The sequence below is a fragment of the Caulobacter sp. LjRoot300 genome, assembly GCF_964253875.1.
In the GTDB taxonomy this organism is placed as follows: Bacteria; Pseudomonadota; Alphaproteobacteria; order Caulobacterales; family Caulobacteraceae; genus Caulobacter.
Window position 1 is genome coordinate 110,650 of sequence record NZ_CAXUSA020000005.1, and the last position, 51,971, is coordinate 162,620.

Genomic DNA, 51,971 nt, shown 5'->3' on the forward strand with positions numbered 1-51,971 from the left:
AGGTCCATCAGCGCGTCGTCGACCTGGTAGGGCTCCAGGGCCGCCAGGCGCTCGTCATGGTCGGTGTCGCCCATCGACACCCAGGTGTCGGCCACCACCACGTCGGCGCCGCGCACGGCCTCGCGCGGGTCGTCGGTCATGGTGATTTGGCCCTGGCGCTCCTGGGCCCGGGCCAGGTCGACCAGGTCGGGGTGGTAGACCGCCGGGCAGGCGATGTTCAGCTTGAAGCCCAGCAGCGGCGCGGCGTGGATGAAGCTGGAGCACATGTTGTTGCCGTCGCCGACCCAGGCGATGGTCTTGCCGCCAACGTCGCCGCGGTGCTCCTCGATGGTCAGCAGGTCGGCCATGACCTGGCACGGGTGACTCTTGTCGGTCAGGCCGTTGATCACCGGCACGGTCGAGACCTGGGCGAAGCGCTCGACGTCGGCGTGGCTGTTGGCGCGGATCATCACCGCGTCGACCATCCGCGACAGCACCTTGGCGGTGTCCTCGATGGTCTCGCCCCGGCCCAGCTGCATGTCGGCCGAGGTCGAGATGATGCCGCTGCCGCCCAGCTGGCGGATCGCGGCATCGAACGAGAAGCGGGTGCGGGTCGAGTTCTTCTGGAAGATCATCGCCAGCACGCGGTCGGCGGCCGGGGCGTCGGCGTCGACGCGGCCCTTGGGCCAGCCGGCGCGGGCGGCCTTGCGGGCCTTGGCGTCTTCCAGCATCAGCCGCAGCGTCGGGCCATCCAGCTTCCACAGGTCGATGAAGTGCCTGGGTTCGGTCATTGCAAATCCCCCTGCCCGCCCGCCCCGGCCTTGCCGGAACGAGCGGTTTGATAGGTCGCGGCCGTGTTTAGGCGGCGGCTTTGGCCCGGGCGGCCTCGCAGGCCTTTTCGAGCTTGGCGATGGCCTCGGACGCTTCCTCGACCGTCAGGTTCAGCGGCGGCAGCAGGCGCACGCAGTTGTCGCCGCCGCCGGCGATCAGCAGCTTCTCGTCGCGGGCCAGGACCATGAACTCGCGATTGTTCGGCACCACCTTGATGCCGATCAGCAGGCCCTTGCCGCGGATGTCGACGATGACGTCCGGGAAGCGGTCCTTCAGGCCTTCCAGCTGCTGGGTGAAGAAGCCGGCCACCTGTTTGACGTTGTCGAGGATCTCCGGCGTGTTGATCGCGTCGAACGCCGCCTTGCCCACGGCCATGGCCAGGGGGTTGCCGCCGTAGGTCGAGCCGTGGACGCCCGGGGTCATGCCGCGCGCCCCCTCGGTGGACGCTAGGCAGGCGCCGACCGGGAAGCCGCCGCCCAGGGCCTTGGCCACCGCCATGATGTCCGGCGCGGCGTCGCTGGCCCATTCGTGGGCGAACAGCTTGCCGGTCCGGCCCATGCCGCTCTGGACCTCGTCGAAGATCAGCAGGACGCCGGCGTCGCGGGTGATCTGGCGCAGTTCGTTCAGCTGGGCGTCGCTCAACGCCCGCGCCCCGCCCTCGCCCTGCACCGGCTCGATGATCACCCCGGCCGTGGTCGGACCGATGGCGGCCTTCAGGGCGTCCCAGTCGCCGAACGGCAGCTGGATGTAGCCCGGCAGGCGCGGCCCGAAGCCGTCCAGGTAGCCGGGATTGCCCGAGGCGTTGACCGCCGCGTACGAGCGGCCGTGGAACGAGCCGTCGAAGCCGATGATGTCGACCCGCTCGGGCTGGCCGTTGACCACGTGATAGCGGCGCGCGGCCTTCAGGGCGCACTCGATCGCCTCGGTGCCGGAGTTGGTGAAGAACACCACGTCGGCGAAGGTGGCCGCGCACAGCTTGTCGGCCAGCACTTCCTGCTCGGGGATCGTGTAGATGTTGGAGACGTGCCAGAGCTTCTCGCCCTGGGTCTTCAGCGCGTCGACCAGCACCGGGTGCGCGTGGCCCAGGCCGCAGGTGGCGATGCCGGCCACGCAGTCCAGATACTCCTCGCCGGTGGTCGAGAACAGGCGCGCGCCTCGGCCTCGCTCGAACGCCAGCGGGGCGCGGTTGTAGACGCCCATGATGTGGTGTTGCGCGGGGTTAGACGACGTCGACGTGCTCAAGACGGCCTCCCAAAAAGGAAAGAAGCCCCCGTGCTCGAAAGCGCGGGGACCGGAAGGCCCAGCGTTGTCGGCGTGTAAGTCTGCCCTGTCAACAAACCGGCCGTGAATTTTGGGTGTCAGATACGCTTGAGCCACACTGTTTGCGGTCCCATGTCGGGCCAGCCGGTTGAACTGAGATCGCCAAGACCGTACGCCTTGGGCGCTCGGGGGAGCCTAGGTCCAGGAGATCGTCCATGAAGCCCCTCGCGCCCGCCCTCCTCGCTCTCACGCTCTTGACCGGCACGCTCTTGACGGGATGCGCCGGCGCCCCGTCCGCGCCGCCGGCCGGCCCGTCCAGCGCGGCGGTCACCGGGTCGGTGGTCTGGCGCGAGCGGATCATGCTGCCGCCCCAGACCAAGGTGATCGTGCGGCTGCAGGACGTCAGCCTGGCCGACGCGCCGGCCAAGGTCATTGCCGAAGCTGTGATCCCGGCCCAGACCCCGCCGGTGGCCTTCTCGCTGGGCTACGACCCGGCCCAGGTTTCGCCGTCGGCCCGCATCGCCGTCTCGGCCCGGGTCGAGGTGGACGGGCAGTTGAAGTTCATCAACGACACCCACATCCCGGTCATCAACGGCGGGCCGACGCAGGACGTCGAGGTGCTGGTCAAGGGGGTTCCTTAAACCCGCTCATCCCGGCGAATGCCGGGATCCAGATCCAATGGCTTTGAGGCTGATTGGACTGGCTCAGAGTTCGGGGAACCCACCACACCGCTATTCCATCTGGGTCCCGGCATTCGCCGGGATGAGCGGCGTTTTGAGACTGTAGAAAACAAAACGGCCGCCTCCTTGGGGAAGCGGCCGTTTCGTCAAACACCCTTGGCGGCGAACTAGCTCTTCAGCCGGTACCCGGTCCGGAACAGCCACCAGCACCACAGGAACAGCCCCACCGACAGGGCCGCGGTCACCACCGCCCCGATCGCCACCGAGCCGTCGGCGTGGCCGATGAAGCCGTAGCGGAAGCCGTCGATCAGGTAGAAGAACGGGTTGAAGTGGCTGGCCGAGCGGAACGGCTCGGGCAGGCGGTCCACCAGGTAGAAGGTGCCCGACAGGAAGGTCATGGGCATGATCACGAAGTTGGTCACCGCCGCCAGCTGGTCGAACTTCTCGGCCCACAGGCCGGCCAGCACGCCGGCCAGGCCCAGGATGATCGAGGCGCCGACCGCGAAATAGACGATCGCCCACAGGTGGCTGACCTGCAGGCCCGCGCCGGGCAGCACGCCGATCACCAGGGCCGTGACCGCTCCCACCACGACGCCGCGCGTCGCCGCGCCCAGGCCGAACGCGGCCACCTGCTCCAGCGGCGACAGCGGCGGGGTCAGGAAGTCCGGGGTCAGGCCCATCATCTTGGCCTGGATCAGCGACGAGGACGAATTGGCGAAGGCGTTGTTGAGGATGGCCATCATGATCAGGCCCGGGGCCACGAAATGGCCGAAGGTCACGCCGCCGACCGCCGGCCGGCTGCCGCCCACCGCCACCACGAACACCAGCATGTAGAGCAGGGTCGTCACCACCGGGGCGGCCACCGTCTGGGTGCCCACCTTCCAGAAACGGCGGATCTCGCGCTGGTAGAGGGTGAAGAACCCGCTCCAGTTCCAGCCGTGATAGTCGCGCGGCTGCGGGGGGATGACGGAGGCCGTCACGTCTTTCATGGGCTTGCGGTCCTGGAGGTCTCGATCGAACGGCCCGAGGGTCTGGCGCCGCCAGGGCCCTCGATCAGCCAAGCCTCTGGCATGTGCGCCCGAGGCGGGCCCGGCGCAAGCGGCGCTCCGACGGAATCAATATGTTGTTTCTGTGGACAGACCGGATGGCGCCTATTGTGTGTTTTAACGTATTCTTTACACTATCTGGTAGGCGAGCGGCCGGCGGGGCCGTCCGTACACCAGATGTAGAGGCCGGGGCGAGTCGGGGAAACCCGTTTCGGACTCTTTTTTAGGCGGAGATGGGTCATGAGCTGGACTGACGAACGGGTCACCACCTTGAAGAAGCTCTGGCTGGACGGCCTGTCCGCCAGTCAGATCGCCAAACAGCTGGGCGGCGTCACGCGCAACGCCGTGATCGGCAAGGTGCACCGCCTGGGCCTGTCGGGCCGCGCCGCGCCGTCGCAACCGGCGCGCCCGGCTTTCAAGGCCCCGCGTCCGGCGCGTCCGGCCGCCACGGCCATGCCCTCGGCGCCGCGCCGGGTGATCGCCGCCGAGCCGGCGGCCCTGCCCGCCGTGGCCCAGCAGCCGTCGGTCCCGGCGTTCCGCGCCGAGGAGCCGGGCTCGGCCACCGTGCTGACCCTGGGCGCCCACATGTGCAAGTGGCCGATCGGCGACCCGTCGACCGACGGCTTCACCTTCTGCGGCCGCCGCTCGTCGGACGGCCCGTACTGCAACGAGCACGCCCGGGTCGCCTACCAGCCGCAGCAGACCAAGAAGAAGTCGGGCCCGACCGAACTGGCCCGCTCGCTGCGCCGCTACATCTAGCCCGTCCCCGACGGCGGACCGAAAATCCCGGACGGCCCGAAAGGCCGCTCCGGGATTTTTCGTATGGGCGCTCGTCCAGGCGCCGCCGCGCGCCTGGACGAAAGCCGGATTCCAGCCCAAGCTGCTCTACCTGGGCGCGCTTCGCCCGCCCTGTCCGCTACCCGTGAGCGTCGCATGCCGTTGCCCCCGAAGACCCCCTTCCAGCTGTGGAAGGACACCATCGACACGGAGAAGACGAACCCGGCCTGGCACGGCTACGACGCGGTCATCAAGAGCACGGTCGACAAGTACAACGCCCACCTGCAGTCGGCCCCGGGTTTCACCGCGCTGGACTGGAAGCTGATCAAGGCGATGGTGTGGACCGAGACCGGAGCCACCGCCAAACTGGCCTGGGCGACACGGCCCATGCAGATCGGCAACAAGGACGACCCAGGCCTGGCCGCCTTGCTGGGCGGCAAGGAGGGCGGCGAACTGATCATGCCCAGCGACATCGCCAGCGGCTTGACGGTCCAGAATGTCGGCACCGACCCGGTGAAAAACATCCAGGCGGGCATCGGCTATCTGCTGATGCGGGCCGCCAACTTCAAGTACGGCGACGTCTGGAGTTCCAACGCCCCGATCACGGAATACAAGGTCGCCGCCGGTGACAGCATCGACCGCATCGCCAAGCGCACCGGCTCGACCGTGGGCCACCTGTACTGGCTCAATCCCGGCCTCCAGAGCGAGATGGATCAGCACAGGCCATTGAAGATCGGCCGAGCCCTCAAGGTTCAAAAAGCCACAAACACGAAGATGATCGCCGGCTTCAAGTCGCTCGACAACGCCACCGTGGCCCGGCTCTACAATGTCGGCGACAGTCGTTACGCAGAAAAGCTCGCCTATTGCCTGGGGAAGATCAAATGAAACCCTCTCCCCGTCTCCTTCTGCTCGCCCTGCTTCTGTGCGCGCCCGCCGCGGCGCGCGACAGAGCGCCTCATCCTCCCGCGCGGACACCAACCGTCGCTTCGCCGCCGAGCAGACCACGCCTTCAGTTGGGCGTCTTCGAGGGCACCGGACGGGCCTGCAGCGGGCTGCTGAAGATCACCCCCAAGCGACTAAGCTGGAGCCCCCCCTTCAATCCCTGCCCCCCGTCAGCCTTCACCCTGGCGGAGCGTCGCCAGGAGGGCGCCACCACCCAATGGATTTATCAACGTGTCGGCGCTCCCAAGAGCTGCCTCTATAAAGTTGTGATCCTGGAAAAGGCGGTCGACCCTAGCGACACGACATCTTGGAGCGCCTACGGCTTCACCTCGATGAAAGCCTACAAGGCTAACTCCAATGTCTGGCTCAACTGCCCTCTGGTGAAGCTCGACTAGCTCGATGACTCGGGGACGCCAAAGCCGCACGTTCGCCCATGGCTTTGACGTGGATCCACAGACTGACCATGAAACCCTCGTCCCGCCTCCTCCTCGCGCTTCTGCTGTGCGCGCCCGCTGCGGCGCGCGCTAGGGCGCCCGCTGCGGCGCGCGCTAGGGCGCCTGACAAGCCCGTGCGGGCCGAGTCCGCTGTCCCGCCGGGCGAGCCCCGCCTTCAGCTCGGCCTCTTCGACGGCACTGGACGCGCCTGCGGTGGACAATTGAAGATCACACCCAAGCGGTTGAGCTGGAGCCCCCCCTTCAGCCCCTGCCCCCCCTCGGCCTTTACCCTGGCGGAGCGTCGCCAGAAGGGCGAAGCCACCCGTTGGGTCTATCGGCTCGTCGGCGCGCCCAAAAGCTGCACCTACAAGGTGGTTGTTCTGGAAAAGGTGGCCCGCCCAGAGGCCAGGATCGCCTGGAACGCCTACAGCTTCACCTCGATGAAAGCCTATAGAGCCGACTCCAACGACCAGCTCAGTTGCTATCTGGTGAAGCTGGATTAGTCGACGGCAGGCGGTTGGAGATGCTAGGACGGATCCCGACGGCCCTTGTTTGGATTGCGAAGGCCCGATCATGAAGCCCTCGCTCCGCCTCCTCCTGCTCGTCCTGCCGCTGTGCGCGCCCCCCACGGCTCTCGCAAGAGCGCCCAACAAGCCCGCGCAGACGCCAGCCACCGTTTCACCGTCGGTCGAGCCGCGCGTCCAGCTAGGCGTCTTCGAGGGCACCGGACGCGCCTGCAGCGGACTGCTGAAGATCACCCCCAAGCGGATGAGTTGGAAGACCCCGTTCAGTCCCTGCCCTGCCTCGGCCTACACCCTGGTGGAGCGTCGCCATAAGGGCGGCGCCACCCTATGGACCTATCGGTTCATCGGCTCCCCCAAGAGCTGCCTCTACAAGGTGGTGGTGCTGGAAAAGACGCCCCCCCCGCAAGTCTGGGCGTGGTACGCCTATGGCTTCACCTCGATGAAGGCCTACAAGGCTGACTCCAACGATCAGCTCAACTGCTACCTGGTGAAAGCGGACTAGCTCGACGGTGGGCGGCCGGAGACGCCGGGCACGCCGACTTCCCACGAACTTCGCGTGGATTACGCAGGCCTGACCATGAAGCCCTCGCCTTGTTTTCTCCTGCTCGCCTTGGCGCTGTGCGCGCCCGCCGCGGCGCGCGACAGAGCGCCTCATCCTCCCGCGTGGACACCAACCGTCGCTTCGCCGCCGAGCAGGCCACACCTTCAGTTGGGCGTCTTCGAGGGCACCGGACGCGCCTGCAGTGGACTTTTGAAGATCACCCCCAAGCGGCTAAGCTGGAGCCCCCCCTTCAATCCCTGCCCCCGTCAGCCTTCACCCTGGCGGAGCGTCGCCAGGAGGGCGCCACCACCCAATGGATTTATCAACGTGTCGGCGCTCCCAAGAGCTGCCTCTACAAAGTTGTGATCCTGGAAAAGGCGGTCGACCCGAGCGACACGACATCTTGGAGCGCCTACGGCTTCACCTCGATGAAAGCCTACAAGGCTAACTCCAATGTCTGGCTCAACTGCCCTCTGGTGAAGCTGGATTAGGTCGAGGGCGGGTGTTGTTGGACAGGCACTCGCCCCATGGCGCGCGTCGCGGCCGGGGACGCGCTCTCACGGCGGTGCGTGGGCCGGTTTGCAGGGCGCCGGCCGTGAGTGCGTGTCCCCAACGGACCCGCTGAGTCCGGTGTTGAAGCCCCATGACGCCGTGGATGGCGTTGGGGACATGCACTCACCCCGAGGCCGTGGATCGATCGGCAAGGCCTTGCCGTGAGAGCACGTCCCCGGCTTGCGCTCGGCGTTGAGCGAACAAACTCCGGCGATTTCAACGCCCTGAAATTTCTCGACCCGTTTTGATCCTCACCCTTCCAGACCGCCCGTATCCTGACCTCACCTCGTCGCAGGGAAAGGGCGCATGGCCAGCGACCGATGCGGCGGCGGGGGGCGATCGAGCGGGAAGCTCCGTCGGCGGTCCCTTGGGACCAAACCTCGCGTCTCTGGTGCCGGCTGGGCTCGGAACACGGATACAGCGTGATGTGAGGGCTGGCGGCGCAACAGGCGGGCGGTGACGCGCTCGCGATCCGGGACCGGGGTTCGTTGACCTGGCCCGCCCGTCGGAGGCTTCAAGGCGGCGAGGTCCGAACAGGGCTCAGCGCCGCGGGCTTCCGGACAACGACCGCGCGGAGCGATCGGGCTTCGTCGAAAACGGTATTCATTTTCAAACTCCCGGACGGTGTCCGGCGCTCCGCGTCCCTTTCCGATAGCTCAGCGGCGAGCCGCGTGAGGCGGCGAAATCGCGCATCCAAGATCCTCCCCCTGTGGGGGAGGTGTCGGCGAAGCCGACGGAGGGGGGAGTAATCGGCAGATGACCGCAACCTGGATCTTCGCCCCCAAAACGCCCCCCACCGATCGCTGCGCGATCGCCTCCCCCACAGGGGGAGGGGCTGGAGCCCATTTCAGCCAAACCCCAATCCGTCCTATCTAGAGGCCCATGACCGACACCGTCGCCCCTGATTCCAACGCCCAGGCCTATTCCGTCTCGGAACTGGCCTTCGCCCTGAAGCGCACGCTGGAAGACCGGTACAGCTTCGTGCGGCTGCGCGGCGAGCTCAGCAAAGTCACCCACCATTCCAACGGCCACGTCTACCTGACCATCAAGGACGACAAGGCCGCCATCGACGGCGTGGTCTGGAAGGGCAATGTCCGCCAGTTGCAGATCCGGCCCGAGCACGGGCTGGAGGTCATCGTCACCGGCAAGATCACCACCTATCCGGCCGGCTCGCGCTACCAGATCGTCATCGAGACCATGGAGGCGGCCGGGGTCGGCGCCCTGCTGGCCCAGTTGGAGCGCCTGAAGGCGAAACTGCAGGCCGAGGGTCTGTTCGCCCCCGACCGCAAGCGCCCCCTGCCCGCCATGCCCGCCGTGATCGGGGTGATCACCAGCCCGACCGGGGCGGTGATCCGCGACATCCTGCACCGCATCCGCGACCGCTGGCCCTGCCGGGTGCTGGTCTGGCCCTGCGTGGTCCAGGGCGACGCCGCCGCCGGCCAGGTCAGCGCCGCGATCCGCGGCTTCAACGCCATCATGCCAGGCGGCCCCGTGCCGCGCCCCGACATCCTGATCGTCGCCCGGGGCGGCGGCTCGGTCGAGGACCTGTGGGCCTTCAACGACGAGGGCCTGGCGCGCGCCGTGGCCGAAGGGACGATCCCGCTGATCTCGGCCGTCGGCCACGAGACCGACACCACCCTGATCGACTTCGTCTCCGACCGTCGCGCCCCGACCCCCACCGCCGCCGCCGAGATGGCCACCCCTGTCCTGGCCGAGCTGCGGGCCCTGGTCAGCGACTACGACCGCCGCCTGAACACTTGCGGCGGCCGGGTGATCGAGGAGCGCCGCACCCGCCTGGTCGGCGCCGCGCGCGGCCTGCCCCGTCCCGCCGACCTGCTGGCCCTGGCCCAGCAGCGCCTGGACCTGGCCGTGCGCGGCCTGCCGCGTCTCGACGACCTGACCGCCCCGGCCGAGCGCCGGTTCAAGGAGGTCGCCGCCCGCCTGGACGCGGCCCTGCAGCGCAACACCGACATCCACGCCCGCGACCTGCTGAAGGTCACCGCCCGGCTGTCGCCCGACACCCTGCATCGCCAGCGCGCCGACTGCGGCCGGCGGGTGCAGGACCTGGGCCGGCGGCTGGACCTGGCCGCCCGGCGGGTTCCGGAAAGGGTGGCCCAGCACGCCCGCCTGCCGGCCTTGCAAGACCGCCTGAACGCCGTCGCCCGTCGCCGGCTGGAACGCGAGACCGACCGCCTGGTCGCCCTGGACAAGCTGCGGATCTCGCTCAATCCGACCAGGCCGTTGGAAATGGGTTTTGCGCTTGTGCACAAGGCAGATGGAAGCATCGCGCGATCCGCTTCCGAGCTCGTGAGCGGCGAACGTGTCCGACTGCAGTTCAAGCAAGGCGACCGCGACGCGGTGATCGACGGCGCGGGCTCGCCCCCGGTCCCGCCGGCGCCCGTCGCCCCGCCGCGTCCGCCTCCCAGGCCCAAGCCGCCGCCGTCCACGGACCAGGGGAGCCTGTTTTGACCCGGCGCGCCTCCGCCCACCTGTTCCCCGGCCCCCAACTGGCGTAAAAGACCTGCATGAACGCGTTCGACCCCCATCTCGGCAAATCCGGCGGCCCGGCCACCCTGCACTATGGCGACGGCGAGTTCGCCGTCATGAGCCCGGGCCAGTACGTGCTGTGCGCGGTCACCGGCGCGAAGGTCGCGCTGGAGGCCCTGCGCTACTGGAGCCCCGAGCTGCAGGAGGCCTATGCCGGCCCCGCCGAAGCCCTCAAGCGCTGGCGGGAGAGCCGCGGCTGAACCGCCGCCGCGCGCTCGTCGGCCTGGCCACGGGCCTGACCGGCGCGCTTTCCCTGAGGTCCGTCGCCCGCGCCGCCGCGCCGGGCCTGTCCCTGTCGGGCCGGTTCGTGCAGGGCGGTTTCGCGGTCGGCCGCACCGCGCCTCGCGCCACCGTGCTGCTGAACGACGCCCCCGTCGCCCAGGCCTCGGCGGCCGGCTGGTTCGTGATCGGCTTCGACCGCGACGCCCCGCCGCAGGCCTTGATCACGGTCGCGACGCCGGAGGGCTCGGCCAGCCAACAGCTGACGATCGCGGCCGGGGACTTTGACATCCAGCGGATCGACGGCCTGGCCGACGACCAGGTGTCGCCCAGCGACCCGGCCCTGCTGGCCCGCATCGCCGCCGAAAGCGCCCGCAAGAGCGTCGGTTTCGCCAGTCGCATCGACGGCGACTTTTTCCGCACCGGCTTCATCCTGCCGGTCCAGGCCGTGCGGCGCTCGTCCCGGTTCGGCGGCCAGCGGATCCTGAACGGCCAGCCCAAGCGCCCGCATTACGGCGTCGACCTGGCCGCGCCGGTCGGCACGCCGGTGATCGCCCCGGCGGCCGGGATGGTCAGCTTCGCCGAGACCGGCCTGCACTTCGAGGGCGGCCTGATCCTGATCGACCACGGCCAGGGCCTGGTCACCGCCTATCTGCACCTGTCGCGCATCGCCGTCGTCGCCGGCCAGTCGGTGATCCAGGGCCAGGTGATCGGCGCCGTCGGCAAGGAAGGCCGCGCCACCGGTCCGCACCTGTGCTGGCGGATGCGCTGGCGCGACCAGAACCTGGACCCGTCCCTGATGGTCGGCTTCGCGCCGCCTCGCGCATAGGGCGAGCCTTGTCTCGTCAATTCCCCCCGCAGGGGATCGACAGCCCGTTAACGGTGAAGTATCCCCCGCCATCCCCTTTTTCGCGATGGAGGCCCGCCCCGCATGTCCGCGACGCTCGAGCAGCTGCGGTTCCTGCTGGTGGACGACAACCATCACATGCGGGCGATCGTCTCGACGATCCTGAAAAGCGTGGGCGTGCGGCACGTGCTGGAGGCCATGGACGGGGCCGAGGCCCTGCAGGTGGTGCGCGACCGCCAGATCGACATCGCCATCGTCGACTTCAAGATGTCGCCCCTGGACGGGGTGCAATTCACCCAGCTGGTCCGCCAGTCGCCCGACAGCCCCGACCCGTTCCTGCCGATCATCATGCTGACGGGCTTCGCCGAGCGGCACCGGGTGTTCGAGGCCCGCGACGCCGGGGTCACCGAGATCGTCGTCAAGCCGGTCACCGCCCGCTCGCTGCTGGACCGGATCAACACCGTGATCTTCAAGCCCCGGCCATTCATCCGCGTCGAGGACTATTTCGGACCCTGCCGCCGTCGCCGCGACGACCCGGCCTATGACGGCCCCCGCCGCCGGGGCGCCGAGCGGGCCGTGGAGCTCTAGCGTCCAGAGGCCGCCAGCGCGGCGTAGACCTCGTTCGGCCAGCGCCGGTGGACCCAGAACCACTCCTCGGGCCGCTCGCGGATGCGCTCTTCCATGAAGGCGTTGACCAGCCTCACCCCGGCCTCGATGTCGGCCGTGCGGTCGCCGGTGTTGGGCAGGTGGATCGGGTCGTGGACCACCGCCCGGAAGCGCGCGCCCTTGATGCGCTGCACCGACATCGGCTGCAGGACCGTTCCGAAGCGGATCGCCAGGCGCGAAGGTCCGGGCGCCGTGCGCACCGGATGGCCGAAGAACAGGCCCTCGACGCCGGTGTTGAACTTCTGGTCGTTCATCAGCGCCACAGACTTGCCCTGCTTCATGCCCTCCAGCAGTTCTCGAGCCCCGTCCCCGCCCTTGGGAGCAAAGAGCCGCACGCCGTAGCGGAAGCGGCTGGCCTTGATCCGTTCATCGACATACGGATTGTTGGCCGCCCGGTAGGTCATCTCGCAGACCACCCCGGAATCGACGATGGCCGCGGGCATCACCTCCCAGTTCGACAGGTGTCCCGAAACGAAGACCACCGGAACCTTGTCGGCGGCGATCTGGAACAGGCGCTCCTGGTTGACCACCTCGACCCGTCCGGTGGACGGCAGGATCCTGTCCATCAGCGGGAACTCGGCGAAGGTCCGGCCCAGGCCGTCCCACTGCGCCTTGAGCATGGCCGCCCGCCAAGCCTCGTCCTTGTCGGGAAAGGCCAGCTTCAGATTGCGCACCGCCACCTTGTGGGCGCCGCTCAGCGGCCCGACCGCGCGGCCCAGCCAGCCGCCGAACGCCGAGGCGGCGTCCACGCCCAGTAGGCGAACGACTCCTATGAAGAGGTCAAAGCCCAGCGCTTCCGCGCGCCAAAGGAGGTCCTGGGCCCAAGGCCGACGCTTATCCGACATGAGCCCTTCGTAGCCTGCTTCGCGGGCGAGTGGGACTCGCCGCGTGCGTCGATCCGCGCGGTTCGCCCGGCACGCGACTTGCGAACTTCGACCCACGCCGTTCCGTTTCGGGACGGGAACATGAAATCGGGGCGTCATCATGGGCAACGACATCGACGTGTATCTGGGCAAGCGCTTGCGCCGCCGCCGCCGCCTGCTGGGCCTGACCCAACAGCAGCTGGCCGGCGTCGTCGGGGTGCGCTTCCAGCAGATCCAGAAGTACGAGTGCGGCGCCAACCGCATCTCGGCCGCGCGGCTGTGGCAGCTTTCCGAGGCGCTGGAGGTGCCGGTCGGCTATTTCTACGACGGCCTGTCGGAGCGGGCGGAGAAGGAAGCCAAGGCCGAGGCCGAGGGCGGCGAAATGTTCGCCCGCAAGGAGACCCTGGACCTGGTCCGCGCCTACTACCTGCTGGGCGAGCGCCCGCGTCGTCGCCTGCTGGACCTGGCCAAGTCGCTGAACGGCGGCGAGATGCTCGAAGCCTAGGTTCGAACGGTGGCGTCGAGTCGAAGGGCGGGCTAAAGCCTCGTCCATGACCCTCGCCGCCGATCATCTCGCCCAGCTCGACGCCTTCGTCATCGACCTGAACCGCGCTTCGGCGGCGGCGATCCTGCCGCTGTTTCGGGCCGAGCACGGGTTGGAAGACAAGGGCGCGGGCAAGAACCTGCCGCGCGACAGCCACGCGGCGTTCGATCCGGTGACGCAAGCCGACCGCGGCGCCGAGGCGGCGATCCGCCAGCTGATCGCCGAGCGCTATCCCGAGCACGGGGTGATCGGCGAGGAGTACGGCGAGGACCGCCCCGACGCCGAGTTCGTCTGGGTGCTGGACCCGATCGACGGCACCCGCGCCTTCATCTCGGGCCTGCCGTTGTGGACCACCCTGATCGGCCTGCGCCACCAGGGCCGTCCGGTGCTGGGCTCGATCGGCCAGCCCTATACCGGCGAGATCTTCATCGGCTCGGCCGCGGGCTCACGCCTGCTGTTGCGGGGTTCGGAGCAGGCGATCCGGGTGCGCGAATGCCCCAGCCTGACCGACGCGATCATCGCCACCACCGACCCGGACGCCTGTTTCGACGGGGCCGAGCGCGGCGCCTGGCTGCAGGTGCGCGCCGCCGCCAAGCTGGCCCGCCTGGGCTGCGACGCCTACGCCTACGCCATGGTGGCCCTGGGCAAGATGGACATGGTCATCGAGGCCGGCCTGAAGTCGTGGGACATCGAAGCCGCCATTCCGCTGATTGAAGGCGCCGGCGGGATCGTCACCGACTGGCGCGGCCAGCCGATCGGCCAGGACGGCGGCCAGATGGCGATCGCCGGCGACCGTCGCTGCCTGGACGAGGCCCTGGTGGCGCTGAGAAGGTCGGCGAAGTAGTTGGCCGCTTAGCGCGCGTCGGGCGAAAGTGTTGAGCGGTTTCGCCCGCCAAACGCGCTCTAAATGTCTAGGCGGTCCGCCAGAGAGGAAACACCGCGACGTCGGTCGAGCTCATGGCTCGGGTCATGGCTTCGAAATCGAAACCCGGCAGAGCCATCAGGCGATCCATCACCGCCTGCTCGCCGGTTGCGCCGCTGGGAAATGCGACGGCGACCCGGTCGTTCGCGCCAAAGAGCAGCCACCACAGATCCGCGCCCCAAGGGCCGGAGTCGTTCGTCTCGATAATGACGCCGCGAAGATCTGAAAGGGAGAGCCGATGCTCCTGATTGTCTGGATCGCGAACCGCGACGACATCGTCGATCAGAGAAAGGATATACGCGGTCTCGGGCTCGGCCCGCCGCGCCGGCGCCGCTCCGCCCAGCGATTTCAGCCACGCCCAAATGCTCATGCGGGCCTGCTGCTGGGCATAACCGGGTCCACAGTCTCGTCGAACGCCGCCCAGAACACCGCCCGGCGGTCGTCGGTCTCGATCAGGATCTCGTGGAAGGCGTCGGGGATCTCGACATAGCGGCCTTGCGGGAGGCGGCCGGCGATCGACTTCTCGTCGGCGATCAGCACGCGGCTGTCCTGCCCCGCCGCGACAATGGTCACCGGGATCGGCACGGCCTCCACCCCCTTGGTCCGGCGCAGGAAGGCGCAGGCCGAGAAGGCGAAGTCGGTCCAGCCCCAGGTGATGCCGCCCAGAGCGATGTCGGGATTGGCATGGATCTGGGCTCGGTGGCGGGCATAGCGGGCCGCGTCGTGGGTCAGGGCGTCGTCGGGAAAACTCTGGACGAACGGGTCGCCGGCGTCGCCCAGCACGTAGTCGCCCCTGTACCGAGAACGGCTCATCAGCCAGGCCAGGGCGCGGGCGCCGCCGGCAGGCCGAGCGCCGGTGTTGAGACCTAGCATCGGCGCCGACAGCACGGCGGCGGCGAAGCGGCGCTCGCCCGTGGCCAAGACCAGCATCGTCAGGCATCCGCCCATCGAGTGGCCCAGGGCGATCCAGGGCTTGGGCAGCCGCGTCTCGAACGCGGCCAGCAGCGCCTGGTAGTCGCCCAGGAAGTCGCTGAAACCGGCCGCGTGGCCCTTCAGCCGGTCCGGCAAGGCGCGGTGGGACAGCCCCTGTCCGCGCCAGTCGTGGACCAGCACCACGAAGCCCCTGTCCAGCAGGTCCTGCACGACCTCGAAATACTTCTCGATCGGCTCGCTGCGGCCGGGACTGACCACGACCGAGCCGCGAGGCGGACCGTCCGGCGAAAACAAGGCGGCGCGGAGGGTCGCCCCATCCGCGCCGCTGAACCATTCGGCCTGTCCATGATCGGGAACGGGCGCCTCGGGAATCGAGACCAGCGGCGCCGCGCTCCCCATGGATCAGCGCATCTTCGCGAAGAGGGCCGCCATCTTCGACTGCAGGGCCATGGCCGTGCCCATGTCCGACAGCTTCAGCTTGCCGGTCATGACCGCCATCGTCGGGTCCAGCGCGCCGGCGCCGATGGCCAGCAGGTCGTCCATCGACAGGGTCATGGTCAGGTCGGCGGGCTTGTCCTCGTTGGTCACCGAGCCGCCGTCGATGTGGACGACGCCGGCGTCCTTCAGGTCGAACTTCAGGCTCTTGCCCAGGCCGCTGTCCTCGCCGACGGCGGCCTTCATGCGATCGGTGATTTCCTGCAACGTAGCCATAAGCGCGTCTCCCTCTGTGGCGCGTGGATTCTGGGCGGCAGACTGGCCGTTGGATCGCCGCGAGTAAACACTGTTCAGACGCGCCGGCGGCTTATTTCTTGCTGTTGTAATAGTCCACCGCCGTCGGGGTTTTGGCCAGGCGGACCCGGGCCGCGCCCTTGAGCTGGCCAGGCGTGAAGATGACCGTCCCGGCGTCCGACGGCAGCGGCCGAGAGCTTCCGTTGGGGAAGATCGCGACACCGGATTCGGCTTTCTGGAAGGCCAGCCCCTCCATCTGCGGGGCCAGCATGGCCATGGCGCCGGCGGCCTTGCGGATCGTGCTGTTGGACTCCTCGACCGTCGCCACCAGCTCGCGGGCGTCGTAGTCGGCCGAGGGCTTGAGCACGGGGTCCAGCAACATCACGGTGCCGAACTTCGCATCCGCCGGGACGTCGAGATGCAGTTGGGCCTTGGCCTGCAATTGGGCCAGGGTCGGCAGACGCTCGAAGCGGCCCCTATCGTCGATCGGCAATGGGGTGCGCGCGCCGCTCGCCTCGACCAGGGCGGCCTTGACGCCCGCGGCCGGCTTGCCGTCACGCCTCAGGGCGTAGCCCACCTTGATCCGAGCCCGTTCCGCCGGCGGCAGCTTCAGCATCGACTCCAGGAACGGAAAGACCTTGGTCGCCGACACGGTCTTTCCGGCGTCGGCCCAGGCGTCGGAGATGGGGGCCAGCGGCGCGAGGGCCAGGATCATCAGACCCGTGAGGGCGGCGCGGCGTTTCAAGGGCGTTCTCACCTGGGTTTGACGAACTTCAGGGTCATGCGGTCGCTCTCGCCGATCGCATCGTACTTGGCGTGGTCGAAGCCGGGCTCGGCCGGCTCGCCGCGGGGAGCGGACAGGCGGGTCGGCGGCAGGGTCCAGACGCCGAACGGGTGGTCCTTGGTGTCCTTGGGATTGGCGTTGATCTCGCTCTCCCCGGCCAGGACGAAGCCGGCCTCGCGGGCCATTTCGATCACATAGGCCTGCTGCACATAGCCGTCGGCGGCCAGAACGTCCTGCACGCGCCCCGGCTCGCCGCGGTGCTCCTCGACGCCCAGGACGCCGCCCGGCTTGAGCGCGGTCAGGGCGTCGCGGAACGCCTTCTCGGCCAGGCCCGCCGCCATCCAGTTGTGCAGGTTGCGCAGGAACAGCACCAGGTCGGCCGATCCCGCCGGCGCGACCGGACCGCTGGTCGGCCCGAAGGCCGTGACCACGACCTCGCCATAGAGCTTCTTCCTGGCGGCCAGCTTGCGCTGGTATTCCTCGACCGCGGCCTTGGCGGCGGGGTCGTCCGGCAGGTCGGTCTGCAGCGAGGCGGCGTAGAGCTTGCCGCCGGTCGCCGCCAGGTACGGGGCCAGGATGTCGGTGTACCAGCCGGCCCCAGGCCAGAACTCGACCACGGTCTGTCCGGGCTTGAGCCCCCAGAATTCCAGGCTCTCGACCGGATGGCGCCAGACGTCGCGGGCCTTGTCGGCGGGCGAGCGCCAGTCGCCCTGCGCGGCGGCCGCCAGGGTCATGGGCTTGGCCTTGGCGGAGGGCTTGGCGGCGTCCGGCTCGGCCGTCTTGCGGCCGCATCCCGCCAGGCTCAACGCGGCCGCGCCCGCCAGCAGCCCTCGCCGCGACCATCGAAGTCCTGAAGCCATGCCTGCCCCACCATTCACTCGGAATTGCCGATCATGAACACCCGACCTTGGCGAAACGGCGCCGGGCGGCCAAGTTTTCAGCCCGGCTTGCGGAAGCGCAGCGTCATGCGGTCGCTTTCACCGATGGCGTCATATTTCGCGCGGTCGAACGCCGGGTCGGCCGGCTGGCCGTCGGGCGCGCTCTGCCGGGTCGGCGGCAGGGTCCAGACGCCGAACGGATGGTCCTTGGTGTCCTTGGGATTGGCGTTGATCTCCGACGTCGCGTCCAGCTTGAAGCCGGCCTTCTCCGCCAGGGCCACCACCGTGGCCGTCGCCAGATAGCCGTCCGCGCCCTTGTCGGTCTCGGACTTGGGATCGGCGCGATGGTCCTCGACCGCCAAGAGGCCGCCGGGCTTCAGCACCGCGAAGAAGTCCGCGAAGATCTTGTCGGCCACGCCCGGCTGGACGGTCCAGTTGTGGACGTTGCGCGCGGTCAGGACCAGGTCGGCCGAACCCGGCGCGCCCAGGGGCCCGGCCACCGGGCCGAAGTTCACGAACCGGACCTTGCCGTACAGGGCCGGATCGGCGAAGCGGGCCTCGAACGCCGCCCGGCCCTTCCTTGCGCCCTCCGAGATCTTCGGATTGGCCAGGTCGGCGACGCCGGCGACATAGGTCCCGCCGGTGGCCTTGGCGTAGGGAGCCAGGATCTCGGTCCAGTAGCCGCCGCCCGGCGACACCTCGATCACCGTCTGCCTGGGCTTCAGGCCCCAGAACACCAGGCTTTCGTAGGGATGGCGCGCCTGGTCGCGAGCGGCGTTGGCGGCGGTGCGATGGGGTGAACTGATGGCGGTCTTCAGGACGGGGTCGTCAGCCAGCGCGGGGGTCGCGGCGAGGCAAAGCGCGGCGGCGACCAGCAACAGGAGGTGGCGGCGGTGGGTCATCGTCGGAACTCTCGAAGGCTTGGCCGGGTTGGGCAGCGCCGACCTTAGCGGTGGCCGAACATCGATCAAGCGATTCACCACCAGGCCGTTCATTCAACCCCTTGAAGTCGAAAAACGGCTCACCACCTTGGTCTCGAAGGCGCTGGAACCCCGGGCCTTCCAGACCATCAGCGACGCCAATCCGGGTCGCCAAAGGTTTGAACAAACTGAACAACCTTGCTTGATGAGAAGGATGTGACCATGCGTACGATCGACCTGTCCCCCCTGTATCGCTCCGTCGTCGGTTTCGACCGGCTGGCCGCCCTGCTGGACGCCGCCGCCTCGAACGAAGCCGCCTCGGGCTATCCCCCCTACAATATCGAGCGCACCGCCGAGAACGCGTACCGCATCGAGATCGCCGTCGCCGGCTTCAAGTCGGAAGAGCTCGGCATCGAGGTGAAGGAAAACCTTCTCACTGTCACCGGCCGCAAGCCGGCCAATGACGAGACCAAGCGCTACCTGCATCGCGGCCTGGCCGAGCGCAACTTCGAGCGGCGCTTCCAGCTGGCCGACTATGTGATCGTGACCGACGCGGCCCTCTCCGACGGCCTGCTGTCGATCTCGCTGAAGCGCGAGCTGCCCGAGGCGCTGAAGCCCCGCACGATCGAGATCAAGTCGGCCGCGCCCCTGATCGAGGGCGAAAAGTTCGAGGGCGACAAGATCGAAGGCGAGAAGGCAGCCTAACACCACCTTCGCGCGTTATCGTATTCCCCCTCTAAACTTTCAGGGCGGCGCATCAGCGCCGCCCTTTTTCTGCCTGGACGCGGACCCGCCTAGGCCGGCGCCAGGTCCAGGCCCTGCACCTGGCTCAGGTCGCACCCGCGCAGGCTGGTCTTGGCCAGGCGGGCGCCGGTGAGGTCCGCGCCGCGCAGGTCGGCGCCGTCGAGCACGGCCTCGCTGAGGTCGGCGCCCTGCATCAACACATAGCGCAGGCGGGCCGCCTTCAGGTCGACCAGCGTCCTGCGTTCCGGTCCCAGCGGCAGGGGCGAGAGGACCGCCTGGCGCAGATCGGCCTTGGTCAGGTTCGCCCCCGCCAGCTTGGCGCCGCGCAGGTCAGCGCCCCGTAGGTTGGCCGTGCGCAGATCGGCGTTGCGCAGGTCCGCGCCCTGCAGCTGGGTTCCCGACAGGTCGATCCCGACCATGCAGGCCCCAGCCGCGCTCATCGCCGTCAGCCGCAGGCCCTTGAGCCGGTCGCCGAGCGGGCGCAGGTCCTCGCCGTCCAGATGAGCGGGCTGGCCCTCCTTGCCGCCGGTCCGGCACCAGGCCTGGTTGGCCAGGCAGCGCTGGTGGATCTCCTCGACGCGGGACAGGGCGCGTTCGGTCGACGCCGTCAGGCAGCCCTGCATGGCCGCGCCGCTGAGGCGGGCGGTGGAGGTGTCGACCCCGGCCATGACCGCGCCGGTCAGGTTGGCTCCTTCGAGATTGGCGCCCCTGACGTCCGCCCCGTCCAGGATGGCGCCGCTGAGATTGGCTTCCTTGAGGTTGGCGCCCGACAGCTTGGCGCCGCGCAGCGAACAGTCGCTGAAGTCGGCCTTGAACCCCGAGACCCCCGCGAACTGCGAGCCGTCCAGGGTCGCGCCCGAGAAGTTGACCTCATCGACCTCGCCGTTGCGGGTTTCGTGGCGAACGGTCTCGAACCCCTTGCGAGGGTGCGGGATGGCCACCTGACCTTCGCGGAAGTCGGCCTGGGTCAGGTCGGCCTGGGACAGGTTGGCGCCGCGCAGGCACGCGCCCCGCAGGTCGGCGCGGACCAGCACGGCCTGGCGAAGGTCGGCCTGGCGAAGGTCGGCGCCGAACAGATTGGCCCGCTCCAGCCGCGTGCGGACCATGCGGCAACCGTCAAGGATGGAGGCGGAGAAGTCGGCGTCGGCCAGGTTGCGGAACGACAGGTCCAGGCCCGACAGGTTCATGAAGCGCAGCGAGGCCCGCTTGCCGCCCTGCTTGCCGGTGACGAACTTTTCGTGCGCCGACACGATCATGTCCAGCTCAGCCTGGCTCAGGCGTCGCCGCCCCGCGATGCTTTGCGCCGCGCTCATGTCCTATGCTTCTCCCCCGAGAAACCCCTTGATCGACCTGGGAAAATACCGGCGCTCGACGAGCGAAGCGTTAAGGCCGCGCGGTTTTGCCGCAACTTTCGCGAACCGGCGCGGAAATTGCCAATGGCGCTGGTTTGCTAGATCACGTCGTCCAGGCCGCGAGCGCCCATGCGGATCGCGCCGGTGACGTCGATGTCCTTGAGCAGGGCGTTGGTGAAGTTGGCGCGCGACAGGTCGGCGCCGCTCAGACAAGCCTGGCGCAGGTCGGCCCGGGCGAAGTCGGCGTTGGTCAGCAGGGCGCCGGTCAGGTCGCTGGGCAGCAGGCGGTCGCGGCCGATCAGCAGCGGACCCAGCTGGGCCTCGCGCAGGTCGGACCCGGCCAACTTGGCGCCCTTGAGCCGGGCTCCGCGCAGATCCGCCCGCCGCAGGTTGCACGAGCGCAGGTCAGCGCCCTCCAGTTGCGCCCCCTGCATCTGGACGCTTTCCATGTCCAGACCGTAAAACACCGCGCCCTTGGCCGACAGGGCCGTCAGGTTAAAGCCGCGCACCGACTTCAGGTTGCGCAGGTCGGCCTTGTCGAACACCGAGGGCGCGCCCTCCGCCCCGCCGGTCTCGCACCAGCGGGCGTGGTCGGCGATCATCTGTTCGTAGGGCATGTCGGACACGTCCTTGCCCGACGCCTTGTCGGTCAGGGCCCCGTCCATGTTGGTGTCGTTGATGTTCCAGGACATGGTCTTGGCGCCGACGAGCACGGCATTGCGCAGGTCGGCCCCGACCAGGTTGGCGCCCGAAAGATCCGCCCCTGCCAGGTTGGCGCCGTTGAAATTGGCCTGCTTGAGATTGGCCCGCACCAGCTTGGCGTCCTTGAGGATCGCATCGCTGAAGTCGGCCTTGGTGGCGATGATGCCCGACAGGCGCGAGCGTTCCAGGTTGGCCCCGGCCAGGATCGCCCCGCTCGCCTGGGCCTCGCGCTGGACCGGTTCGATGATGCGGTAGCCTTCCTTGCGGTCGGCGGCGGCGATCTGGCCTTCGCGGAGGTCGGCCTCGAACAGGTCGGCCCCGGTCAGGTTGGCGCCGCGCAGGCTGGAGCCGCGAAGGTCGGCGCGTCGCATCGAGGCGTCGGTCAGGTCCGAACCCTGCAGGTCGGCGCCGTACAGGGTGGCGTTGTCCAGCTTGGCCTTGCGCAGGTCGCAGCCGACCATCAGGGCGCCGGTGAAATCGGCGTCGCACAGATTACGCCCGGTGACCGACAGCCCCGACAGGTCGCAGAAGGCGAAGACGGCGCGCGCCCCGCCCATCCGGGCCGACCATAGACGGTCGTGCCGGGCGCAGATCATGTCGACGTCGTGTTGCGTCAGGCGCTTGTGCTCTTGGCCTGCCGCGGGAGGGGCGCTCATGGCTGCTCTTGTCGGCTCCCCGAGGGGCTAGGCCTTTACAATGCGCGCCGCCGCATTAACGCTGCGTTTCCAGGCAGTTCGGGACACCGGAGCCGGGTTTGGCCAGGCGTCCCGAACGCCGGATCAGCGGGCCGCCGGCAGCGGCTGGGCCCGGCTTTCGTCGAGGTAGCGCGCGCCGGTCGGCTTCAGGCCGCCGTCCAGGTCGATGACCAGCGGATTGCCGGTCGGGATCTCGACATGGACGATGTCGGCGTCGGGCACGTCGAACAGGTGCTTGACGATGGCGCGCAGCGAGTTGCCGTGCGCCGCCACCAGGATCGTCTCGCCGGCCGCCAGCTTGGGGGCGATGGCTGCCTCCCAGTAGGGCAGCACGCGCACCAGGGTGGTCTTCAGGCTTTCGGTGCTGGGCAGGTCCTGGCCGGCGTAGCGGCGGTCCTTGCTGAAGTCGTACTCGCCGCCGGGCGCCAGTTCCGGCGGCGGGATGTCGTAGGAGCGGCGCCAGATCGTGACCTGCTCCTCGCCGTGCTTCTCGGCGGTCTCGGCCTTGTTCAGCCCGGTCAGGCCGCCGTAGTGGCGCTCGTTCAGCCGCCAGTCCTTGGTCACCGGCACGAAGCTCTGGCTGGCCGCGTCCAGCGCCAGGTTGCAGGTGCGGATGGCCCGGGTCTGGACCGAGGTGAAGGCCTCGTCGATATCGATGCCGGCCGCCTTGATCAGCTCGCCGCCCTTGCGGGCCTGGGCCTCGCCCTCGGCGGTCAGGTCGACGTCCACCCAGCCGGTGAAGCGGTTTTCGAGATTCCATTGGCTCTGGCCGTGGCGCAGCAGGACAAGAACGGGCATCGGACCTCCAGGATGTGACGGTGGCGGGCTAAGCCCCGGCCAGCTCCGCGTCAAGCGCCCGGCCGCTTCCCCGCCCTTCTCTCGCCCTTCTCTCCTCTGGACGACATGCTATAGGCAGGCCATGCCCGATCGCATCTTCATGCCCTTCATGGCGCTCATTGGCCTGGCCCTTGTCGCGCTGTCGCTCGTCTGGCCCCAGGGCTACGGCGACCGCTCGCCGGACCCGTTCGGCTCGGTCCCGATCCAGCAGACGCCGGAAATGAAGGCCAAGATCCAGCGCGAGAAGGACGCGGCGTCCCAGCGCGACCTGCAGGCTCGCCAGCAGATGAGCGACGCCCGCGCCACTGCGGCGGACGTTCCATGAACCCCTTCGACGCGGTCGCCGTCGGCCGGCGGGTCCTGAACGCCGAGGCCGAGGCCCTGGCGCTGCTGTCGGCGTCGCTGGACGAATCGTTCGTTCGCGCCGTCGAGACCCTGTTCGACGCCAAGGGCCGGGTGGTCTGCACCGGGGTCGGCAAGTCCGGCCACGTGGCCCGCAAGATCGCCGCCACCCTGGCCTCGACCGGGTCGCCGGCCATGTTCGTGCACGCCGCCGAGGCCAGCCACGGCGACCTGGGCATGATCGGCCAGGGCGACGTGGTGCTGGCCCTGTCGAAGTCGGGCGAGGCCCGCGAGCTGTCCGACACCCTGGCCTACGCCAAGCGGTTCTCGATCCCGATCATCGCCGTCACCGCCGTGGCCGACAGCCAGTTGGGGCGGGCCGGCGACGTGCTGCTGCGGCTGCCCGATGCGCCGGAGGCGACGTCCGAGGTCAGCGCCCCGACCACCTCGACGACCCTGCAGATGGCCCTGGGCGACGCCCTGGCCGTGGCCCTGCTGGAGCGGCGCGGCTTCACGGCCAGCGACTTCCGCGTCTTCCACCCGGGCGGCAAGCTGGGCGCCATGCTGCGCACGGTCGGCGACCTGATGCATGGCCAGGGCGAACTGCCCCTGACCCGCGAGGACGCCTCGATGTCCGAGGCGCTTCTGGTCATGAGCGAGAAACGCTTCGGCGCGGTCGGGGTGGTCGCTCCGGACGGCGCGCTGAGCGGCCTGATCACCGACGGCGACCTGCGCCGCCACATGGACGGGCTGATGGGCCACCTGGCCGGCGAGGTCATGACCCGCGCGCCCCTGACCATCACGCCCGGCGCCCTGGCGGCCGAGGCGCTGAAGCTGATGAACGAGCGGCGCATCACCGTGCTGTTCGTCGTCGACCAGGGTCGTCCGGTCGGCATCCTGCACGTCCACGACCTGTTGCGCGCCGGGGTGATCTGAGGCCGGGGACATGCCCTTGGGCGTGTCCCCAATCGACGCACGGACAGGCTTGGGGACACGCACAAGTGCATGTCCCCGGCCGGAGGAGCCGGCGGGCTGGGGAGGCGGCGGAGCGTCCGGGGCGCGCCCGGTGTAGGGTTTTGGAGAGTACCGTTTCGACACGTCACGGGCGCTCCGCGCGGCGCGTTTTCCAGAAGCCTTCGGGTCGCGGATTTTTAACCCGCTCCGATGGAGGCCCCCGGCGGGCGGAGGGGCGACGTACCCCGTCCGGACCGCGCGGGCGATTTCAGCCCGCGCCTGGTGCGCTTCGCCGTTCGGCCCCGAAGGGGTGTTCCCGCCGTCCGGTCCGGACCGCCCGAGGCCCTATCCAGGACCCCCACGCTCCGCCGACCGACCCGAAGGGCCCTCCGACGCCGGCCGGCGGACGCTTCCCGCTCGACCGCCCCCGCCGCACGTCGAGGTCGCCGGCCGGACGTCCTCCCCCGCGACGGGGCGAGGACCAGTATGCGGGCGGTTTCGAGCGCGATGCGTCGATTTCACGAATGCTCTTCGGTTCCAGGCGCAAGGCCTTGATTTCGCTGACGTGAAAGCCCGTCCATCCCCGCCGCCCCGCGGGGAAATAGGCCTGCCGCTCGTCCTCGACGCGCGAGGCTATCCCGACCAGCCGACCAAACGTTTCGACGCGGATCTTGCGAAAGCGCCAATATATCGTATTGCGATATTTTCGAGGGGGATCGGCGATTGGGCGGTGAAATTTCCGGCGAGGACGGGCTGACGCGGGCGCAATATGTGGCGCTGGCGGCGTTCCGCTACGAGCTGCGCCGGTTCCTGGCGTTCAGCGAGACCGCCGCCCATGGCGCGGGCCTGCCGGCCCAACAGCACCAGGCGCTGCTGGTGATCGCCGGCTTCGAGGGCGCCGACGCCCCGACCGTGGGGACGCTGGCCGAGCGGCTGCTGGTCGCCCCGCACACCGCCACCGAACTGGTGGCGCGCATGGTCGAGGCCGGCTTGATCGCCAAGACCCCGTCGCGCGAAGATCGCCGCAAGATGCGGCTGGCCCTGACGACCAAGGCCGAGTCGCTGCTGGCGGAACTGAGCGCGGCTCACCTCGAGGAACTGAAATCCCTGGAGCCCGCCCTGACCGCGGCGCTCGCCCGCCTGGGCCGCGACCAGGCCTGACCCGAACCCCGAGATCATGCGAAACATCCTCGTCCAGGCCCTGCGCGGCCGTCAGCCGATCCGTCCCCAGGACCTCCTGCGCTCGGGCCTGGGGGCCCTGATCGGCATTCCCGCCACCGGCCTGCTGGCCCACCTGATCGCCAGCGGCCAACCGTCGGCGGTTCCGCTGCTGGTCCCGCCGATCGGCGCCTCGGCGGTGCTGGCCTTCGCGGTGCCGGCCAGTCCGCTGGCCCAGCCCCGCGCCGTGATCGGCGGCAACATGGTCTCGGCCCTGGCCGGCGTGACCTGCGCCCTGGCCTTCCATCCGCATCCGGTCCTGGCGGCGGCCGCCGCGGTGGCCTGCGCGATCGTCGCCATGGGCCTGCTGGGCTGCCTGCACCCGCCCGGCGGCGCGGTCGCCCTGGGGGCGGCCCTGGTCGCGGGCCCGGTGGGTCCGGCGTCGTACGGCTACGTCTTCGTGCCGGTGGGACTGTGCTCGATCCTGCTGGTGCTGTGCGCCATGGCCTACGCCCGAAGCGTCGGCCGGTCCTATCCCCACCGCGTCCCGCCGCCCGCCAACCTGCACGACACCAAGGACGCCCCGCCCCTGCGCCGGGTCGGCTTCACCCAGGCCGACATCGACAACGCCCTGGCCCACTACGGCGACCTGCTGGACGTCGACCGCGCCGACCTGGACGCCCTGTTCCGCGAGGTCGAACTCCAGGCCCATCGGCGGATCCACGCCCACATCCTGTGCAGCGACATCATGTCCCGCGACGTGCTGAGCGTGGACCTGCACCAGAGCGCCGAGAGCGCCCTGGCCTACATGCGGGCCCACGACCTGCGCAGCGCCCCGGTGATCGACTCCGAGCGCCGGGTGGTCGGCATGGTGCGCCGGGCCGAACTGCAGACCGGCCGGGAAGGCCCGGTCGAGGCGGTGCTGGACCCGTTCGTGCACAAGGTGCGGCCGGGCACGGCGATCGAGGCCCTGCTGCCGATCCTGTCCAGCGGCGTGGCGCACGAGGCCATGGTGGTCGACGAGAACCGCGTACTGCTGGGGATCATCACCCAGACCGATCTGCTGGGCGTGCTCTACCGCGCCCACATCGTCGAGGCCGTGGCGCTGCAACGGGCCGAGGAGTCCGGGGCGATCGATCCGGCGATCTAGGGCGGATCGGCCCTCAAGGTCGACGCTCTAACCTTAGCGGGTGCCGAACGTCCGGTCGCCGGCGTCGCCCAGGCCCGGCACGATGTAGCCGTGGTCGTTCAGCGCGGCGTCCACCGCCGCCGTCCAGATCGGCACGTCGGGATGGGCCGCGCGCAGGGTCTCCACGCCCTGGACCGAGGCCACCAGGCAGACGAAGCGCAGGTCGCTCACGCCCGAGCGCTTGAGCAGGTTCAGGGCCGCCACCGCCGTGTGGCCGGTGGCCAGCATCGGGTCGACCACGATGACCAGGCGGTCGGCGATGTCCTCGGGGGTCTTGTAGTAGTACTCCACCGCCTCCAGCGACGCGGGATCGCGGAACAGGCCGATGTGCGCCACCCGGGCCGAGGGCACTAGGTCCAGCATACCCTCGGCCATGCCCAGGCCCGCCCGCAGGATCGGGGCGAAGACCAGCTTCTTGCCCGAGATCTCCTCGGCCGTGGTCGCGGCCACGGGCGTCTCGATCTCGACCGTGTGGGTCGGCAGGGCCCGGGTGACCTCGTAGCACAGCAGGGTCGCGGTCTCGCGCATCAGGGCGCGGAAGGTCTTGGTCGAGGTCTGCCGATCGCGCATCCGGGTCAGCTTGTGGCGGACCAGGGGGTGGTCGACGATGGTGACGCCTTGCATGGGCCGAGCTTCCGTCTCGCGGGAGGCGGACGGCGCTCCCTTCCCCGAACCCAGTGCCGTCTTAGCGCCGTCTCGCCAAGCGGAAAACGCCTGGAGCATCGCGCGGAAAAGTGGATGCCGGTTTTCCGCAAAAGCGATGCGAAAGCAAAAATCTAGAGCAAGCCGCGCGATTTCGCGCGGCTTGCTCTAGGCGTTCGCGCCATAGGCGGCCAGGAACACCTTGACCGCCGGCAGCACCTCGCGGTCGATCTCCTCCGGCGTCGGCGCGGCCATGGCCTGGCACAGCCGGGCTTTCAGCATCCGGTTCTGGCACAGGCCGATGAACTGGTGCGCGGCGTGGACCGGGTCGTCGATCTCCAGTTGTCCGCTGTCGACGGCCTTCTGCAGGATCGCGCCCAGCAGCTTGGCCCCGCTCCTGGGGCCGGCCTCGTAGAAGGCGTGGCCGATCTCGGGCGTGCGCAGGGCCTCGGCGACGATCACCCTGAAATTGGCCATGCTGAAATCGCTCAGCACGATCGACAGATAGGTGCGCCCGACCTTGGTCAGGGCCTGGCGGATGTCGCCCGGTTCGGACCCGATCTCGAACATGGCGTCGCGCTGCCAGGCGCAGTGGCGCACCACATAGGCGGCGAACAATTCTTCCTTGTTCTTGAAGTAGTTGTAGAGCGTGCCCTTGGACCCGCCGAGCCGGGCGGCGATCATCGACATGGACGCGTTGGCGTAGCCCTCCTCCAGGAACACGTCGCTGGCGACGTCCAGGATGGCTTCACGACGGGCGTCTCGGTCGAGACGCGGTTTCACGTCCTGCATCATTTCTTTTCCTTCGGGAGCCCCTTGATCCCGTCAAGCTCGCGGTTATATCAGCGCCACCATATGACCGTACAGTACGGTCAATTCAAGGTCAGCCGCCGATGTCATCCAACGTCCTGGACAAGCCCCCCGCCTCCAAGTCGCCCGGATCCCACGCGATCGGCGCCACGGTTTCGATCCTGCTGGCCGCCCTGCTGACCAGCGCCTGCGCGACCATGCCGGACGCGGCGCCGGCCCGGGTCGCCAAGGGGCCGGAGGCCTACGCCACGGCCCAGACCCTGGCCGCCTCCGAGGCCGCCGCCTGGCCGGTCGACGCCTGGTGGAAGGCCTATGGCGACGCCCAGCTCGACGCCCTGGTCGACGAAGCCCTGGCCGGTTCGCCCACCCTGGCCCAGGCCCAGGCCCGCCTGCGACGCGCCCAGGCCCTGGCCAACCAGGCCAAGGCCGCCCAGCTGCCCAGCGTCGGCGCCAACGGCGCGGTCGAGCGGTCCAAGCAGAGCTACAACAACGGCATCCCCGCCGACTTCGTGCCCCAGGGCTACAACGATTATGGCCGGCTGAGCCTGGACTTCAGCTGGGAGCTGGACTTCTGGGGCAAGAACCGCGCGGCCGTCGCCGCCGCGACTTCGGAAGCCCGGGCCGCCCAGGCCGACGCGGCCCAGGCCCGGCTGATGCTGGCCACCTCGGTCGCCGCCAGCTACGCCGACCTCGCCCGCCTCTACGCCGAGCGCGACGTGGCCGAGCGGTCGGTGGCCCTGCGGCAGGAAACCCTGAACCTGGTCAGCAACCGGGTGACCAACGGCCTGGATACGCGCGGCGAGCTGCGCCAGGCCGAGGCCGGGCCGCCCAACGCCCGGGCCGAACTGGCCGCCCTCGACGAGCAGATCGCCCAGACCCGCAACGGCCTGGCCGCCCTGCTGGGCGCCGGCCCCGACCGCGGCCTGGCGATCGCCCGTCCCTCGGTCGCCGCCCTCAAGCCGTTCGGCCTGCCCGCCAACCTCGCCGCCGACCTGATCGGCCGCCGCCCCGACGTGGTCGCCGCCAAGTGGCGAGCCGAGGCCGCCAGCAAGCGGATCGGCCAGGCCAAGGCCGCCTTCTATCCGAACGTCAACCTGGCCGCCGCCATCGGCGTGCAGTCGCTGCACCTGGACAAGCTGTTCGACAGCGGCTCGGACGTCGGCAGCGTCGGTCCCGCCGTCAGCCTGCCGATCTTCGAGGGCGGGCGACTGAAGGCCAACCTCCGCGCGGCCGAGGCCGACCGCGACGGCGCGGTGGCCGCCTACGACTCGGCCGTCACCCAGGCCTTGCGCGACGTGGCCGACGTGGCCGCCAGCGAGCGGGCCCTGAGCACCCGGCTCAGCGAGAGCCGCGCCGCCCTGGCCGCCAGCGAGGACGGCTTCCGCATCGCCAAGCTGCGCTACCGGGGCGGGCTGTCGACCTACCAGAACGTGCTGATCGCCGAACAGGCGGTGCTGTCGCAGCGCCGGATCGTCGCCGACCTGGAAAGCCGCGCCCTGACCCTGGACGTCGCCCTGGTGCGCGCCCTGGGCGGCGGCTTCGTCCCCGGCTGATCCAAGCCTGATTTCCAGTCCGAACCCTTCCCGTCCCTTCGTCTTCGCGCCTCCAGGATCTTCCGCCATGGCCGACACCGCCTCCCCCGCCAAGCTCGCCAAGCCCAACGGCAATCGTCGACAACTGCTGACCGGCCTGGCCGTCGTGGTCGTCATCGGCGTCGTGCTGTGGGTGCTCTACGCCGTCCTGATCGGCTCGCGCCACGTCGAGACCGACAACGCCTATGTCGGCGCCGAGGTCGCCCAGGTGACGCCGCTGATCAGCGGGCCGGTCGCCAAGGTGCTGGTCTCCGAGACCCAGACCGTGACCGCCGGCCAGCCGCTGGTGGTGATCGACGACGCCGACGCCCGGATCGCCGTCCTCGCCGCCCAGGCCGCCCTGGGCCAGGCCCAGCGCAAGGTTCAGGGCTATTTCGCCAGCGACGACGCCCTGGCCGGCCAGGTGGCGGCCCGCGAGGCCGACATCGCCCGCGCCGCCGCCGCCGTGACCGGCGCCCAGGCCAGCCTGGAGCAGGCGCGGATCGAACTGTCGCGGCGCAAGGCCCTGTCGGACTCCGGCGCGGTGTCCGGCGAGGAGCTGACCACCGCCCAGAGCCAGTACACCAACGCCCAGTCGGCCTTGATCGAGGCCCGCGCCGCCCTGGCCCAGGCCAAGGCCAGCCGGACCGCCGCCGCGGGCAACCGCGAGGTCAACACCGCCCTGATCTCCGGCCTGCCCGCCAACAAGAACCCGGAAGTCGCCGCCGCCGAGGCCCGTCTGGCCAGCGCCCAGCTGGCCCTGGACCGCACCGTGCTGCGCGCGCCGCTGGCCGGGGTGGTGTCCAAGAAGAACGTCCAGGTCGGCCAGCAGGTCCAGGTCGGCGCGCCGCTGATGGCCATCGTCCCGACGACCAACGCCTATGTCGACGCCAACTTCAAGGAAGTGCAGCTGGACAAGGTCCATATCGGCCAGCCGGTGACCCTGACCTCCGACCTCTACGGCCACGGCGTGAAGTTCCACGGCCGGGTGACCGGCCTGTCGGGCGGCACCGGCTCGGCCTTCTCGCTGATCCCGGCCCAGAACGCCTCGGGCAACTGGATCAAGGTGGTCCAGCGCCTGCCCGTCCGCATCGCCCTCGACCCGGCCGAGCTGAAGGACCATCCGCTGCGCGTGGGCCTGTCGATGAAGGCCGCCATCGACATCTCCAAGTAGCCCGCGCCCGTAAGCCCCCGCAAGGAAGCGTCGCATGGCCGACCCGGACTCCTCCCCCGCAGCGCCCGCCGCGCCGGCCCAGCCGGCCGGCCCGGCGCCGATGACCGGCATGCTGCTGGGCGTCACCTCGATCGCCCTGGCGCTGGGCACCTTCATGCAGGTGCTCGACAGCACCATCGCCAACGTCTCGATCCCGACCATCGCCGGCAATCTGGGGGTCAGTTCCAACCAGGGCACCTGGGTGATCACCTCGTTCGCCGTGGCCAACGGCGTGTCGGTGCCGCTGACCGGCTGGCTGATGGGCCGCTACGGCGTGGTCAAGACCTTCATCGTCTCGGTGCTGCTGTTCACCCTGGCCTCGTTCCTGTGCGGGATCTCCTGGAACCTGCCGTCGCTGATCGGCTTCCGGGTGCTGCAGGGCCTGGTCTCGGGCCCGATGATCCCCGGCTCCCAGGCCCTGCTGATCATGATCTTCCCGCCCAACAAGCGCGGCACCGCCCTGGCCATCTGGTCGATGACCACCCTGGTGGCGCCGATTTGCGGCCCGATCCTGGGCGGCTACATCTCCGACAACCTGGCCTGGCCGTGGATCTTCCTGATCAACGTGCCGGTCGGCCTGATCTGCGCCTTCCTGTGCTGGCGCGGCATGGCCTCGCGCGAGACCCCGACCCGCAAGGCGCCGATCGACACCACCGGCTTCATGCTGCTGCTGGTCTGGGTGGGCGCGCTGCAGGTGATGCTCGACACCGGCAAGGACGTCGACTGGTTCAACTCCACGGCCATCGTCGTCGAGGCGGTGGTGGCGGTGGTCGGCTTCGCGGCCTGGGTGATCTGGGAACTGAACGACAAGCACCCGATCGTCGATTTGTCGCTGTTCAAGTCGCGCAACTTCGCCCTGGGCACAGTGGCCCTGTGCCTGGGCTATGCGGTGTTCTTCGGCAGCAACCTGTTGCAGCCGCTGTGGCTGCAGACCCGGATGGGCTACATCGCCACCTGGGCCGGGCTGGTGGCCGCGCCCAGCGGGGTGGTCGCCGTGGTCCTGACCCCGTTCGCGGCCCGGCTGATGCAGAGGGTCGACGCCCGCTGGACCGCCAGCCTGTCGATGGTCGCCTTCGCCCTGTCGTTCTTCATGCGCTCGGAGTTCACCCCCGACGTCGACTTCAAGGCCCTGGTCTGGCCGATGCTGGTGCAGGGGGTGGCGATGAGCACCTTCTTCATCTCGATGGTCACCATTTCGCTGAACGGCGTGCCGCCCCAGCAATTGCCGTCGGCCTCGGGCCTGTCGAACTTCTCGCGGATCACCGCCGGCAGCTTCGCCGCCTCCCTGACCACCACGGTCTGGGACCGCAGCGAGTCGCTGCACCAGACCCGGCTGGCCGAGACCATGGGCGCCACCGACCCGGCCTGGCTGCAGGCGGTGGAGCGTCTGCAGGCGGTGGGACTGAGCCACGCCCAGGCGGTCGGGGCGGTGACCAACCAGGTCGTCAACCAGGCCTATCTGCTGGCCACGGTCGACTTTTTCCGCGCCTCGGCCTGGCTGACGGTGCTGCTGATCCCCTGCATCTGGCTGACCAACAAGGCGATGAGCGGCGGCGGCGCCCCGCCCCCGGCGGACTGAGATTATCGCGTTCAGCGCCGTGCTTGGTCCTCGTCCTTCGACAAGCTCAGGATGAGGACCATTTCACAGGCCGCGCAGTAAGACCTCATCCTGAGCTTGTCGAAGGACGAGGTCTTCGCTTCCGCCGCGTCGCCGCTTAGGATAGCGCCGTCGAGAGGGTTGAAGACGAAAATGACGACGACGGCGGCCGCCAATCCCCTGCGCCTCTACCAGCGCGTGGCCGCGGACATCGGCCAGGCCATCGCCGACGGCCGTCACCAGCCAGGCCAGCGCCTGGCCTCCGAACGCGACCTGGCCGAGGCGTTCGGGGTCAGCCGCCCCACCATCCGCCGCGCGGTGATCGCCCTGGAGATGCGCGGCCTGCTGGAGGCCCGGCAGGGCTCGGGCGTCTATGTCCGCGCCGGGGGTCAGCCGGCCCCACCGCCGCGCGACCTGGACATCGGGGCCTTCGACCAGGCCGAAGCCCGCCGCCTGTTCGAGGGCGAGGCCGCCGCCCTGGCCGCCACCCTGATCACCGACGAGGAGCTGGCCTATCTGGAGACCCTGGTCGCCGAGATGAACAGCGACAAGTCGACCAAGGAACAGTCCGAGCTGGCCGACCGCCAGTTCCACATCACCATCGCCCAGGCCACCCGCAACAGCGCCATCGTCCGCGTGGTCGAGAACACCTGGGACCTGCGCTACAAGTCGCGCCTGTGCATGCAGATGCTGGAAAAGGCCCGGCACGTACGCAAGCGGCCGCTGAACGACGAGCACCAGGACATCATCGAGTCCCTGCGCACCCGCGACCCCAAGGCCGCCCGCGCCGCCATGCAGACCCACCTGGGCGGGCTGATCGAGAACCTGCTGCTGACCGCCGAGCTGGAGGCGATGGAACAGACCCGCGAGCGCCTGGCCAGCAAGCGCGAGGAGATCGCGCTGCGGGCCGCCAGCGCGGCGAAATAGGCGCGCACGTACCGAAACCACCCCCTTCGTTGTCATCCCGGACAGCCTCTGCGAGGCTTCCGGGATGACAACCTGTTGTGGCTTAGCCCGCCGGCCGATCCGCCGCCGGGGCCCCCGGCGCGGCGGGGACCGCGATGACGGGGGCGGCCGGAGCGGCGGGCGGGGCGTCGGACGCGGGCGCCGCGCCGTCGGCCGGCGGCGGGACCTCGCCCTCCGGCGGAACCGCGCCCTCGGCCAGCGTGCCGTCCGGGTTCAGCAGTGTCGGGTCCTCGGCCGCCGAGACGGCGTCGTCGCCCTCGGGCTCGGCGACCCGGGGCGCGTCGCGGTTCACGGCGTAGGTGGCGACGCTCTTCCAGATCTTGGCCGGCAGGCCGCCGCCGACCACCCCGTTCATCGCGCTGTTGTCGTCGTTGCCGACCCAGACGCCGATCACCAGGTCGCCGACATAGCCGACGAACAGGGCGTCGCGGTAATCCTGGCTGGTGCCGGTCTTGCCGAAGGCGCCGGGGATCGCCGCCTCGATGCCGGTGCCGCGCTGGGTGGCCGAGCGCAGCAGGTCGCGCATGCCGGCCAGTTCCGTCTTGCCCAGCGGCTTGACGCCGGCGGGCTTCTTCCAGTCGGCCAGGCCGTGAGGGACCACCGGCGCCTCGCCGGCGTCGATCGCCGCATAGGCCGCCGTCAGCCGCACCAGGCTCATCGGGCCGGTGCCCAGGGCCAGGGTCAGGTCGTTGGGGATCGGGTCGGTGACGCCCAGGTCGCGGGCGGTGCGCACGATCGCGTCGCGGCCGATGTCGTGGGCCAGGCGCACGGCCGCCACGTTGGACGAGGCGGCGAAGGCGGTGATCAGCGGCACCTCGCGCCCGGCGTACTTGCCCTCGTGGTTCTTGGGCGTCCAGCCGCTGACCTGGACCGGCGCGTCGAGGATCGGGCTGGTCGGGGTCATGCCCTGGCGGATCGCCGCCAGGTAGACGAACAGCTTGAAGGCCGAGCCCGGCGGGCGCTGGGCGTCGGCGCGGTTGAACTGGCTGAGCTTGTAGTCGCGGCCGCCGACCATGGCCACGATCCGGCCGTCGGTGCGCATGGCCACGATGGCCCCCTGGGTGACGTTCAGCGCCTTGCCGTCGCGGGCGATCGCCTGGTCGAGGATCTTCTCGGCCTGGGCCTGCAGCTTGGGGTCCAGGGTGGTGCGCACCACCGTCTCGCCATAGGTGTTCTCGAACACCGCCTTGGCCTGGGGGAACACCCAGTCGGCGAAGTAGGAGCCGACCGGCAGCTTGGGCCGGCCCGTCTGGACATGGACCTGCTGGACCGCGCGGTCGGCCTGGACCTTCGTGATCACCCCGGTGTCGACCATGGCGCCCAGCACGGTCTTCATCCGCGTCTTGGCGCCGTCGAAGTTCTCGGTCGGGGCCCAGCGGGACGGGGCCTTGACCAGGCCCGCCAGCATCGCCGCCTCGCCCACCGACAATTGCTGCGGCGTCTTGTCGAAATAGTGCCGGGCGGCCGCGCCCAGGCCGAACGTGCCGTCGCCGAAATAGACCGACGACAGGTAGCGCGACAGGATCTCGTCCTTGGACAGCCGGGCGTCCAGGTAGAGGGCGATCAGCACCTCCTGGATCTTGCGGCGGAAGGTGCGCTTGTTGGAAAGGAAGGCGTGCTTGGCCAGTTGCTGGGTGATGGTCGAGCCGCCCTCGGACACCCCGCCCGCCTTGGCGTTGGCGCCCACGGCCCGCAGGATCGCCTTGGGGTCCACGCCGATGTGCTTGTAGAACCGCCGGTCCTCGATGGCGATGAAGGCGCCCGGCACGTAGGCGGGCAGCTTGGCCACATCGACCGGCGCTTCCTTGTAGGAGCCTCGACGAGCGATCGGCGAGCCGTCGGCGGCCACGATCACCAGGGTGGGGTTGGCCAGGGGCTCCAGCGCCCGGCCCAGCGGCAGGGACCACAGCAGCGAGGCGACGAAGGCGATCACGGCCAGCACCACCGCCGCCGCGCCGCCGATCAGCCAGGGCCGGCGCTTCCAGACCGGCGGCTTGGCCCGCGGCGCGGGCGGGGCCTCCGGCGGCGTCGGGTCGGCGGGGGCGAGGTCGGCGGCGTCGGACATTCGGGTCGCACTCGTTCGGGCGAAAGGTCGCCAGGATGAGCGCGGCAATAGCACAGACGATCCCTCCGGCGGCACGCCCCTCTCGCCGCGTGGCGCAAAAAATTGGCTAGGCCAGTGGCGCCTTCCTGCCGGCCGCCGGCGAGGTGTCGAGGCTGCCCGCCGCGCCGAAACGGTGACGCTGTTGCCCCGCCGCCCCCGCTGGTTAGGATGACCGACATGACCACTGGCGCCTCCGATCCCCAGAAGCTCTACCAGCAGATCGCCCGGGCGATCGCCACGGCCATCAACGACGGCCGCTACGGCCCCGGCGACAAGCTGCCGTCCGAGCGCGAACTGGCCGACGACTTCGGCGTAAGCCGGCCGACCGTCCGCGACGCCATGATCGCCCTGGAGTTCCAGGGCCTGGTCGAGGCGCGCCAGGGCTCGGGGGTCTATGTCAACGCGCTGGCGGCGCCGGGGGCGGAGGATCCGGCCGAGGTCGAGGTCGGCGCCCTGGAGCTGACCGAAGCGCGGCGGCTGTTCGAGGGCGAGGCCTGCGCCCTGTCGGCCGCCACCGCCACCGACGAGAGCCTGGCCCTGCTGGAACAACTCGTCGACCAGATGGCCCGCAGCTTCGCCCCCGACGAGATCGAGCGGCTGGAGCAGGCCTTTCACCTGGCCATCGCCCGCGCCACCGGCAACGCCGCCATCGAGGCCGGGGTCGAGGACCTATGGGCCCTGCGCCAGCAGTCGCCGGCCTGCGTGGCCATGCTGCGGCGAGCCCGCGCCCACCGCGGCGGCGACGCCGTCGAGGCGCACCGACGGATCGTCGCCGCCCTGCGCCGGCGCGACCCCAGGGCCGCCCGCCAGGCGCTCCACGCCCACCTGGCCCAGGTGATCGAGAACCTGCTGGCCGTAGCCGAACTCGACGCCCTGCAACAGACCCGCCAGAAGATGGCCGAACAGCGCCGCGAACTGGCCCGCCGCACCCAGATCTGACCCCTTCCCGTCGTCACGAGGTCCGCCCGATGACCAAGCCCCTGCTTCACCTCGCCCTGGCCGCCGCCCTCGCCGCGCCCGCCCTGGCTTTAGCCCAGGCCCCGCCGAGGATGCCGCCGATCGTCAAGCCGCTGCCCAGGCCCGACGCCGAGGGCCAGAAGCCGCGCGCCGTCGTGGTCTATGCCGACTACCGCTACGACGACATCCTGTGGGAGAACGACCGCACGGCCCACCGCATCTACGGCCCGGCGCTGGAGGTGGCCGAACCGCCCTCGACCTCGGGCATCGACGCCTGGGGCAAGTCCGTCCGCTGGCCGTTCATGGACCGCCAGCTGCGCACCGGCGACCAGCATTCGTTCCATGGCGAGGGCCTGGACTTCTACGACGTCAACACCTTCCGCGGGGCCGGCGGCCTGGGCGTGTGGCAGGACAACAAGCTGTGGACCTCGCGCAACTGGAAGTCCTACCAGATCCTCAAGACCGGCGGCGACGTCGCCCAGTTCAAGGTCGACTACGCCCCCTGGCCAGTCGACGTGGACCGCAAGGTCTGGGAGACCCGCACCTTCACCCTGCCGCTGGGCACCAACTTCACGCGGATGGTCTCGACGATCAGCTCCGACAAGCCCGGCCCGCTGATCGTCGGCATCGGCATCAGCAAGCGCAAGCCTGCCCACGGCGGCGCGGGCGGGGTGTTCACCCAGGACCTCGGGGCCGGCCGCGTCTCCTATTGGGAGCCGACCGATCCGGTGAAGGGCACGATGGCCATCGCCCTGATGGTGGATCCCAAGGCCCTGGTCGAGGTGCGCCAGGACGCCGACAACTACCTGGTCCTGGTCAGGGTCGAGCCCGGCAAGCCGTTCGTCTACTACATGGGCGCGGCCTGGGACAAAGGCCTGGACTTCCACGACCGGGTTAGCTGGGAGGCCTATGTCCGCTCGGAAAAGGCCGACTTCGACCCGGCGCACTGAGGCGCAACCCTCCGCGCCCTGGCGGCGACTCCTTGCGCCCGCGCGGCCGGGCGCCCCCTATGTTTTCGCGGGGCCGGTCAGGCGCAACATCAGCACGCTGTGCGGCGCCAGCCGGGCTTGCAGCGTGGTGCTGGTGTCGCCGGTCTTCTTGCTCCACAGGTCGGACCAGCCGTAGACGTTCTGCTTGAAGTCGACCGACCGCTTGCTCAGGTCATCGGTCAGGATTTGCTTCTTCCAGTCATGGCGAACGTCGAGAGCCTGGTTGGAGCGGTTCAGGAACATCAGCGCCCATTCCCCGCCGTCGAGCGGCTTGGCGTAGACCTCCAGCGGACCGTCGACCAGGACGCGCAGCGCCTCCACGCCCAGCTTGTCCTGGCTCACCGCGATCACGCCGGGGTTGGTCAGGATGCGGCGGGTCGACTCGGACATGGACCGCAGGTCGTTGCCCAGGATCAAGGGCGAGGCCATCATGGCCCAGATCGACAGATGGGCGCGGTCTTCATCCTCGGTCATGCCGTTGCCCACTTCGAGCATGTCCATATCGTTCCAGTGGCCGGGCCCCGCGAACTTGCGCAGGCCTGCCTGCCTGTCGAGGATGGGCAGCACGCCCAGACCCGTGGAGAAACCGGGGCTGAATTCGCAGTCGAAGCAATTGTAGATGTCGGGCGTGGTGCGCCACGAATGGCCGACCTGGCCGGCCCACTCCCACGGCCTGTTGATGCCCCATTCGCATAGGCTGAACAGCATCGGACGGCCCGACTTGGCGATCGCGTCGCGCATCGTGGTGTAGGCCGCTTCGGCGTTCAGGGTCTGGGCGTCGCACCAGTCATACTTGACGTAATCGATGCCCCAGCGCGCATAGGTCCGCGCATCCTGATACTCGTGGCCGCGGCTGCCGGGATGGCCGCCGCAGGTGGTCGCGCCGGCGTCCGAGTAGATGCCCAGCTTGAGTCCTTTGCCATGCACATAGTCCGCCAGCGCCTTGATGCCGGATGGGAAGCGCTTGGGGTCGGGCTGAATGTCGCCGTCGGCGTCGCGCTCGCCGTGCCAGCAATCGTCGATGTTCACGTATTGGAAGCCGGCGTCCTTCAAGCCCGTCGCGACCATGGCGTCGGCGGTCTCGCGGATCAGGTGCTCGTCGATATTGCAGGCGAATTTGTTCCAGCTGTTCCAGCCCATCTGCGGGGTGCTGGCCAGACCTTCAGCCTTTTGAGCCCAGCTATCGCCGCAGGCGGCGGCGGCCAGGAAGACGCCCAACAGGAGCTGCACTATGCGTTTGGTGTTCATCTCGAATCCCTGAGGCTGGTCCTGGCGTCCTGGCTGCCGCGCCATATTGAGGTGGGCGATCTTAAATACGACTTTGTTGTCTTCAGAAAGCGCCATCGCCGAATTTCTAGGAAATGCCGATAGTCTTTCAAGCGCGCGGCCAAGATTCAAACCTGGGCTCTCCGCGAAGCGCCGTAATCGTGGCTCCATACCCCACGGGAACCTCAGTTTCAGATTCCGGAGTCAAAATCTAGATCCATCCAATTCAGTCACAGGGTTTCGATTCAGGATCGTCAACGACCTTAAGGCTTTCGAATTCTCAAAGTTCTTGAGTCCCTGACCGGACAAATCGGCGCCGGCACGGCGGCTGGAAGCCCTGGTTCCCGCCGGGCTTCACCGGCCATACGTCTGGTGGTCCAACCTCTGGTCCGACGAATGCTCCAGCCAATGGATCCCATTGCGTCCGGAATCGGTGGTCTCGTTCGATCAGGTGTTCGGCGAGCGCTTCAGGCATGGCGCGCTTGCCGAGGTCTCGATCAGAGAAGGCCCCCCGGACTGTGTCGCAAGGACCAGGTCGCCCGGACGCCCAGCCCTCGGCATGGCGGAACCGGAAAAGCCGATGCGCGCTCAGCAGCACGAACACGAAGAGGAAGAAGCAGCCATGGCCGAAACGCCTCGCCGAGCGCCGTCACGCGCCGGGCGGTCGCTGAAGGCGCCGCTGGGCGCGGCGGCGACGGCGGTGGACTGGGCGACCTTGGCCCTGCTGGGCGTGGCGACGGTGGCGCTCGCCATCAGCACCCGGCTGCCGTCGCGACGCCGGCGCAAGGATACACCAGCCGCGAGGCCGCCCGAGAGTTGATCGGAAGAGTTGGTGCGGGCGGTCGGGGTCGAACCGACACTCCTTTCGGAACCGGATTTTGAGTCCGGCGCGTCTACCAGTTTCACCACGCCCGCGCTTCGCGGCGACGCAAGGTCGGCGAAGGAGGGGTTGTCTAGCAAAGGCCCGCGGGAAGTTCCAGCGTCGGTTTCGCCTTGATCGACCGTCCGTCTTCGCGATGCGCCGTCTTCGCCGCGTCAGGACCCCGGCGCGGTGTCGGCCCCGTAGAGCGTGCCGGCGGCGGACTCCAGCTGGCCCAGCAGGCGCTTGAGCGTCGCCACCTCGCTGGGCGCCAGGCCGGCCAGCAGCGCGGCCTCGTAGGCGCGGGCCAGGGGCACGATCTCGGCGAACAGGCGGCGGCCGGCGGCGGTCAGCTCCAGGCTGTGCGAGCGCCGGTCGACCCGGTTGCTCAGCCGCACGGCCAGGCGGCGCTCGACCAGGTCCTGGGCGGCGCGGCTGACCCGCACCTTGTCCATGGCGGTGCGGACGACGGCGGCCTGCTGGGTCAGCGGGCCTTCGGCCAGCACCGACATCAGCCGCCATTGCGGGATGCTGAGGCCGAACCGGTCCTCGTAAGCGCGGGAGACCAGTCGGGTCACCGCATTGGCGGCGACGACCAGCTGATAGGGCAGATAGTCGGCCAGCGAGACGTGCTCGGGGGCGCCTTCGGGGGGAATCTGAGTCATGAGTGAGACCGTCGCGGCCATGGCCTTCCTTTCGTCCTCCATACGCCCGCGACTCTGGCGGTCGCTCGCGTCGACAAGGCCCGATCTGGCGCGGCGCGTCTGCTCCGCTCAATCATGGCCAAGCCTGAAGGAAGGAAAGCGGGCGTTTCGCCTGGTGGTTGTGCATCCGGCCTCCCGGACGCCCAGCGAAGGGGCGCCGCCGGCAAGGCCCGGTCCTGGTCAGCGCCGCCCGGCGGCGTCGAGGTTCGATGAGACAAGCGCCCCGGCTCCAGAAATCGGAAAATTCCACAACACCCATGCGGACTTGGCGAGAATTGTTGCGAGCGTCAAGAACCTTCGGTCCTTCGCGCGACCGGGTTATGCGGGTCAGCGGGAAATGACGCCGCGGGCCCGGGCGCCCTGGTCGTAGCGGCTGGGGCCGCCGTAGACGGCCACCTCGCACAGGATGTCGCCACCGGGCTGGTCGGACCAAAGATAATTGCGTTCGACCTCGACATTGCGCCCGGCCGGCGAAACGCCCTCGAAGGTGTCGCCCCAGGGAATCACCTTGTTCAGGTCGCGCCAGGTCAGGGTCATGGCGCGCGCCAGCTCGTCCTGGGCCATGGCTTCGAGGTCGGGATCGCTCATTGGGGTCTTTCCAAGGTCAGTCGCCGCCTCGACAACGTCCGCCGCGCGCGATAGGCCCGCAAGAGGACGAAGGAGGCGACGATGGGTGCTCCCAAGGGCAAGCGGGACTTCCGCGACGAGGATCGCCTGGATCCGCGTGAACGCCATCAGGTCGAATACTGGATGAAGCGCTGGGGCGTGACCAAGGACCAGCTGGTCGCCGCCCACCGCAAGGTCGGCAATTCGATCAAGGACATCGGCGCCGAGCTGGGCAAGAAGCGCTAGCGCCGTGCGTCCTTCGAGGCTCGCCTGCGACTCGCACCTCAGGATGAGGACGTCCTTGCACTGAATTCCTCATCCTGAGGCGCCCGCCCCATTCTTGCTAAGGAGGGCGGGCCTCGAAGGACGCACCACCTCTACCGCTTGTCCCGCCGGAACTTCGCCGCCTCGGCCGCCAGGGACGAGGTCGACGGATCGAAGTCCTCCGGCTCGGGCTCGAACGGCAGGTGGCCGGCCACGCCGCGCAGGGCCAGCCACAGCGGGTGGCTGAAGTGGCCCAGGATCCGCAGCGGCCGGCGCTTGTCGTCGGTGACGTCCCAACCCTCCCGCTCGAACGCCTCGGCCTGCTCGCGCATCGACTTGACGTCGACGCCGTCCCAGCCCGGCGGATCGGGAATCAGCGCCGCCTCATCGGCCGTCAGCCCGAAGGTGTCGCGCGCCAGCTGGTCGATCTCCGGAAACTGGGTCCGCGCCTCCGGATCGGCGAACGACGGCTTCATCAGCGCCCGGGTCTCCAGGTCGGCGAAGCCGGGCAGGTCGATCAGGCGGCGCGGGGCCATCGGTCTCAGCCCTCGACGTTGTCGTTGCGCCAGTACGGCGCGACGACGCCCTGGAGCTTGATGGTCATCGGGTTGCCCTTGCGGTCGACGGCCTTGCCGGCGGTGACGCGGATCCAGCCCTCGCTGACGCAGTATTCGTCGACATTGGTCTTTTCCACGCCGTTGAACACGATGCCCACGCCGCGCTCGAGGATGTCGGCGTCGTAGTGCGGGCTGGAGGGGTTGGATGCGAGGCGGTCGGGGGGCGTATCGCTCATGGGAGGGTCTTTCGAAGAATTTGGGACGGCGCGAGCCATCGAACGGGCGTGATAGCCACCCGGGCCGGCAATTCCAATAGGATTGCGCGCGATCGCATCAAGCGCCGCGACAACGTCATGGCCGCCTGCTAGCTACGGCGCGTCCTCATTTCGGAGTCCGCATGCTGCGTCGCCTCTACGACTGGGTCATGAGCCTGGCCGCCTCCCGCCATGCCCCGATCAGCCTGTTCGCGATCTCGTTCGCCGAGAGTTCGTTCTTTCCCGTGCCGCCCGACATCATGCTGGCTCCCATGGTGCTGGCCAAGCCGGACAAGGCCTGGCGCTACGCCGCGCTCTGCACCCTGGCCTCGGTGCTGGGCGGGATCCTGGGCTACGGCATCGGCTTCTTCTTCCACGACGCGGCCCAGAAACTGCTGGCCGTGCTGGGCAAGCCCAACGCCCTGGCTGACGCCGAGTGCTGGTATCGCCATTGGGGCTCGTGGGTGATCATCGCCAAGGGCTTCACCCCCATCCCGTTCAAGCTGGTCACCATCACCTCCGGCCTGTTGCAGTTCAGCTTCCCGATCTTCATCGCCGCCTGCGTCGTCACCCGCGCCGCCCGCTTCTTCCTGGTGGCCCTGGTGGTCAAGAAGTTCGGCCCGGCCATGATGCCTGTGGTCGAGAAGCGCCTGGCCCTGTTCGCGGGCATCCTGATCGCCCTGCTTGTCATCGGCGTCACGGCGAGCCACTTCTTGGGGGGAAGCGGCGGCGGAGCGTGCGCGGGATGACGATTGAAGACACTGGCGAAAACACCGGCCAGGTCGGCGCGACCGGCGCCCTGGCCCCAAACCGCCCGGCGATCGCCTGGGGCGCCGACCAGTGGCCGCTGCTGGCCCTGGTCGCCTGCGCCGTCATGCTGGGCGCGGCCCACGCCTTCGAGACCTTCGGCAAGCTGGCCCCGTGCCTGCTGTGCCTGAAGCAGCGCGAAGTCTACTGGGTGATCGGCGCGGTCGCCCTGGTGACCGTGGTGCTGACCCGCACCGCCTGGGCCGACAAGCTGCGCCGGCCGCTGGTCCTGCTGATCGGCCTGGGCTTCCTGTACGGCGCGGGCGTGGCCGCCTATCACGCCGGCGCCGAGTGGAAGTGGTGGCCCGGTCCCGCCGCCTGCGCGGCCGGCGGCGCGGCCTCGGCCGACGACCTGGTGGCCATGCTGAAGGGCGTCAAGATCGCCGCCCCGTCCTGCGACAAGGCCGTGTGGATCTTCCTGGGCCTGTCGATGGCCGGCTGGAACGCCGTGATCTCGCTGGGGCTGGCGATCGCCTCGTTCTTCGCCGGCGCCCGGAAGGCGGCCTGAGATGGGCCAGCCTGTCCCTCCCCGTCCCGGCCAAGGCGCCCAGAAGGCGCGGATGGCCGAGATCCTGCGGGTCGACCAGGCCGGCGAGCTGGCGGCGGTGCACATCTATCGCGGCCAGCAGGCGGTGATGCGCCAGGCCCCCGGCCGCGAGCGGATCGCCGACCAGCTGGGCGAGATGGAGGGCCACGAGCAGGTCCACCTCAGCCGCTTCAACGAACTGCTGGGCGAGCGCCAGGTGCGCCCCACCCTGATGTCGCCCGTCTGGCGCGCCGCCGCCTTCGCCCTGGGCGCGGGCACGGCCCTGCTGGGCGAGAAGGCCGCCCATGCCTGCACCGAGGCGGTGGAGACTGTGATCGAGCAGCACTATGCCGGCCAGATCGCCGAACTGGAGGCGCGCGATCCCGCCCTGGCGGCCGAACTCAGCCAGTTCCGCGACGACGAGCTGCACCACAAGGACATCGCCATCGGCGAAGGCGCCCTGGAGGCGCCCGCCTATCCGCTGCTGTCGGCGGTGATCCGGGCCGGCTGCCGCGCCGCCATCAAGATCAGCGAAAAGATCTGACCGGCGTTCTCCGTAACGCCAGAAGATCCGTCCCCGAAACTTCCGGCTTGGCGACGTGCGTGGCCGAGCTTACCCATGGCGCCGGAAAATCGCGTCGCGAGGGGAGTTTCGCTTTGCCTACCCAGTTTCACCGCCGAGCCGCGGCCCTGTGCGCCGTTTCGCTGCTGGCGCTGGCCGGCGCCGCCCAGGCCGCAAAGCCCGCGAAGGCCGCCAAGCCCGCGCCGACCACGGCCCTGACCCTGGGCACCGGCGGCCAGATGCCGGCCGAGGAAGCGGCGGTGACCATCGAGCACGTCGACCTGAAGCTGAAGATCCTTCCCGAGCGCAAGGCCATCGAGGGCGACGCCACCCTGACCCTGGCGGCCAAGAGCGCCCTGCCCCGCATCGTCCTGGACTTCGACAAGAACTTCGCGGTCAGCGCCCTGATCGTCGACGGCAAGGCCCTGACCGCCTCGGCCTGGACCAATCCCGAAGGCCGGCTGACCATCACCCCGCCCGCCCCGATCGCCGCCGGGGCCAAGACCGTGGTCCAGATCCGCTACGCCGGCCAGCCGCACGAGGCCGAGAAGGCGCCGTGGGACGGCGGCTTCGTCTGGAAGAAGACCCCGACCGGCGAGCCCTGGATCGCCAGCGCCGTGCAGGGCGACGGCTGCGACCTGTTCTGGCCGTGCATCGATTTCCCGACCGGCGAGCCGCTGCTGGTCGACTTCTACATCACCGTGCCCGCCCCGCTGTCGGCCCCGGCCGGCGGCGTGCTGGTGGACGTCACGGAAAAGGACGGCTGGCGCACCTTCCACTGGCGCCAGAAGCAGCCCGACACCTACGCCATCGCGGTCAATGTCGGCCCCTACGTCAAGCTGCAGGACACCTACAAGAGCCGGTTCGGCGACAGCTTCCCGATCGAATACTGGTACCTGAAGAGCGACGATCCGGCCAAGGCCAGGGCCCTGTTCGCCGAGTTCCCGACCACGCTGGACTTCTTCGAGCAGATGATCGGCCCCTACCCGTTCCGCTCGGAAAAACTGGGCGTCGTCGAGACGCCGCACCTGGGCATGGAACACCAGACCATGAACGCCTACGGCAACGAGTACAGGAAGGATGTCTACGGCTACGACTGGCTGTTCCAGCACGAGCTGTCGCACGAGTGGTTCGGCAACCAGGTGACCAATGTCGACTGGGACGACATGTGGATCCACGAGGGCCTGGGCAGCTACATGCAGCCGCTGTTCTCGCAATGGCTGCATGGCGACATGGAATACATGACCCGCCTGAACGCCCAGCGGGTGAGCGGCAAGAACCAGTTCCCGATCGTCTCCGGCAAGGTGATGACCGAGGATCAGGTCTACAAGGCCGAAAGCGGCCCGGCCAACGACATCTACGCCAAGGGCTCCAACGTCATGCACACCCTGCGCGCCACGATCGGCGACGCGGCGTTCTTCAAGGCCGTGCGCATCCTCGTCTACGGCCGCCCCGATCCCAAGCCGGGCAACTTCGCGCCGCGCTACGCCACGACCAAGGACTTCATCGCGATCGTCAACGACGTGACGGGGAAGGACTACCAGTGGTTCTTCGACGCCTATTTCTACCAGGCCAAGCTGCCGGAACTGACCCAGGCGCGCGTTGGCGACGACCTGGTGCTGAGCTGGAAGACGCCCTCGGGCAAGGCTTTCCCGATGCCGGTCGAGGTCAAGGTCGGCGACAAGATCGTCACCGCGCCGATGAGCGACAACACCGGCCGCGTCAAGGTGGGCGACGCCGTGCCGGTGATCGTCGACCCCGCCTCCAAGATCCTGCGCCGCCAGCCCTATCTGGAGGACTACGCCGCCTGGAAGAAGGCGGACGACGCCAAGAAGGCCGAAGAGGCCAAGAGCGGGGGCAAGAAACCCTAGGCGGATCGGGCTGGCGCGCTGGTCATCTTCCGTTGACCCTGTTCCTTCACGGCTTGTACGCCAAGGGGCCGTAAGGCTTTGGGCTCATTGCGAGCCAGGAAGCCGATGCTGACGCCCAACCATGTCGTGACCGCCGCCCGAGCCGTTCTGGTCGCCGGCGCCCTGACCGCCGCGACGCTGATGCTGGGCCCCTGGCCGGGCCTGGAGCAGGTGTTCGGGTTGAGCGACAAGGCGGCCCACGCGATCGCGTTCGGCGGCCTGGTGGCCATTTCCTTCCTGGCCTTCCCCCGCATGCGCCGCAACGACCTGGCCATCGCCGCGGTGCTGCTGGGCGCCAGCGTCGAGCTGGCCCAGATGTTCACCGCCGACCGCAGCGCCTCGATCAGCGACCTGCTGGCCGACACCGTCGGCGTGGGGGTCGTCTACCTGGCCAGCCATATCGAGAACCTTCGCTCCCTGGCCCGCAAGCGCGGCTCGGCCAGCTTCGCCGACATCGCCGCCCAGGACCGCCGGCGGGGCGGACGCCGCCTGGCGCCGGTGATCCAGGCGGCCTTCCCGTCGTCGACCGACGGCGCGGCGGCCGATCACCCGGCCAGCTTCGCCAGCCGGGCGGCCCGACGCTTTCCGCGACGGGCCTGACTAGCTCCCTTTAGGTGATGCGCTTGACGCTGACCGGGTCGCTGCCCGGGAAGCTTTCCTCCAGGCCTTCGTCCAGCAGGGCTTCCTGGCGGCTTTCCGAGCATTCGACCTTCTCGGCCAGCTGATCGTGCTTTTCGCCCTCGGCCAGCGGGTTTTCAGCCTCGCGAGAATGCGGGGCGTCGAAATGCCTGTCCTCCCGCCGCACCTTGCCCTCGCTGGCCATGTCGGCCGTCGAGGCGCTGGTGCCATGGGTGAAGTGGCGGCCGTCTTCTTCTTTTTTGTGGCCAAAGATCATGGCGGTCTCTCCCGATTTTTCGCCCGGAGGCGTCGGGTAGAGAACCCGTGAAGCGGGGCCTAGGTTGCGCTCGACAGCCCGAACACCAGCGTCCAGAGCACCAGATTGGCCACCGCCGCGGCGGCCATCAGCCACCGCAGCCGCCGCTTGACGAACAGCGCCCGACCCCGCTCGTGAAGCGTCGGACCGGCGGACGTCGAAGGACTGGAAAGCATCGAACCCTCCCGTGGAGAGCCCCCCATCCCCTGGGTCCGCCCGGCCGCGAGTCGATGCAAGCGGAGCCGCAAGTCATTGTTTCCTGGACATTTTCGCGACTCGGCGTCCTCTGGTGGATCGAATCCAGCTCCCCCAGGGCCGAAAACCTCGTCCTTCGACAAGCTCAGGATGAGGTTTTCTACTGCCGGGACCTGTAGATGGTCCTCATCCTGAGCCTGTCGAAGGACGAGGACCACGCACGGGGTCGAATGTCGATTGGCCCTACGCCTCCAGCTCGATGTCCCAGTACAGGTAGTCCAGCCAGCTGGCGTGCAAGTGCCCCGGCGGGAACCGGCGGCCGCGGTCCTGCAGTTCGTGCATGCTGGGCCGGCGGGCGGTGTGGAACGGATGCATGCCCGCCTCGCGCGGCGTTCGGCCGCCCTTGTGCAGGTTGCAGGGCGCGCAGGCGGTGACGATGTTCTCCCAGGTGGTGCGGCCGCCGCGCGAGCGGGGGATCACGTGGTCGAAGGTCAGCTCGTCCGGCGAGCCGCAGTACTGGCAGCTGAACCCGTCACGCAGGAACAGGTTGAAGCGGGTGAAGGCCGGCGGGCGATCCTGCGGCACGTACTGCTTCAGCGACACCACGCTGGGCAGCTTCATCTCGAAGGACGGCGAATGCACCACGTGGTCGTAGGTCGAGACCACGTCGACACGTTCCAGGAACACCGCCTTGATCACCTCCTGCCAGGGCCAGAGGGACAGCGGATAATAGCTCAGGGGCCGGTAGTCGGCGTTGAGCACGAGCGCCGGCATGCCGGACGGTGGGCGGGACAGCACCTGCATCAGGGCCTCCCTCCAGGGCTGACAAAGCCCCTATGAAGCGGGTACGCGGTCGGACTGAAGACGGGCCTCCTTCCTACGCATTCTCAGGAATCGCCATTCATTCCCGAACGCCTGGGAAGGATGAGCCAACTCGGCGACAGAACCAAGACATCGCTGCGCTTGGCGACGCGATTTCAGTCCGCTGAGATCGCGACGATCTCGACCTCGCCGCCGGCCACCATGGCCGTGTCGCCCACGCCCTTGCCCAGCAGGGCGCGGGCCACCGGCGAGACATAGGACACCGAGCCCTGGGTGGGGTCGGCCTCGTCCTCGCCGACGATGCGGAAGGTCTGGCGGCGGCCGTCCTCGCGGTCGAAGGTGACGGTTCCGCCGAACTGCACGTCGCCGACGGCCGGATCGCGTTCGCGCAGCTGGGCGCTGGCCCGGCGGGCGGACCAGTAGCGCAGGTCGCGGGTCGCGCGGGCCATGGCCGTGCGGTCCTGGGCGACGTCGCCGCCGGCCTGGGCGGCGCCGTAGGCGGCGCGGGCCTGGGCCAGGGCCGCCTCGATCCGGGCCAGGCCCTCGGGCGTCACCAGGTTCGGATGCGGCGAGATCGGGCGGTCCAGCAGGTCGGCGGCGAACGCCTCGCTGTCGCCTTCCTTGGTGAAGGCCACGCTCATCGGCGCATCTCGACGATGGAGGGCGAAAAGGTCATGTCTGGGAAATCCGGCCCGGCGCGGGACGTTCCGCCTCGGGAGCATCCGACCTAGGCGCGCGGGCCCCCTGGATCAAGACCGGGATCAAGACATGCAAAAGCCGCCGGCGAAAAAGCGCGGGCGGCTTCGAACACTTCGGCGAAGATGGCCGGGCGGCGATCGTGTCGGCGGGACAGCGGGGGGTCCGCTGTGTCCCGTCGGCCACAAAAGCTGCGCGGGCCTAGAAGCCCATACCGATCAGGGCGCCGGCGACGCCGACGGCGGCGGCCAGGAAGAAGCCCACGGCCATGCGGTCGAGAACGGTTTCGAAGGCGAAGAAGCTATTGGTCATCACACACATCCTTGAGTTTGTTGCGGACGCGGCGATTTGGACGACCGCCCCCGGTCCGATCGGTTTCGATCTGGACAATGCTTAGATAACACCGATCTGAACGACGTCAAGATAATCTTGACGCCGTTAGGATGGATTTTTGAACAGGAACGGTTACAGTGTCCGAGATGACACAGATCGCGACCACAGACGCCCGCCCCTACCACCACGGAGACCTCAGCCGCGCCCTGGTCGAGGCCGCTCGCCGCATCCTCGAGACCGACGGCCCGGCGGCGCTTTCACTGCGGGCCGTGGCGCGGGAGGCCGGGGTCAGCCCGGCCGCGCCCTACCACCATTTCAAGGACAAGGGCGAGCTGCTGGACGCCGTCGCCCACGAGGGCTGGGCCGCCCTCGACGCGGCCCTGACCGAGGCGCGCCGGAAGGCGGCCGACGGCAAGGACCGCATGACCGGCCTGGGCGTGGCCTATGTCCGGTTCGCGCGCGACAACCCCGCCCTCTATCGGGTGATGTACGACTGCTCGCGCGACAAGGACGCCCTGCCCGAGCAGATGAAGGAAGAAGGCGCCTACTGCCAGGTGCGCAACACCATCGACGAGCGCAGCGGCGGCACGGCCTCGCCGATCGACCTGGAGCTGGCGACCATCGCCGCCTGGTGCGCCGGCCACGGCCTGGCCGAGATGATCAGCTTCAAGCAGTTCGCCCCGCTGAAGGAAGCCCTGGGCGGCGAGGAAGCCTTCCTCCGCGGCGTGTTCGAACACCTGGGCATGTTCGCCAAGCTCGACCAGGCTTAGGCTTGCGCTTCGCCACCCGCTTCGCACCCTCGCCGACCGGCCATCTGCATCGCGGCCACGCCTTTTCGGCCCTGACCGCCTTCGACGCCGCCCGGGCGGCCGAGGGCCGGTTCGTGCTGCGGATCGAGGACATCGACGCCACCCGCAGCCGCCCTGAGTTCGAGGCCTCGATCCTGGAGGACCTGGCCTGGCTGGGCCTGGCCTGGGAACAGCCCGTGCGCCGGCAGTCCGAGCACCTGGCCGACTATCACCGGGCCATCGACGTCTTGCGCGACAAGGGCCTGGTCTATCGCTGCTTCCGCACCCGCAAGGAACTGGACATCGGCCGGGCGCCGCACGAGCCGACCAAGCCCTTCGTCGGTGGCCCCCTGCCCGCGGACGAGGAGGCCGCGCGGCTGGCGCGGGGCGAGGCCTTCGCCTGGCGCCTGTCGCTGGACGCGGCCCGCGGCGCGCTGGGCGGCTTCGACCGCCTGGGCTTCCTCGAGGAAGGCGCCGGACCGGACGGCGAGACCGGCCACATCCAGGCCCGTCCCGAAACCGCCGGCGACATCGTCCTGGCCCGCAAGGACGTGGGCGTGGCCTATCACCTGGCGGTCGTGCTGGATGACGCCCTGCAGGAGATGACCCACGTGATCCGCGGCCAGGACCTGTTCGAGGCCGCCCACATCCAGCGCCTGCTGCAGGCCCTGCTGGACCTGCCGACCCCGACCTACCGCCACCACCGCCTGCTGGTCGGCCCCGACGGCAAGCGCTACGCCAAGCGCGACAAGGCCCAGACGCTGCGGGAGCTGCGGGCGGCGGGGGTGACGCCGGAGCAATTGCGGGCCGAGATGGGTCTCTAGGCTCTGTGGACGGTTGGGCGTTTAGCGCCGGTACGCCGCCCTCGTCCTTCGACAAGCTCAGGATGAGGGCTCGTTGTAGGGCGGTTCAGTAGAATTCCTCATCCTGAGCCTGTCGAAGGACGAGGAATTCGGCCCCCTACGCCCCGCCGCCCCGCGCCTGCTCGACCAGCTGGCCCATGGCCTTCAGATAGGCTGCGAAGGCCGCGCGGCCGGCATCGGTCAGGCGCACCCGGGTCAGGGGCTTTCGGCCGACGAAGCTCTTGTCGATCGCCACATAGCCGGCGTCCTCCAGCTTGCGCAGGTGGACCGACAGATTGCCCTGGGTCACCTCCAGCAGGGCCTTCAGCTCGGTGAAGTCGGCCACCTCGGCGCTGGCCAGGTAGGCGACGATCCCCAGCCGCACCCGGCCGTGGATGACGTCGTCCAATCCGCTGATGTCGAACTTGCCGGTCACGCCCGCCTCAGGCCGCCGAGATCCGCAGGGCCTGGCGCATCATCCCGAAGCCCGGGACCGCCATCAGCAGGAAGAGGCTGGCGGCGGCGATCAGCAGATAAAGGTCCGCGTGCTCGATCAGCATGCCCAGCGCCACGCCCGAGACCAGCCAGCCGGAGGCCACCAGCGCCGTCCACCACCGCCTGCGCAGCATGAAGATCACGTACCAGACCGCGCCCTGCAGCACGAAGACCACGGCCGGGTGGAACAGCCAATAGTGGAAGTCGTGGTGGCGCTGGGCGGCGCTGGCGAAGACCAGGATCAGGGCCAGATTGGCGATCCCCGCGCCCGCGAAGGCGGAATTGACGGCTCGGCTGGTCACCCCGACCGCCGGCCGCTTGCGGTCGATGATGATCACGATCGTCATCAGCACCAGGAAGATCAAGGTCGGCGCCCAGGCCATGACGAGGTTGGCGGTCGGCGACAGGCGGACGATCCCGACCTCCTGGAGGTAGTAGCTCAGGCACTGGATCCCGTAGAGCACCCCGGCCGAGCCGTAGAGCGCGCCGCCGGCGACGCCCATCCCGCCGCCCGACCGGCCTTCGGCGATGGTCCGCAGGAACGCCAGGTCGTCCTGGACCGACTTGATCTCGTCGTTCATGGGCAAGGCCCCCTTCAATGTCGCATCATGGCTGGTCACAGGATTCGGCCCAACAGCGGCGTGCGGCGCAGCGCCATGGTCGTCAGCCAGCTGAGCGCCACCGCCCCGCCGATCACCACCAGCCCCTTGGCCAGCCCGCCCCAGGCCTGGGGCAGCAGCAGCCACGAGAGCCAGGCGGTGAAGACGTAGTGGGTCAGGTAGATCCCGTAGGCGTTGGCCTGCAGGCTGGCGCCGACCGGGCCGGTCTTGCGGACGAAGCGCAGGAACACCGCCAGCACCGCGAACGACAGGCTGGCGCAGGCCAGGACGAAGGCCAGGCCGCCGGCCACGTCCAGCACCGGCTTGGGCGGCGGGTTGGGCGAGAAGGCGAGGATGAAGATGGCGACCGCCGCGATCACCGCCGGAACCGGCAGGATCTGCCAGGCCCACCAGCGGCGGGCCAGCGCCCCGTGCGGATCGGTCAGCCCCTGGCCCACGCCCGCCGCCCCGAACGCCACGCCGGCCAGGAAATAGACGAGGTAGTGGCCGATACGGCCGGTCTGGACCAGGAACGGTCCCACCGTCGTCCAGTGGCCGAAGGGCAGCGCCATGTTCAGGGGGACATAGGCCAGGGCGCTGGCCGCGACCAGGACCAGGAAGGCGCGGCCGGGTCGCCGGGCGCCGCCCTGGGTCCAGCGACCCAGCGCCGGGATCAGGGCCGGAAACAGGCGGTCCAGCGCCGCGGCGACCG

61 protein-coding genes and 1 tRNA gene (2 of these 62 only partly in view) are annotated in these 51,971 nt (G+C 69.3%); 33 read left to right on the top strand and 29 right to left on the bottom strand.

Translation table 11 applies throughout. The features are described from left to right. Positions 1–770, bottom strand: partial view of an ornithine carbamoyltransferase gene (argF, locus tag ACSQ2G_RS17640; protein ID WP_436033092.1) — the 5' portion only. 166 nt of this gene lie to the left of the window's left edge; 770 of the gene's 936 nt are visible here — the first part of the coding sequence; the start codon lies at positions 768–770; its stop codon lies beyond the left edge, outside the window. 67 nt (positions 771–837) lie between these two features. Further along, positions 838–2,052 carry an aspartate aminotransferase family protein gene (locus tag ACSQ2G_RS17645; RefSeq protein ID WP_436033093.1) on the bottom strand — a complete coding sequence of 405 codons (1,215 nt, stop codon included), beginning with the start codon at positions 2,050–2,052 and terminating at the stop codon, positions 838–840. Between the two features lie 233 nt (positions 2,053–2,285). Here ACSQ2G_RS17645 and ACSQ2G_RS17650 point away from each other — a divergent pair, with 233 nt between their 5' ends. Further along, complete coding sequence (locus tag ACSQ2G_RS17650; protein WP_436033095.1) at positions 2,286–2,711, top strand: YbaY family lipoprotein; 426 nt, start codon at positions 2,286–2,288, stop codon at positions 2,709–2,711. A gap of 206 nt (positions 2,712–2,917) precedes the next feature. Here ACSQ2G_RS17650 and ACSQ2G_RS17655 read toward each other — a convergent pair whose 3' ends face one another. After that, positions 2,918–3,739, bottom strand: coding sequence for an ABC transporter permease (locus ACSQ2G_RS17655; protein ID WP_436033097.1), 822 nt, complete (start codon positions 3,737–3,739; stop codon positions 2,918–2,920). Between the two features lie 297 nt (positions 3,740–4,036). On the opposite strand from ACSQ2G_RS17655, the gene gcrA reads away from it, so the two are divergent. The 10 genes from gcrA to ACSQ2G_RS17705 all read left to right on the top strand — a co-directional run bounded on the left by gcrA (position 4,037) and on the right by ACSQ2G_RS17705 (position 11,767). Continuing rightward, entirely contained in the window at positions 4,037–4,555 is a 519-nt protein-coding gene (gene gcrA / locus ACSQ2G_RS17660; RefSeq protein WP_310082559.1) for a cell cycle sigma 70 cofactor GcrA, read from the top strand. 174 nt (positions 4,556–4,729) lie between these two features. Continuing rightward, a complete protein-coding gene (locus ACSQ2G_RS17665; protein ID WP_436033099.1) occupies positions 4,730–5,458 on the top strand; it encodes a LysM peptidoglycan-binding domain-containing protein in 729 nt (242 codons plus the stop codon). Further along, positions 5,455–5,910 (top strand): hypothetical protein, encoded by a 456-nt coding sequence (locus ACSQ2G_RS17670; protein WP_436033100.1) that lies wholly within the window; start codon positions 5,455–5,457, stop codon positions 5,908–5,910. Before ACSQ2G_RS17665 ends, ACSQ2G_RS17670 begins: the two co-directional genes overlap by 4 nt. 281 nt (positions 5,911–6,191) lie before the next feature. Further along, positions 6,192–6,452 (top strand): hypothetical protein, encoded by a 261-nt coding sequence (locus ACSQ2G_RS17675; RefSeq protein ID WP_436033101.1) that lies wholly within the window; start codon positions 6,192–6,194, stop codon positions 6,450–6,452. A 70-nt stretch (positions 6,453–6,522) separates the two neighbouring features. Further along, positions 6,523–6,975, top strand: coding sequence for a hypothetical protein (locus ACSQ2G_RS17680; protein ID WP_436033102.1), 453 nt, complete (start codon positions 6,523–6,525; stop codon positions 6,973–6,975). A gap of 161 nt (positions 6,976–7,136) precedes the next feature. Continuing rightward, positions 7,137–7,505 (top strand): hypothetical protein, encoded by a 369-nt coding sequence (locus ACSQ2G_RS17685; protein ID WP_436033104.1) that lies wholly within the window; start codon positions 7,137–7,139, stop codon positions 7,503–7,505. Positions 7,506–8,448: 943 nt separating this feature from the next. Next, positions 8,449–10,035, top strand: a complete 1,587-nt coding sequence (gene xseA, locus ACSQ2G_RS17690) for an exodeoxyribonuclease VII large subunit (protein ID WP_436033105.1) — start codon at positions 8,449–8,451, stop codon at positions 10,033–10,035. Between the two features lie 56 nt (positions 10,036–10,091). Further along, the gene (locus ACSQ2G_RS17695; protein ID WP_028039552.1) at positions 10,092–10,313 is read left to right on the top strand and encodes a DUF2093 domain-containing protein; all 222 of its coding nucleotides are present in this window, start codon (positions 10,092–10,094) and stop codon (positions 10,311–10,313) included. Between the two features lie 107 nt (positions 10,314–10,420). After that, a complete protein-coding gene (locus tag ACSQ2G_RS17700) occupies positions 10,421–11,161 on the top strand; it encodes a M23 family metallopeptidase (protein WP_436033108.1) in 741 nt (246 codons plus the stop codon). Positions 11,162–11,263: 102 nt separating this feature from the next. After that, positions 11,264–11,767 (top strand): response regulator, encoded by a 504-nt coding sequence (locus tag ACSQ2G_RS17705; protein WP_436033110.1) that lies wholly within the window; start codon positions 11,264–11,266, stop codon positions 11,765–11,767. On the opposite strand, the gene ACSQ2G_RS17710 is transcribed toward ACSQ2G_RS17705, so the two are convergent. Beyond that, the gene (locus ACSQ2G_RS17710; protein WP_436033112.1) at positions 11,764–12,690 is read right to left on the bottom strand and encodes a lysophospholipid acyltransferase family protein; all 927 of its coding nucleotides are present in this window, start codon (positions 12,688–12,690) and stop codon (positions 11,764–11,766) included. The two genes, ACSQ2G_RS17705 and ACSQ2G_RS17710, sit on opposite strands and share 4 nt — an antisense overlap. Before the next feature lie 139 nt (positions 12,691–12,829). Here ACSQ2G_RS17710 and ACSQ2G_RS17715 point away from each other — a divergent pair, with 139 nt between their 5' ends. Together ACSQ2G_RS17715 and hisN are read left to right on the top strand one after the other, a co-directional pair. Next, a complete protein-coding gene (locus ACSQ2G_RS17715; protein WP_436033114.1) occupies positions 12,830–13,213 on the top strand; it encodes a helix-turn-helix domain-containing protein in 384 nt (127 codons plus the stop codon). 46 nt (positions 13,214–13,259) lie between these two features. Next, the gene (gene hisN, locus ACSQ2G_RS17720) at positions 13,260–14,096 is read left to right on the top strand and encodes a histidinol-phosphatase (RefSeq protein ID WP_436033116.1); all 837 of its coding nucleotides are present in this window, start codon (positions 13,260–13,262) and stop codon (positions 14,094–14,096) included. Between the two features lie 67 nt (positions 14,097–14,163). Here hisN and ACSQ2G_RS17725 read toward each other — a convergent pair whose 3' ends face one another. The 6 genes from ACSQ2G_RS17725 to ACSQ2G_RS17750 all read right to left on the bottom strand — a co-directional run bounded on the left by ACSQ2G_RS17725 (position 14,164) and on the right by ACSQ2G_RS17750 (position 18,400). Then, complete coding sequence (locus tag ACSQ2G_RS17725; RefSeq protein WP_436033118.1) at positions 14,164–14,544, bottom strand: hypothetical protein; 381 nt, start codon at positions 14,542–14,544, stop codon at positions 14,164–14,166. Further along, complete coding sequence (locus ACSQ2G_RS17730) at positions 14,541–15,506, bottom strand: alpha/beta fold hydrolase (RefSeq protein WP_436033120.1); 966 nt, start codon at positions 15,504–15,506, stop codon at positions 14,541–14,543. Before ACSQ2G_RS17730 ends, ACSQ2G_RS17725 begins: the two co-directional genes overlap by 4 nt. 3 nt (positions 15,507–15,509) lie before the next feature. Then, positions 15,510–15,818 (bottom strand): SCP2 sterol-binding domain-containing protein, encoded by a 309-nt coding sequence (locus ACSQ2G_RS17735; RefSeq protein WP_028039546.1) that lies wholly within the window; start codon positions 15,816–15,818, stop codon positions 15,510–15,512. Positions 15,819–15,909: 91 nt separating this feature from the next. Next, the gene (locus tag ACSQ2G_RS17740) at positions 15,910–16,581 is read right to left on the bottom strand and encodes a hypothetical protein (protein ID WP_436033122.1); all 672 of its coding nucleotides are present in this window, start codon (positions 16,579–16,581) and stop codon (positions 15,910–15,912) included. 8 nt (positions 16,582–16,589) lie between these two features. After that, entirely contained in the window at positions 16,590–17,480 is an 891-nt protein-coding gene (locus ACSQ2G_RS17745; RefSeq protein ID WP_436033124.1) for a class I SAM-dependent methyltransferase, read from the bottom strand. A 77-nt stretch (positions 17,481–17,557) separates the two neighbouring features. After that, entirely contained in the window at positions 17,558–18,400 is an 843-nt protein-coding gene (locus tag ACSQ2G_RS17750; protein ID WP_436033125.1) for a class I SAM-dependent methyltransferase, read from the bottom strand. 240 nt (positions 18,401–18,640) lie between these two features. On the opposite strand from ACSQ2G_RS17750, the gene ACSQ2G_RS17755 reads away from it, so the two are divergent. Further along, positions 18,641–19,123, top strand: coding sequence for an Hsp20 family protein (locus ACSQ2G_RS17755; RefSeq protein ID WP_436033126.1), 483 nt, complete (start codon positions 18,641–18,643; stop codon positions 19,121–19,123). Positions 19,124–19,212: 89 nt separating this feature from the next. Here the strand turns inward: ACSQ2G_RS17755 and ACSQ2G_RS17760 are convergent, their stop codons facing one another. From ACSQ2G_RS17760 to gpmA, 3 genes are all read right to left on the bottom strand, one after another. Further along, positions 19,213–20,475, bottom strand: coding sequence for a pentapeptide repeat-containing protein (locus ACSQ2G_RS17760; protein ID WP_436033127.1), 1,263 nt, complete (start codon positions 20,473–20,475; stop codon positions 19,213–19,215). A 137-nt stretch (positions 20,476–20,612) separates the two neighbouring features. Further along, a complete protein-coding gene (locus ACSQ2G_RS17765; protein WP_436033128.1) occupies positions 20,613–21,872 on the bottom strand; it encodes a pentapeptide repeat-containing protein in 1,260 nt (419 codons plus the stop codon). Between the two features lie 123 nt (positions 21,873–21,995). Continuing rightward, positions 21,996–22,709 carry a 2,3-diphosphoglycerate-dependent phosphoglycerate mutase gene (gpmA, locus tag ACSQ2G_RS17770; protein ID WP_310082588.1) on the bottom strand — a complete coding sequence of 238 codons (714 nt, stop codon included), beginning with the start codon at positions 22,707–22,709 and terminating at the stop codon, positions 21,996–21,998. Positions 22,710–22,830: 121 nt separating this feature from the next. On the opposite strand from gpmA, the gene ACSQ2G_RS17775 reads away from it, so the two are divergent. The 4 genes from ACSQ2G_RS17775 to ACSQ2G_RS17790 all read left to right on the top strand — a co-directional run bounded on the left by ACSQ2G_RS17775 (position 22,831) and on the right by ACSQ2G_RS17790 (position 26,352). Then, entirely contained in the window at positions 22,831–23,073 is a 243-nt protein-coding gene (locus ACSQ2G_RS17775) for a hypothetical protein (protein ID WP_436033131.1), read from the top strand. Continuing rightward, complete coding sequence (locus ACSQ2G_RS17780) at positions 23,070–24,026, top strand: KpsF/GutQ family sugar-phosphate isomerase (protein ID WP_436033132.1); 957 nt, start codon at positions 23,070–23,072, stop codon at positions 24,024–24,026. The genes ACSQ2G_RS17775 and ACSQ2G_RS17780 overlap by 4 nt, the downstream gene beginning before the upstream one ends. Before the next feature lie 741 nt (positions 24,027–24,767). After that, positions 24,768–25,205, top strand: coding sequence for a MarR family winged helix-turn-helix transcriptional regulator (locus tag ACSQ2G_RS17785; RefSeq protein ID WP_310082593.1), 438 nt, complete (start codon positions 24,768–24,770; stop codon positions 25,203–25,205). 16 nt (positions 25,206–25,221) lie between these two features. After that, positions 25,222–26,352 carry an HPP family protein gene (locus tag ACSQ2G_RS17790; protein ID WP_436033135.1) on the top strand — a complete coding sequence of 377 codons (1,131 nt, stop codon included), beginning with the start codon at positions 25,222–25,224 and terminating at the stop codon, positions 26,350–26,352. Between the two features lie 33 nt (positions 26,353–26,385). On the opposite strand, the gene upp is transcribed toward ACSQ2G_RS17790, so the two are convergent. Both upp and ACSQ2G_RS17800 read right to left on the bottom strand, forming a co-directional pair. Further along, positions 26,386–27,015, bottom strand: a complete 630-nt coding sequence (gene upp / locus ACSQ2G_RS17795; RefSeq protein WP_436033137.1) for a uracil phosphoribosyltransferase — start codon at positions 27,013–27,015, stop codon at positions 26,386–26,388. 186 nt (positions 27,016–27,201) lie between these two features. Beyond that, positions 27,202–27,825, bottom strand: coding sequence for a TetR/AcrR family transcriptional regulator (locus ACSQ2G_RS17800; RefSeq protein WP_436033139.1), 624 nt, complete (start codon positions 27,823–27,825; stop codon positions 27,202–27,204). Positions 27,826–27,926: 101 nt separating this feature from the next. Between ACSQ2G_RS17800 and ACSQ2G_RS17805 the strand changes: the two genes are divergently transcribed. The 4 genes from ACSQ2G_RS17805 to ACSQ2G_RS17820 all read left to right on the top strand — a co-directional run bounded on the left by ACSQ2G_RS17805 (position 27,927) and on the right by ACSQ2G_RS17820 (position 33,151). Next, positions 27,927–29,396, top strand: a complete 1,470-nt coding sequence (locus ACSQ2G_RS17805) for an efflux transporter outer membrane subunit (protein WP_436033141.1) — start codon at positions 27,927–27,929, stop codon at positions 29,394–29,396. Between the two features lie 67 nt (positions 29,397–29,463). Continuing rightward, positions 29,464–30,588, top strand: a complete 1,125-nt coding sequence (locus ACSQ2G_RS17810) for an HlyD family secretion protein (RefSeq protein WP_436033143.1) — start codon at positions 29,464–29,466, stop codon at positions 30,586–30,588. Between the two features lie 34 nt (positions 30,589–30,622). Then, complete coding sequence (locus ACSQ2G_RS17815; protein WP_436033145.1) at positions 30,623–32,206, top strand: DHA2 family efflux MFS transporter permease subunit; 1,584 nt, start codon at positions 30,623–30,625, stop codon at positions 32,204–32,206. Positions 32,207–32,377: 171 nt separating this feature from the next. After that, complete coding sequence (locus ACSQ2G_RS17820; protein WP_310082602.1) at positions 32,378–33,151, top strand: FadR/GntR family transcriptional regulator; 774 nt, start codon at positions 32,378–32,380, stop codon at positions 33,149–33,151. Between the two features lie 82 nt (positions 33,152–33,233). Here the strand turns inward: ACSQ2G_RS17820 and ACSQ2G_RS17825 are convergent, their stop codons facing one another. Next, complete coding sequence (locus ACSQ2G_RS17825; RefSeq protein ID WP_436033147.1) at positions 33,234–35,255, bottom strand: transglycosylase domain-containing protein; 2,022 nt, start codon at positions 35,253–35,255, stop codon at positions 33,234–33,236. A gap of 216 nt (positions 35,256–35,471) precedes the next feature. On the opposite strand from ACSQ2G_RS17825, the gene ACSQ2G_RS17830 reads away from it, so the two are divergent. Then, complete coding sequence (locus ACSQ2G_RS17830; RefSeq protein WP_436033149.1) at positions 35,472–36,233, top strand: FadR/GntR family transcriptional regulator; 762 nt, start codon at positions 35,472–35,474, stop codon at positions 36,231–36,233. 29 nt (positions 36,234–36,262) lie between these two features. After that, complete coding sequence (locus ACSQ2G_RS17835; RefSeq protein WP_436033151.1) at positions 36,263–37,201, top strand: DUF4861 family protein; 939 nt, start codon at positions 36,263–36,265, stop codon at positions 37,199–37,201. Positions 37,202–37,258: 57 nt separating this feature from the next. Here ACSQ2G_RS17835 and ACSQ2G_RS17840 read toward each other — a convergent pair whose 3' ends face one another. Continuing rightward, entirely contained in the window at positions 37,259–38,488 is a 1,230-nt protein-coding gene (locus ACSQ2G_RS17840) for a glycoside hydrolase family 27 protein (protein ID WP_436033153.1), read from the bottom strand. A 640-nt stretch (positions 38,489–39,128) separates the two neighbouring features. Between ACSQ2G_RS17840 and ACSQ2G_RS17845 the strand changes: the two genes are divergently transcribed. Further along, on the top strand, positions 39,129–39,326 hold the full coding sequence (locus tag ACSQ2G_RS17845) for a hypothetical protein (protein WP_436033155.1): 198 nt from the start codon (positions 39,129–39,131) through the stop codon (positions 39,324–39,326). A 10-nt stretch (positions 39,327–39,336) separates the two neighbouring features. On the opposite strand, the gene ACSQ2G_RS17850 is transcribed toward ACSQ2G_RS17845, so the two are convergent. From ACSQ2G_RS17850 to ACSQ2G_RS17860, 3 genes are all read right to left on the bottom strand, one after another. Then, positions 39,337–39,421, bottom strand: a tRNA-Leu gene (locus tag ACSQ2G_RS17850). 120 nt (positions 39,422–39,541) lie between these two features. Continuing rightward, a complete protein-coding gene (locus ACSQ2G_RS17855; RefSeq protein WP_028039520.1) occupies positions 39,542–40,051 on the bottom strand; it encodes a MarR family winged helix-turn-helix transcriptional regulator in 510 nt (169 codons plus the stop codon). A 345-nt stretch (positions 40,052–40,396) separates the two neighbouring features. Continuing rightward, complete coding sequence (locus ACSQ2G_RS17860) at positions 40,397–40,633, bottom strand: hypothetical protein (RefSeq protein ID WP_436033742.1); 237 nt, start codon at positions 40,631–40,633, stop codon at positions 40,397–40,399. A gap of 105 nt (positions 40,634–40,738) precedes the next feature. Between ACSQ2G_RS17860 and ACSQ2G_RS17865 the strand changes: the two genes are divergently transcribed. Further along, positions 40,739–40,921, top strand: a complete 183-nt coding sequence (locus ACSQ2G_RS17865) for a DUF3606 domain-containing protein (RefSeq protein WP_018112967.1) — start codon at positions 40,739–40,741, stop codon at positions 40,919–40,921. 131 nt (positions 40,922–41,052) lie between these two features. Here ACSQ2G_RS17865 and ACSQ2G_RS17870 read toward each other — a convergent pair whose 3' ends face one another. Beyond that, a complete protein-coding gene (locus ACSQ2G_RS17870; RefSeq protein WP_436033158.1) occupies positions 41,053–41,475 on the bottom strand; it encodes a hypothetical protein in 423 nt (140 codons plus the stop codon). Between the two features lie 5 nt (positions 41,476–41,480). Next, positions 41,481–41,732, bottom strand: a complete 252-nt coding sequence (locus ACSQ2G_RS17875) for a DUF3297 family protein (RefSeq protein ID WP_056752306.1) — start codon at positions 41,730–41,732, stop codon at positions 41,481–41,483. A 161-nt stretch (positions 41,733–41,893) separates the two neighbouring features. Here ACSQ2G_RS17875 and ACSQ2G_RS17880 point away from each other — a divergent pair, with 161 nt between their 5' ends. The 5 genes from ACSQ2G_RS17880 to ACSQ2G_RS17900 all read left to right on the top strand — a co-directional run bounded on the left by ACSQ2G_RS17880 (position 41,894) and on the right by ACSQ2G_RS17900 (position 46,155). Further along, positions 41,894–42,499, top strand: a complete 606-nt coding sequence (locus ACSQ2G_RS17880; protein WP_436033160.1) for a YqaA family protein — start codon at positions 41,894–41,896, stop codon at positions 42,497–42,499. Beyond that, the gene (locus tag ACSQ2G_RS17885) at positions 42,496–43,065 is read left to right on the top strand and encodes a disulfide bond formation protein B (protein ID WP_436033162.1); all 570 of its coding nucleotides are present in this window, start codon (positions 42,496–42,498) and stop codon (positions 43,063–43,065) included. Before ACSQ2G_RS17880 ends, ACSQ2G_RS17885 begins: the two co-directional genes overlap by 4 nt. A gap of 1 nt (position 43,066) precedes the next feature. Further along, positions 43,067–43,627 (top strand): demethoxyubiquinone hydroxylase family protein, encoded by a 561-nt coding sequence (locus ACSQ2G_RS17890; protein WP_436033164.1) that lies wholly within the window; start codon positions 43,067–43,069, stop codon positions 43,625–43,627. Positions 43,628–43,740: 113 nt separating this feature from the next. Further along, positions 43,741–45,516 carry a M1 family metallopeptidase gene (locus ACSQ2G_RS17895; protein WP_436033166.1) on the top strand — a complete coding sequence of 592 codons (1,776 nt, stop codon included), beginning with the start codon at positions 43,741–43,743 and terminating at the stop codon, positions 45,514–45,516. A 105-nt stretch (positions 45,517–45,621) separates the two neighbouring features. Further along, the gene (locus tag ACSQ2G_RS17900) at positions 45,622–46,155 is read left to right on the top strand and encodes a VanZ family protein (protein ID WP_436033168.1); all 534 of its coding nucleotides are present in this window, start codon (positions 45,622–45,624) and stop codon (positions 46,153–46,155) included. A gap of 10 nt (positions 46,156–46,165) precedes the next feature. Here the strand turns inward: ACSQ2G_RS17900 and ACSQ2G_RS17905 are convergent, their stop codons facing one another. The 4 genes from ACSQ2G_RS17905 to greA form a co-directional block, all read right to left on the bottom strand. Continuing rightward, the gene (locus ACSQ2G_RS17905) at positions 46,166–46,450 is read right to left on the bottom strand and encodes a hypothetical protein (protein WP_436033170.1); all 285 of its coding nucleotides are present in this window, start codon (positions 46,448–46,450) and stop codon (positions 46,166–46,168) included. Positions 46,451–46,509: 59 nt separating this feature from the next. Next, entirely contained in the window at positions 46,510–46,665 is a 156-nt protein-coding gene (locus ACSQ2G_RS17910; RefSeq protein WP_436033172.1) for a hypothetical protein, read from the bottom strand. Positions 46,666–46,927: 262 nt separating this feature from the next. Further along, a complete protein-coding gene (locus ACSQ2G_RS17915) occupies positions 46,928–47,491 on the bottom strand; it encodes an HNH endonuclease (RefSeq protein ID WP_089930049.1) in 564 nt (187 codons plus the stop codon). A 170-nt stretch (positions 47,492–47,661) separates the two neighbouring features. Further along, positions 47,662–48,147 carry a transcription elongation factor GreA gene (gene greA / locus ACSQ2G_RS17920; protein WP_436033174.1) on the bottom strand — a complete coding sequence of 162 codons (486 nt, stop codon included), beginning with the start codon at positions 48,145–48,147 and terminating at the stop codon, positions 47,662–47,664. A gap of 534 nt (positions 48,148–48,681) precedes the next feature. On the opposite strand from greA, the gene ACSQ2G_RS17925 reads away from it, so the two are divergent. Next, positions 48,682–49,305: a TetR/AcrR family transcriptional regulator gene (locus ACSQ2G_RS17925; protein ID WP_436033744.1), complete on the top strand. Its 624-nt coding sequence runs from the start codon at positions 48,682–48,684 to the stop codon at positions 49,303–49,305. Between the two features lie 2 nt (positions 49,306–49,307). Beyond that, the gene (gene gluQRS / locus ACSQ2G_RS17930; RefSeq protein WP_436033176.1) at positions 49,308–50,147 is read left to right on the top strand and encodes a tRNA glutamyl-Q(34) synthetase GluQRS; all 840 of its coding nucleotides are present in this window, start codon (positions 49,308–49,310) and stop codon (positions 50,145–50,147) included. A gap of 136 nt (positions 50,148–50,283) precedes the next feature. On the opposite strand, the gene ACSQ2G_RS17935 is transcribed toward gluQRS, so the two are convergent. The 3 genes in view from ACSQ2G_RS17935 to ACSQ2G_RS17945 are tightly spaced (at most 35 nt apart) and all read right to left on the bottom strand, a layout consistent with a single transcriptional unit that may run on beyond the window. Continuing rightward, the gene (locus ACSQ2G_RS17935; RefSeq protein WP_436033178.1) at positions 50,284–50,601 is read right to left on the bottom strand and encodes a winged helix-turn-helix domain-containing protein; all 318 of its coding nucleotides are present in this window, start codon (positions 50,599–50,601) and stop codon (positions 50,284–50,286) included. A 7-nt stretch (positions 50,602–50,608) separates the two neighbouring features. Next, positions 50,609–51,241, bottom strand: a complete 633-nt coding sequence (locus ACSQ2G_RS17940) for a hypothetical protein (protein ID WP_436033180.1) — start codon at positions 51,239–51,241, stop codon at positions 50,609–50,611. A gap of 35 nt (positions 51,242–51,276) precedes the next feature. Next, positions 51,277–51,971, bottom strand: the 3' portion of a protein-coding gene (locus ACSQ2G_RS17945; protein WP_436033182.1) for an acyltransferase family protein. Its footprint extends 523 nt past the window's final position; 695 of the gene's 1,218 nt are visible here — the last part of the coding sequence; its start codon lies off the right edge, out of view; its stop codon occupies positions 51,277–51,279.

Excerpts from the sequence above, each read along its gene's own strand:
- ACSQ2G_RS17765 (WP_436033128.1), bottom strand. The coding sequence starts at position 21,872 with ATGAGCGCCCCTCCCGCGGCAGGCCAAGAGCACAAGCGCCTGACGCAA.
- ACSQ2G_RS17790 (WP_436033135.1), top strand. The coding sequence starts at position 25,222 with ATGCGAAACATCCTCGTCCAGGCCCTGCGCGGCCGTCAGCCGATCCGT.
- ACSQ2G_RS17655 (WP_436033097.1), bottom strand. The coding sequence starts at position 3,739 with ATGAAAGACGTGACGGCCTCCGTCATCCCCCCGCAGCCGCGCGACTAT.
- ACSQ2G_RS17735 (WP_028039546.1), bottom strand. The coding sequence starts at position 15,818 with ATGGCTACGTTGCAGGAAATCACCGATCGCATGAAGGCCGCCGTCGGC.
- gcrA (WP_310082559.1), top strand. The coding sequence starts at position 4,037 with ATGAGCTGGACTGACGAACGGGTCACCACCTTGAAGAAGCTCTGGCTG.
- ACSQ2G_RS17865 (WP_018112967.1), top strand. The coding sequence starts at position 40,739 with ATGGGTGCTCCCAAGGGCAAGCGGGACTTCCGCGACGAGGATCGCCTG.
- ACSQ2G_RS17905 (WP_436033170.1), bottom strand. The coding sequence starts at position 46,450 with ATGATCTTTGGCCACAAAAAAGAAGAAGACGGCCGCCACTTCACCCAT.
- upp (WP_436033137.1), bottom strand. The coding sequence starts at position 27,015 with ATGCAAGGCGTCACCATCGTCGACCACCCCCTGGTCCGCCACAAGCTG.
- ACSQ2G_RS17750 (WP_436033125.1), bottom strand. The coding sequence starts at position 18,400 with ATGACCCACCGCCGCCACCTCCTGTTGCTGGTCGCCGCCGCGCTTTGC.
- ACSQ2G_RS17815 (WP_436033145.1), top strand. The coding sequence starts at position 30,623 with ATGGCCGACCCGGACTCCTCCCCCGCAGCGCCCGCCGCGCCGGCCCAG.
- ACSQ2G_RS17835 (WP_436033151.1), top strand. The coding sequence starts at position 36,263 with ATGACCAAGCCCCTGCTTCACCTCGCCCTGGCCGCCGCCCTCGCCGCG.
- greA (WP_436033174.1), bottom strand. The coding sequence starts at position 48,147 with ATGAGCGTGGCCTTCACCAAGGAAGGCGACAGCGAGGCGTTCGCCGCC.
- ACSQ2G_RS17870 (WP_436033158.1), bottom strand. The coding sequence starts at position 41,475 with ATGGCCCCGCGCCGCCTGATCGACCTGCCCGGCTTCGCCGACCTGGAG.
- ACSQ2G_RS17730 (WP_436033120.1), bottom strand. The coding sequence starts at position 15,506 with ATGGGGAGCGCGGCGCCGCTGGTCTCGATTCCCGAGGCGCCCGTTCCC.
- ACSQ2G_RS17775 (WP_436033131.1), top strand. The coding sequence starts at position 22,831 with ATGCCCGATCGCATCTTCATGCCCTTCATGGCGCTCATTGGCCTGGCC.
- ACSQ2G_RS17885 (WP_436033162.1), top strand. The coding sequence starts at position 42,496 with ATGACGATTGAAGACACTGGCGAAAACACCGGCCAGGTCGGCGCGACC.
- ACSQ2G_RS17820 (WP_310082602.1), top strand. The coding sequence starts at position 32,378 with ATGACGACGACGGCGGCCGCCAATCCCCTGCGCCTCTACCAGCGCGTG.
- ACSQ2G_RS17825 (WP_436033147.1), bottom strand. The coding sequence starts at position 35,255 with ATGTCCGACGCCGCCGACCTCGCCCCCGCCGACCCGACGCCGCCGGAG.
- ACSQ2G_RS17710 (WP_436033112.1), bottom strand. The coding sequence starts at position 12,690 with ATGTCGGATAAGCGTCGGCCTTGGGCCCAGGACCTCCTTTGGCGCGCG.
- ACSQ2G_RS17830 (WP_436033149.1), top strand. The coding sequence starts at position 35,472 with ATGACCACTGGCGCCTCCGATCCCCAGAAGCTCTACCAGCAGATCGCC.
- ACSQ2G_RS17875 (WP_056752306.1), bottom strand. The coding sequence starts at position 41,732 with ATGAGCGATACGCCCCCCGACCGCCTCGCATCCAACCCCTCCAGCCCG.
- ACSQ2G_RS17780 (WP_436033132.1), top strand. The coding sequence starts at position 23,070 with ATGAACCCCTTCGACGCGGTCGCCGTCGGCCGGCGGGTCCTGAACGCC.
- ACSQ2G_RS17890 (WP_436033164.1), top strand. The coding sequence starts at position 43,067 with ATGGGCCAGCCTGTCCCTCCCCGTCCCGGCCAAGGCGCCCAGAAGGCG.
- ACSQ2G_RS17810 (WP_436033143.1), top strand. The coding sequence starts at position 29,464 with ATGGCCGACACCGCCTCCCCCGCCAAGCTCGCCAAGCCCAACGGCAAT.
- ACSQ2G_RS17705 (WP_436033110.1), top strand. The coding sequence starts at position 11,264 with ATGTCCGCGACGCTCGAGCAGCTGCGGTTCCTGCTGGTGGACGACAAC.
- ACSQ2G_RS17715 (WP_436033114.1), top strand. The coding sequence starts at position 12,830 with ATGGGCAACGACATCGACGTGTATCTGGGCAAGCGCTTGCGCCGCCGC.
- ACSQ2G_RS17855 (WP_028039520.1), bottom strand. The coding sequence starts at position 40,051 with ATGGCCGCGACGGTCTCACTCATGACTCAGATTCCCCCCGAAGGCGCC.
- ACSQ2G_RS17755 (WP_436033126.1), top strand. The coding sequence starts at position 18,641 with ATGCGTACGATCGACCTGTCCCCCCTGTATCGCTCCGTCGTCGGTTTC.
- ACSQ2G_RS17845 (WP_436033155.1), top strand. The coding sequence starts at position 39,129 with ATGGCCGAAACGCCTCGCCGAGCGCCGTCACGCGCCGGGCGGTCGCTG.
- ACSQ2G_RS17760 (WP_436033127.1), bottom strand. The coding sequence starts at position 20,475 with ATGAGCGCGGCGCAAAGCATCGCGGGGCGGCGACGCCTGAGCCAGGCT.
- hisN (WP_436033116.1), top strand. The coding sequence starts at position 13,260 with ATGACCCTCGCCGCCGATCATCTCGCCCAGCTCGACGCCTTCGTCATC.
- ACSQ2G_RS17745 (WP_436033124.1), bottom strand. The coding sequence starts at position 17,480 with ATGGCTTCAGGACTTCGATGGTCGCGGCGAGGGCTGCTGGCGGGCGCG.
- ACSQ2G_RS17860 (WP_436033742.1), bottom strand. The coding sequence starts at position 40,633 with ATGGCCCAGGACGAGCTGGCGCGCGCCATGACCCTGACCTGGCGCGAC.
- ACSQ2G_RS17650 (WP_436033095.1), top strand. The coding sequence starts at position 2,286 with ATGAAGCCCCTCGCGCCCGCCCTCCTCGCTCTCACGCTCTTGACCGGC.
- ACSQ2G_RS17665 (WP_436033099.1), top strand. The coding sequence starts at position 4,730 with ATGCCGTTGCCCCCGAAGACCCCCTTCCAGCTGTGGAAGGACACCATC.
- ACSQ2G_RS17925 (WP_436033744.1), top strand. The coding sequence starts at position 48,682 with ATGACACAGATCGCGACCACAGACGCCCGCCCCTACCACCACGGAGAC.
- ACSQ2G_RS17910 (WP_436033172.1), bottom strand. The coding sequence starts at position 46,665 with ATGCTTTCCAGTCCTTCGACGTCCGCCGGTCCGACGCTTCACGAGCGG.
- ACSQ2G_RS17800 (WP_436033139.1), bottom strand. The coding sequence starts at position 27,825 with ATGCAGGACGTGAAACCGCGTCTCGACCGAGACGCCCGTCGTGAAGCC.
- ACSQ2G_RS17670 (WP_436033100.1), top strand. The coding sequence starts at position 5,455 with ATGAAACCCTCTCCCCGTCTCCTTCTGCTCGCCCTGCTTCTGTGCGCG.
- gpmA (WP_310082588.1), bottom strand. The coding sequence starts at position 22,709 with ATGCCCGTTCTTGTCCTGCTGCGCCACGGCCAGAGCCAATGGAATCTC.
- ACSQ2G_RS17880 (WP_436033160.1), top strand. The coding sequence starts at position 41,894 with ATGCTGCGTCGCCTCTACGACTGGGTCATGAGCCTGGCCGCCTCCCGC.
- ACSQ2G_RS17940 (WP_436033180.1), bottom strand. The coding sequence starts at position 51,241 with ATGAACGACGAGATCAAGTCGGTCCAGGACGACCTGGCGTTCCTGCGG.
- ACSQ2G_RS17805 (WP_436033141.1), top strand. The coding sequence starts at position 27,927 with ATGTCATCCAACGTCCTGGACAAGCCCCCCGCCTCCAAGTCGCCCGGA.
- ACSQ2G_RS17840 (WP_436033153.1), bottom strand. The coding sequence starts at position 38,488 with ATGAACACCAAACGCATAGTGCAGCTCCTGTTGGGCGTCTTCCTGGCC.
- ACSQ2G_RS17725 (WP_436033118.1), bottom strand. The coding sequence starts at position 14,544 with ATGAGCATTTGGGCGTGGCTGAAATCGCTGGGCGGAGCGGCGCCGGCG.
- xseA (WP_436033105.1), top strand. The coding sequence starts at position 8,449 with ATGACCGACACCGTCGCCCCTGATTCCAACGCCCAGGCCTATTCCGTC.
- ACSQ2G_RS17695 (WP_028039552.1), top strand. The coding sequence starts at position 10,092 with ATGAACGCGTTCGACCCCCATCTCGGCAAATCCGGCGGCCCGGCCACC.
- ACSQ2G_RS17680 (WP_436033102.1), top strand. The coding sequence starts at position 6,523 with ATGAAGCCCTCGCTCCGCCTCCTCCTGCTCGTCCTGCCGCTGTGCGCG.
- ACSQ2G_RS17900 (WP_436033168.1), top strand. The coding sequence starts at position 45,622 with ATGCTGACGCCCAACCATGTCGTGACCGCCGCCCGAGCCGTTCTGGTC.